50 protein-coding genes and 2 pseudogenes (1 of these 52 running past the window's edge) are annotated in these 57,671 nt (G+C 42.3%); 21 read left to right on the plus strand and 31 right to left on the minus strand.

What is annotated here, in order from left to right:
* Window positions 1-29: 29 nt before the first annotated feature.
* Window positions 30-944 carry an enhanced serine sensitivity protein SseB C-terminal domain-containing protein gene (locus FN961_RS19410; protein WP_144041836.1) on the minus strand — a complete coding sequence of 305 codons (915 nt, stop codon included), beginning with the start codon at window positions 942-944 and terminating at the stop codon, window positions 30-32.
* 98 nt (window positions 945-1,042) lie between these two features.
* The gene (locus tag FN961_RS19415; RefSeq protein WP_144041837.1) at window positions 1,043-1,657 is read right to left on the minus strand and encodes a LysE family translocator; all 615 of its coding nucleotides are present in this window, start codon (window positions 1,655-1,657) and stop codon (window positions 1,043-1,045) included.
* A 489-nt stretch (window positions 1,658-2,146) separates the two neighbouring features.
* Between FN961_RS19415 and FN961_RS19420 the strand changes: the two are divergent.
* Window positions 2,147-2,362 (plus strand): annotated as a pseudogene (locus tag FN961_RS19420) (tyrosine-type recombinase/integrase); the annotation flags it as partial.
* A gap of 131 nt (window positions 2,363-2,493) precedes the next feature.
* Here the strand turns inward: FN961_RS19420 and FN961_RS19425 are convergent.
* A pseudogene (locus tag FN961_RS19425) lies at window positions 2,494-2,727 on the minus strand (amidase family protein); the annotation flags it as partial.
* 731 nt (window positions 2,728-3,458) lie between these two features.
* Here FN961_RS19425 and FN961_RS19430 point away from each other — a divergent pair.
* Window positions 3,459-5,939, plus strand: a complete 2,481-nt coding sequence (locus FN961_RS19430) for a PKD domain-containing protein (RefSeq protein ID WP_144041839.1) — start codon at window positions 3,459-3,461, stop codon at window positions 5,937-5,939.
* 542 nt (window positions 5,940-6,481) lie between these two features.
* Here FN961_RS19430 and FN961_RS19435 read toward each other — a convergent pair.
* From FN961_RS19435 to FN961_RS19450, 4 genes are all read right to left on the minus strand, one after another.
* A complete protein-coding gene (locus tag FN961_RS19435) occupies window positions 6,482-6,781 on the minus strand; it encodes a cupin domain-containing protein (protein ID WP_144041840.1) in 300 nt (99 codons plus the stop codon).
* Window positions 6,782-7,187: 406 nt separating this feature from the next.
* Window positions 7,188-7,541, minus strand: coding sequence for a tRNA-binding protein (locus FN961_RS19440; RefSeq protein ID WP_144041841.1), 354 nt, complete (start codon window positions 7,539-7,541; stop codon window positions 7,188-7,190).
* Between the two features lie 106 nt (window positions 7,542-7,647).
* Window positions 7,648-8,013 carry a VOC family protein gene (locus FN961_RS19445; protein WP_144041842.1) on the minus strand — a complete coding sequence of 122 codons (366 nt, stop codon included), beginning with the start codon at window positions 8,011-8,013 and terminating at the stop codon, window positions 7,648-7,650.
* Window positions 8,014-8,298: 285 nt separating this feature from the next.
* Window positions 8,299-8,628, minus strand: a complete 330-nt coding sequence (locus FN961_RS19450; RefSeq protein ID WP_144041843.1) for an AMP-binding enzyme — start codon at window positions 8,626-8,628, stop codon at window positions 8,299-8,301.
* A gap of 91 nt (window positions 8,629-8,719) precedes the next feature.
* On the opposite strand from FN961_RS19450, the gene FN961_RS19455 reads away from it, so the two are divergent.
* Complete coding sequence (locus FN961_RS19455) at window positions 8,720-9,235, plus strand: DUF1003 domain-containing protein (RefSeq protein WP_144041844.1); 516 nt, start codon at window positions 8,720-8,722, stop codon at window positions 9,233-9,235.
* 28 nt (window positions 9,236-9,263) lie between these two features.
* Here the strand turns inward: FN961_RS19455 and FN961_RS19460 are convergent, their stop codons facing one another.
* Window positions 9,264-10,436, minus strand: coding sequence for a MerR family transcriptional regulator (locus FN961_RS19460; RefSeq protein WP_144041845.1), 1,173 nt, complete (start codon window positions 10,434-10,436; stop codon window positions 9,264-9,266).
* 430 nt (window positions 10,437-10,866) lie between these two features.
* Between FN961_RS19460 and FN961_RS19465 the strand changes: the two genes are divergently transcribed.
* Together FN961_RS19465 and FN961_RS19470 are read left to right on the plus strand one after the other, a co-directional pair.
* Window positions 10,867-11,388 (plus strand): DUF1003 domain-containing protein, encoded by a 522-nt coding sequence (locus FN961_RS19465; RefSeq protein ID WP_144041846.1) that lies wholly within the window; start codon window positions 10,867-10,869, stop codon window positions 11,386-11,388.
* 126 nt (window positions 11,389-11,514) lie between these two features.
* Entirely contained in the window at window positions 11,515-11,811 is a 297-nt protein-coding gene (locus FN961_RS19470; protein WP_144041847.1) for an HdeA/HdeB family chaperone, read from the plus strand.
* 157 nt (window positions 11,812-11,968) lie between these two features.
* On the opposite strand, the gene FN961_RS19475 is transcribed toward FN961_RS19470, so the two are convergent.
* Window positions 11,969-12,355, minus strand: a complete 387-nt coding sequence (locus FN961_RS19475) for a VOC family protein (protein WP_144041848.1) — start codon at window positions 12,353-12,355, stop codon at window positions 11,969-11,971.
* 526 nt (window positions 12,356-12,881) lie between these two features.
* Between FN961_RS19475 and FN961_RS19480 the strand changes: the two genes are divergently transcribed.
* The 3 genes from FN961_RS19480 (at window position 12,882) to FN961_RS19485 (ending at window position 17,939) form a co-directional block, all read left to right on the plus strand.
* On the plus strand, window positions 12,882-14,270 hold the full coding sequence (locus FN961_RS19480; RefSeq protein WP_144041849.1) for an RsmB/NOP family class I SAM-dependent RNA methyltransferase: 1,389 nt from the start codon (window positions 12,882-12,884) through the stop codon (window positions 14,268-14,270).
* Between the two features lie 160 nt (window positions 14,271-14,430).
* Window positions 14,431-14,604, plus strand: coding sequence for a hypothetical protein (locus FN961_RS25875; RefSeq protein ID WP_185972846.1), 174 nt, complete (start codon window positions 14,431-14,433; stop codon window positions 14,602-14,604).
* A 215-nt stretch (window positions 14,605-14,819) separates the two neighbouring features.
* Window positions 14,820-17,939 (plus strand): NAD(P)-binding protein, encoded by a 3,120-nt coding sequence (locus tag FN961_RS19485; protein ID WP_144041850.1) that lies wholly within the window; start codon window positions 14,820-14,822, stop codon window positions 17,937-17,939.
* A 30-nt stretch (window positions 17,940-17,969) separates the two neighbouring features.
* Here the strand turns inward: FN961_RS19485 and FN961_RS19490 are convergent, their stop codons facing one another.
* Both FN961_RS19490 and FN961_RS19495 read right to left on the minus strand, forming a co-directional pair.
* Window positions 17,970-19,640: a sensor domain-containing diguanylate cyclase gene (locus tag FN961_RS19490; RefSeq protein ID WP_144041851.1), complete on the minus strand. Its 1,671-nt coding sequence runs from the start codon at window positions 19,638-19,640 to the stop codon at window positions 17,970-17,972.
* 565 nt (window positions 19,641-20,205) lie between these two features.
* Entirely contained in the window at window positions 20,206-20,745 is a 540-nt protein-coding gene (locus FN961_RS19495) for a YfaZ family outer membrane protein (protein ID WP_144041852.1), read from the minus strand.
* A 313-nt stretch (window positions 20,746-21,058) separates the two neighbouring features.
* On the opposite strand from FN961_RS19495, the gene FN961_RS19500 reads away from it, so the two are divergent.
* Window positions 21,059-21,544 carry a glutathione peroxidase gene (locus FN961_RS19500; RefSeq protein ID WP_144041853.1) on the plus strand — a complete coding sequence of 162 codons (486 nt, stop codon included), beginning with the start codon at window positions 21,059-21,061 and terminating at the stop codon, window positions 21,542-21,544.
* A gap of 516 nt (window positions 21,545-22,060) precedes the next feature.
* Here FN961_RS19500 and FN961_RS19505 read toward each other — a convergent pair.
* Window positions 22,061-23,848, minus strand: coding sequence for a M1 family metallopeptidase (locus tag FN961_RS19505; RefSeq protein ID WP_144041854.1), 1,788 nt, complete (start codon window positions 23,846-23,848; stop codon window positions 22,061-22,063).
* Between the two features lie 132 nt (window positions 23,849-23,980).
* Between FN961_RS19505 and FN961_RS19510 the strand changes: the two genes are divergently transcribed.
* Window positions 23,981-24,862, plus strand: a complete 882-nt coding sequence (locus FN961_RS19510; RefSeq protein ID WP_144041855.1) for a collagenase — start codon at window positions 23,981-23,983, stop codon at window positions 24,860-24,862.
* A 1,089-nt stretch (window positions 24,863-25,951) separates the two neighbouring features.
* On the opposite strand, the gene FN961_RS19515 is transcribed toward FN961_RS19510, so the two are convergent.
* The 4 genes from FN961_RS19515 to FN961_RS19530 all read right to left on the minus strand — a co-directional run bounded on the left by FN961_RS19515 (window position 25,952) and on the right by FN961_RS19530 (window position 30,314).
* The gene (locus FN961_RS19515; protein WP_144041856.1) at window positions 25,952-26,923 is read right to left on the minus strand and encodes a PstS family phosphate ABC transporter substrate-binding protein; all 972 of its coding nucleotides are present in this window, start codon (window positions 26,921-26,923) and stop codon (window positions 25,952-25,954) included.
* 123 nt (window positions 26,924-27,046) lie between these two features.
* Entirely contained in the window at window positions 27,047-28,348 is a 1,302-nt protein-coding gene (gene phoR, locus FN961_RS19520; RefSeq protein WP_144041857.1) for a phosphate regulon sensor histidine kinase PhoR, read from the minus strand.
* A gap of 104 nt (window positions 28,349-28,452) precedes the next feature.
* Window positions 28,453-29,142 carry a phosphate regulon transcriptional regulator PhoB gene (gene phoB / locus FN961_RS19525; protein WP_144041858.1) on the minus strand — a complete coding sequence of 230 codons (690 nt, stop codon included), beginning with the start codon at window positions 29,140-29,142 and terminating at the stop codon, window positions 28,453-28,455.
* A gap of 212 nt (window positions 29,143-29,354) precedes the next feature.
* Window positions 29,355-30,314, minus strand: coding sequence for a porin (locus tag FN961_RS19530; RefSeq protein ID WP_144041859.1), 960 nt, complete (start codon window positions 30,312-30,314; stop codon window positions 29,355-29,357).
* A 294-nt stretch (window positions 30,315-30,608) separates the two neighbouring features.
* On the opposite strand from FN961_RS19530, the gene rdgC reads away from it, so the two are divergent.
* Window positions 30,609-31,520 carry a recombination-associated protein RdgC gene (rdgC, locus tag FN961_RS19535; RefSeq protein WP_144041860.1) on the plus strand — a complete coding sequence of 304 codons (912 nt, stop codon included), beginning with the start codon at window positions 30,609-30,611 and terminating at the stop codon, window positions 31,518-31,520.
* A 63-nt stretch (window positions 31,521-31,583) separates the two neighbouring features.
* Here the strand turns inward: rdgC and FN961_RS19540 are convergent, their stop codons facing one another.
* Window positions 31,584-33,389, minus strand: a complete 1,806-nt coding sequence (locus FN961_RS19540) for a M61 family metallopeptidase (RefSeq protein WP_144041861.1) — start codon at window positions 33,387-33,389, stop codon at window positions 31,584-31,586.
* Window positions 33,390-33,677: 288 nt separating this feature from the next.
* Here FN961_RS19540 and FN961_RS19545 point away from each other — a divergent pair, with 288 nt between their 5' ends.
* The 4 genes from FN961_RS19545 to FN961_RS19560 all read left to right on the plus strand — a co-directional run bounded on the left by FN961_RS19545 (window position 33,678) and on the right by FN961_RS19560 (window position 38,090).
* Complete coding sequence (locus tag FN961_RS19545) at window positions 33,678-35,234, plus strand: GGDEF domain-containing protein (protein WP_144041862.1); 1,557 nt, start codon at window positions 33,678-33,680, stop codon at window positions 35,232-35,234.
* 93 nt (window positions 35,235-35,327) lie between these two features.
* Window positions 35,328-36,680, plus strand: a complete 1,353-nt coding sequence (gene ppnN, locus FN961_RS19550; RefSeq protein WP_144041863.1) for a nucleotide 5'-monophosphate nucleosidase PpnN — start codon at window positions 35,328-35,330, stop codon at window positions 36,678-36,680.
* Between the two features lie 99 nt (window positions 36,681-36,779).
* Window positions 36,780-37,538 carry a flap endonuclease Xni gene (xni, locus tag FN961_RS19555; RefSeq protein WP_144041864.1) on the plus strand — a complete coding sequence of 253 codons (759 nt, stop codon included), beginning with the start codon at window positions 36,780-36,782 and terminating at the stop codon, window positions 37,536-37,538.
* 156 nt (window positions 37,539-37,694) lie between these two features.
* Entirely contained in the window at window positions 37,695-38,090 is a 396-nt protein-coding gene (locus tag FN961_RS19560) for a DUF3192 domain-containing protein (RefSeq protein ID WP_144041865.1), read from the plus strand.
* A gap of 25 nt (window positions 38,091-38,115) precedes the next feature.
* Here the strand turns inward: FN961_RS19560 and FN961_RS19565 are convergent, their stop codons facing one another.
* The 5 genes from FN961_RS19565 to FN961_RS19585 all read right to left on the minus strand — a co-directional run bounded on the left by FN961_RS19565 (window position 38,116) and on the right by FN961_RS19585 (window position 42,704).
* Window positions 38,116-38,397, minus strand: a complete 282-nt coding sequence (locus FN961_RS19565) for a GNAT family N-acetyltransferase (protein WP_229814747.1) — start codon at window positions 38,395-38,397, stop codon at window positions 38,116-38,118.
* Window positions 38,398-38,452: 55 nt separating this feature from the next.
* A complete protein-coding gene (locus FN961_RS25880) occupies window positions 38,453-38,650 on the minus strand; it encodes a hypothetical protein (protein ID WP_185972847.1) in 198 nt (65 codons plus the stop codon).
* Between the two features lie 72 nt (window positions 38,651-38,722).
* The gene (locus FN961_RS19575) at window positions 38,723-39,007 is read right to left on the minus strand and encodes a GNAT family protein (protein WP_144041867.1); all 285 of its coding nucleotides are present in this window, start codon (window positions 39,005-39,007) and stop codon (window positions 38,723-38,725) included.
* Between the two features lie 185 nt (window positions 39,008-39,192).
* Window positions 39,193-39,660 (minus strand): methyltransferase family protein, encoded by a 468-nt coding sequence (locus FN961_RS19580; RefSeq protein WP_144041868.1) that lies wholly within the window; start codon window positions 39,658-39,660, stop codon window positions 39,193-39,195.
* A 212-nt stretch (window positions 39,661-39,872) separates the two neighbouring features.
* The gene (locus tag FN961_RS19585; protein ID WP_185972848.1) at window positions 39,873-42,704 is read right to left on the minus strand and encodes an alpha/beta hydrolase family protein; all 2,832 of its coding nucleotides are present in this window, start codon (window positions 42,702-42,704) and stop codon (window positions 39,873-39,875) included.
* A 289-nt stretch (window positions 42,705-42,993) separates the two neighbouring features.
* Between FN961_RS19585 and FN961_RS19590 the strand changes: the two genes are divergently transcribed.
* Window positions 42,994-44,001, plus strand: a complete 1,008-nt coding sequence (locus FN961_RS19590) for an isocitrate dehydrogenase (protein WP_144041870.1) — start codon at window positions 42,994-42,996, stop codon at window positions 43,999-44,001.
* Window positions 44,002-44,076: 75 nt separating this feature from the next.
* On the opposite strand, the gene rlmM is transcribed toward FN961_RS19590, so the two are convergent.
* The 4 genes from rlmM to FN961_RS19610 all read right to left on the minus strand — a co-directional run bounded on the left by rlmM (window position 44,077) and on the right by FN961_RS19610 (window position 47,222).
* Window positions 44,077-45,156 (minus strand): 23S rRNA (cytidine(2498)-2'-O)-methyltransferase RlmM, encoded by a 1,080-nt coding sequence (gene rlmM, locus FN961_RS19595; protein ID WP_144041871.1) that lies wholly within the window; start codon window positions 45,154-45,156, stop codon window positions 44,077-44,079.
* Window positions 45,157-45,273: 117 nt separating this feature from the next.
* Window positions 45,274-45,663: a DUF423 domain-containing protein gene (locus FN961_RS19600; RefSeq protein WP_144041872.1), complete on the minus strand. Its 390-nt coding sequence runs from the start codon at window positions 45,661-45,663 to the stop codon at window positions 45,274-45,276.
* A complete protein-coding gene (locus FN961_RS19605; RefSeq protein WP_144041873.1) occupies window positions 45,656-46,330 on the minus strand; it encodes an alpha/beta fold hydrolase in 675 nt (224 codons plus the stop codon). The genes FN961_RS19600 and FN961_RS19605 overlap by 8 nt, the downstream gene beginning before the upstream one ends.
* Entirely contained in the window at window positions 46,311-47,222 is a 912-nt protein-coding gene (locus FN961_RS19610) for a transcriptional regulator GcvA (RefSeq protein ID WP_144041874.1), read from the minus strand. The genes FN961_RS19605 and FN961_RS19610 overlap by 20 nt, the downstream gene beginning before the upstream one ends.
* Window positions 47,223-47,404: 182 nt before the next feature.
* On the opposite strand from FN961_RS19610, the gene FN961_RS19615 reads away from it, so the two are divergent.
* The gene (locus FN961_RS19615; protein WP_144041875.1) at window positions 47,405-47,632 is read left to right on the plus strand and encodes a hypothetical protein; all 228 of its coding nucleotides are present in this window, start codon (window positions 47,405-47,407) and stop codon (window positions 47,630-47,632) included.
* Between the two features lie 355 nt (window positions 47,633-47,987).
* Here the strand turns inward: FN961_RS19615 and thiI are convergent, their stop codons facing one another.
* The 3 genes from thiI to pomA all read right to left on the minus strand — a co-directional run bounded on the left by thiI (window position 47,988) and on the right by pomA (window position 51,351).
* Window positions 47,988-49,442 (minus strand): tRNA uracil 4-sulfurtransferase ThiI, encoded by a 1,455-nt coding sequence (gene thiI / locus FN961_RS19620; RefSeq protein WP_144041876.1) that lies wholly within the window; start codon window positions 49,440-49,442, stop codon window positions 47,988-47,990.
* 174 nt (window positions 49,443-49,616) lie between these two features.
* Window positions 49,617-50,579: a flagellar motor protein MotB gene (locus FN961_RS19625; protein WP_144041877.1), complete on the minus strand. Its 963-nt coding sequence runs from the start codon at window positions 50,577-50,579 to the stop codon at window positions 49,617-49,619.
* Between the two features lie 4 nt (window positions 50,580-50,583).
* Complete coding sequence (gene pomA, locus FN961_RS19630; protein WP_144041878.1) at window positions 50,584-51,351, minus strand: flagellar motor protein PomA; 768 nt, start codon at window positions 51,349-51,351, stop codon at window positions 50,584-50,586.
* A 554-nt stretch (window positions 51,352-51,905) separates the two neighbouring features.
* Between pomA and xseB the strand changes: the two genes are divergently transcribed.
* The 3 genes from xseB to dxs are packed head-to-tail and all read left to right on the plus strand — an operon-like array spanning window position 51,906 to window position 54,913.
* A complete protein-coding gene (gene xseB / locus FN961_RS19635) occupies window positions 51,906-52,145 on the plus strand; it encodes an exodeoxyribonuclease VII small subunit (RefSeq protein ID WP_144041879.1) in 240 nt (79 codons plus the stop codon).
* Window positions 52,146-53,027, plus strand: coding sequence for a (2E,6E)-farnesyl diphosphate synthase (gene ispA, locus FN961_RS19640; RefSeq protein ID WP_144041880.1), 882 nt, complete (start codon window positions 52,146-52,148; stop codon window positions 53,025-53,027).
* Window positions 53,028-53,047: 20 nt separating this feature from the next.
* On the plus strand, window positions 53,048-54,913 hold the full coding sequence (gene dxs, locus FN961_RS19645) for a 1-deoxy-D-xylulose-5-phosphate synthase (RefSeq protein ID WP_144041881.1): 1,866 nt from the start codon (window positions 53,048-53,050) through the stop codon (window positions 54,911-54,913).
* A gap of 137 nt (window positions 54,914-55,050) precedes the next feature.
* Here dxs and grpE read toward each other — a convergent pair whose 3' ends face one another.
* Window positions 55,051-55,668, minus strand: a complete 618-nt coding sequence (gene grpE, locus FN961_RS19650; protein ID WP_144041882.1) for a nucleotide exchange factor GrpE — start codon at window positions 55,666-55,668, stop codon at window positions 55,051-55,053.
* A gap of 92 nt (window positions 55,669-55,760) precedes the next feature.
* Here grpE and nadK point away from each other — a divergent pair, with 92 nt between their 5' ends.
* On the plus strand, window positions 55,761-56,639 hold the full coding sequence (gene nadK, locus FN961_RS19655) for an NAD(+) kinase (protein WP_144041883.1): 879 nt from the start codon (window positions 55,761-55,763) through the stop codon (window positions 56,637-56,639).
* 316 nt (window positions 56,640-56,955) lie between these two features.
* On the opposite strand, the gene FN961_RS19660 is transcribed toward nadK, so the two are convergent.
* Window positions 56,956-57,671, minus strand: partial view of an energy transducer TonB gene (locus tag FN961_RS19660; RefSeq protein ID WP_144041884.1) — the 3' portion only. It continues 385 nt past the right edge of the window; 716 of the gene's 1,101 nt are visible here — the last part of the coding sequence; its start codon lies beyond the right edge, outside the window — the gene reads right to left on this strand; the stop codon is at window positions 56,956-56,958.

A 57,671-nucleotide genomic window follows, 5' to 3' on the forward strand; every position in this document is an offset into this window, starting at 1 on the left:
ATAGACCAAACTCTCGATCTGCTATTTGCTTAATAAAGAGTATTGATAACCCCACCATCGGGCTTGTTCAACACTTGGGATAAGGACGCGGCTTCGCGCGGCCTATCCTTATTTGTTAGCATTCTTTTTAGCCAACCACTTTTTTTATAAAAAGGTTTGACTGCTTTGGTAATTTCTAAAGCAGTACCATTTCCATCATTTACCATTATATCAATATACTCATCATCACCGAGAAAGCCTTTAGTAGAAAAAGCTAAATCTTTGCTTATGGCTTCGATTATTGATTTATCATTGATGTCAGTGTGCAGAACAAGAGCTAAATGTGGTTTTTCACCTTCTCGTACGTAATGAACCTGCCCAAGATATGCTGCTTTAATTTCGCCGTTTCTAGAAGATAAGCTTTTAACTAATGATTCTATTAAGCCGTTGGGGATTTTCGAGGGAGCGCCAATTAAAACCTGCGTTCCAGAAGCAACCATTTTTTCTTCTGGTGTATTAAGGTTACCTTTGATCCATTTAATTTCATCAGGAACAAATGTTTTAACATGTGCTGTTCCAACATTTAGAGCCCAATGAAAATCTGTCCCCATCATTTCTACTATTGCGTGACCTGGCAGTGCTGCAAAACCTACTTCTCGTTGAGCCCATGAAACAAGCCTTTCTTTTGAGTCGAATAGCATTATGTATTGGTCGCCATCTGACTCAATTATTATGGGAGAAATTGTATCGTTGTCTCCGGCCCTAGTTTGTTTTTCTTCGTCTGGCGAATCTAAAGTTGGAATGAAAATAGTAGCAGTTAAAAATGCGTTATAAAAAATAGCTTCTTTACTGTTTTTTGTGGCTTCAACATACGCATGATCTAAAGGTGTCATAACAATATTTTTATCCTCAGCGTAGACAATATTTGAATTTAAAATTGTAAGTAGTAATAGTTGCTTAATCATAATGAATGCTAACGCCCGCAGCTGCGGGCGGCTTGTAGTGACGAAGGAACGAAAAGGTGCTCCGACAGCCTGCGCTTGTTATGCCTTTTGACCATGACTTAAAGCTCAGCAAAGGCTAGCTTTGCACCTAACATGGCAAATGTAGCTGAAAAAGTACGTTGTACGTATTTCATGATCTTGGGAGAACTTACAACATATGTACTGACACTGTTAGCTAACAAGCCATAAAAAATGAAAACAAACAACGTCATAGCCATGAAAACGACACCTAAAACAAGCATATTTATTAAAGGCGATGCGGCTTGTGCAGGGACAAACTGAGGAAGAAAAGCCAAGAAAAATACTGACAATTTTGGGTTTAGAATGTTGATAAGAAACCCCTTGGTGCCGACCGCGAGCATACTTGCTCTATCACCGTTATCCTCTAGAACTAATCCGCCAGTTTCTTTCCACATACCCCACGCGAGATAGAGTAAATACGCAACACCTACAAACTTTATGATTTGGAATAGTAATGCACTGGTATGGATCACAGCAGCCAATCCCAAGATACAGGCCAATAGTGAAGGAATGATGCCGGCTGTACACCCTAGCGCTGCAAATGTACTTGCACGAGCGTTCTGAAAAAGGCCTATTGAAATTGTATAAATAACACCTGTACCGGGAAGTAAAACAACTATGAGGGAGGTAATTAAAAATTCGGTGCTAATCATATGGACTCCTTAATTGAGTGAGGCATAACAGCTTATTAGCGTGAATTCCGATAAACACTCTGCTGATATCAATTATCTTACTCGACAAAGTGTTACTTATTCACAACGATTTTAACACCTTACTCGCAACATTTCCGTGAGGCAATGACAACTTAGTTCGGTGAAACCGAGAACTTAGATAATCGAGAATGATTTTGGGTCGTTATGTAAATATCTGCAGATAGAAAGTGTATATTTTTCAAACAGGTAAGATTTTATGAATTTAGAAACCGAGAATTTTGCATTTTACATAACGAGAAGCAATATTGGCATTTGGTAAAATCTGAATTATAACTGTATATACGTACAGCTTCCGAGTGTAGGTTATCAAATGAATAATTCACCATTTTTAGAGTCAGTCCGGACAGAGCTGCGGACTCGACGTTACAGCATAAAAACTGAGAATAAAAGACATTAACTTGAACGATAACACTTTATTTATCTTTAGAGGAAAAGGTAAAAAAGATCGATATAGTAAGTCAAGTCGCCAAGCAAGTGAAAGCACATACCTTCAGGCATTCATTCGCAACTCAGTTGTTGCAACATGGCTCTGATATTAGAACGGTTCAAGAATTACTTGGCCATACTGATTTAAAAACCACTGAACTCTATACTCACGTTTTAGGTACACGCTTCAGCCACACAATGAGCCCAATGGATAGATAGTCTCATTGGTTACTTAAATCAAGTGACGTTAACAGTATCAATCATGTTTCTATCATTTAAAAGTTTCAATATGGTTAAATCAAAGCGGATTAATTTAAGCTCCAGCCCTTAAGAGCAGGAGCTTCTCTGCTTTAATACCGAGCCTCGATTTGCACCATAGGTGGAATTTTATGTGCCCAAGGCTCTACAGATTCTAACTGGGCTGCCAGTGCCAATAATTGGGCTTCGCCGCCATAAGGGCCTGCGAATTGAACCCCAATAGGCAAACCATCGGCATTCCAGTGCAGTGACACTGACATCGCAGGTAAGCCCGTCATATTGAACAATGCAGTTATGGGTGATGCCTTAATGACATTCGTCACAAAGCTCTCATATAGCCGAAGGTGATCATGATCTGAACGGCAAACGTGATGAAGTCATCGTGTAGCACTTTCTCAGATAAAAAAGGGATTTAAGAGTTAAGTGAATTAAAGTTGCTGTCATTGTAAAAACGTACACACGCTATTCTCAGCGTGTGTACGTTTTCAACTTTAAGTTAGTCAATCTCGATGACTAAAATAGATTTAATTAACCTGCTCCACAGAGGTATATTTGAAACATTTCCCTTCAAACTTTATAAGTAGTAGTTTAGTCGTAAATAGCCAGCCAAATTAAATAGATCAAACAGTGAAACCACTCAAAATATAATAACGACCGAGCATGCTATGCTGATTAAAAATCACCCTGTCAAACTTCAAGCCTCTATTTTTTATCTTTAAAAAATAGATAACTGTCAGTTACTGCCTACAAAACCAAGAAAAGTCATACCGGAATGGGTGTAGACTTTAATACTAGTCAGTTCAGGATTTCAGTAATAGACGCTTAAACGGCCATTAAAAAAGCACTATAAAATCGATAGTATTTTTTGTACTTTAGAGTTAGCAGTAATAATTTACCCAGGGTCAAACACCTTGAAACTTTAATGTTTTATTTATTGAGTATTTTTGAATATTACCATTACGTTTAATCTCTTATTTATTTAATACTTTTAAATATTGCCATTATTTTTAATCTCCATTGTAGAGATTAAAACTTCTGTAAAATCAATGAGGGTTTTATGAATACTAAATACATTAAATATTATCTTGGCTTAGCGGGGGCATTTCTTTGCTTAAGCGCCCAAGGTGCTCAATCGCCTTTATCCTTATCCCAACCGGACATGTTAAAGCAAGCAGAACTACAAAAAATGCCGCCCTTGGATAACACCAAGCTTCGACAACGTGATGCACTAGAGCGAGCAACAAACACTGATAACGTGGTATTAAAATTTGCTGAGCCTATCAAGGTGGCTATCACACCAAGTGATTGGCAATCGCAACGCCACACTGAAAATGGCAAAACAAGCGATATGTCTGTCTGGAGTACCAAGATTGTCTCTTCAGGTGCATTATCTTTGAACTTCGGTTTTAGCGAATATTTTATGCCTGAAGGTGGTTCGTTACATATTTACACACCGAACCATGCTCAAAACATTCGTCCTTTCACTGCAAAGGATAATGATGACCACGGTCAACTTTGGACGCCAATGCTAAAAGGCGACACAGTCATCATTGAGGTCAATGTACCAACCAAACAACTAAAACAACTTAAGCTCACACTCAGTGCCGTTAACCACGGCTATCTGGGAGCAAACCCGAAAGACATCTATGAGACTCTATCAGGTTCTTGTAATGTCGATGTATCCTGTAGTGCTGGAGATGAATGGCGAGATCAGATCCGTTCAGCTGCTGCAATTAGTTTAGGAGGCTCTGGATTCTGTTCTGGCGGTGCTTTGAATAACACTGCAAATGATGGACGTGGATTCTTTCTAACCGCTTTTCACTGTGGCATTAATGCAGGTAACGCAGCTTCATTAGTCACCTATTGGAACTTTGAAAATAGTGTTTGCCGTGCGCCTGACAGTGGCGAGAGCGGTGGTCCGGGTGATGGTACTTTAGATCAGTTTAATACTGGTGCTATCTTCCGTGCAGGTCACTCTCCTTCTGACATGACCTTGGTCGAGCTGGATGATCCATTTGATCCTGGTCATAACGTTTTCCTTGCTGGCTGGAATGCTGCAGATGAAGCCTCAACTTCAGCTGTCGCTATTCATCACCCTAGTGTCGATGAAAAGCGCATTAGTTTTGAGAATGACGCGACCACAATCACTTCTTATAGCGGCGATGCATCACCAGGAGATGGCACCCATGTTCGTGTCATCGATTGGGACTTAGGCACAACTGAACCAGGTTCATCTGGTTCACACCTATTTGATCAAAACAAGCGCGTCATTGGACAGCTCCACGGCGGCGGTGCGGCATGTGGTAATGACCAATCTGATTGGTATGGTCGAATTCACACTTCATGGGATGGTGGCGGAACAGCCAGCACCCGTCTAAGCACTTGGCTTGACCCTGAAAGTACAGGTGAAATGGCCATAGACGGTATGAATGCAACCGATCCTGGAGATAACCAACTTCCAGTCGCGAACATCAATGGCCCATATTTAGGCTTTGTTGATACCGCGGTTGATTTCAGCAGCGCAGGTTCTGAAGATGCTGATGGCACTATCGTCAACTTCCTTTGGGGCTTTGGTGATGACAGTGATACCAGTGAACTAGAGAATCCTTCGCACGTTTATTCTGCTCGCGGAAGCTTTGAAGTATCGCTGAAAGTAACCGATGATGATGGTGCATCAAGAACAGCCTACACTCAAGCAGCCATTTTCGATCAAGGTCAGGATGAGTTGATTTCAGGCGAGTCTAGAATTGATCTCAGTGCTGAAACCAATGCACCGATTTACTTCTATATGCAAGTTCCTGCCAATGCCACTAATCTGGAGTTTGTGACAGCTGGAGAGACCGGTGATGCCGATCTGTATGTTAAGCAAGGTTCACTGCCGACATTAAGCGACTATGATTGCCGCTCATTCTCTGCAAGCAGTAACGAGACCTGTAGCTTCCCAACACCTGATGCAGATGTTTGGTATGTGATGGTCAATGCTTATGCAGCCTACGATGGACTGTCGTTGACAGGCACATTTGAAGCCGACGAGACGAATACGCCGCCAGTAGCCAGTTTCGACGCTAGCTTTAATGATGCTGATGGTACCTTTACCAGCACCAGCACCGATGCTGATGGCGACGTTGTTAGCTGGGCTTGGGATTTCGGAGATGGAAACACAGGCTCTGGAGAAAGCACCACTCACAGCTATGTCAGTTCAGGAAACTACACAGTTTCTTTAACTGTGACTGACGATGGTGATGCGCAACATACTGCGAGTCAGAGTTACGATGTCACGGTACCAGCAAGCGATATTGAAGCCTCTATCATTCGCACACTTAAATCACGCAGAGGCACTGTAATGGTTGATCTGTCTTGGGGTGGTGCAAGCGGTGATAAGGTCAGCATTTATCGTGATGATGAGATGATTGCAGAAACCAATAACGATGGCCGCTTCCGCGACCGATTTAGAACCAATGCAGACAGTCCGGACAGTGTCGACTACAAGATTTGTGACGCTTCTGGTTGTTCTGACACCATGACAGCTAGCTACTAAGTTGAATCGAAACAAGAGGAAAAGTAACACTTTTCCTCTTGTTCTTTTACTCTCAATACACTGCAACATCGATTTAGTCAAAATATAGAAACAACAATGACCCACTTCGCCTCATGAAATACTGGTGTGGTTCAATCATCAGAAGTATCAACACTAAGCACAATATCAAGACGATTTAACATTCTCCATAAGTTGCCATATCCTTTCCAAATCATGTACGTCATTTCACATAACTGCTGACGATAGTAAGCTCTTGTATCTATTGAGTCACCATAGGGCCATACTGATGTTCTTATGTGCTGGCCTATCGTGTCACTGCATAACCTCAGTCCTCAGGTTGGCTCAAACTAACTTTAGGTTTTAACGATTACCTAAAAAGGAAAGCATTATGAGTAAAGGCCAAGACAGTAAGAAAAATGTTAAAAAGAAACCTCTTTTAACAGCGAAAGAAAAGAAAGCTGCAAAAGCTTCTAAGAAACCAGCAAGCAGTTCAGTCGTTCATTAAGCATCCAATGGTCATCGAGTTTTTTCGGTGACCTTAACTACCCAGGTTTAATAATACTGTGCTCTGTTGGTGGTGGCGTAATGGTTAACACTTTTAACCCTTTAGGAGACTCAAACCTGTGCCACACACCTTGAGGCACAACTAGAAATTCACCTGACAAGAGTTTATTTTTAGATTCAATACCGTCATTTAACAGAACTAAAGTGGTTTCGCCTTCAATAACATGAACCAGCTCATCACCCGCAGGGTGTCTTTCCCACTCACTGAACCCCGAATAATCCGTGAGGTATATAGCACTTTTATCGAAATCGGTTAGCTTAATAAATGAGTCCTGCATTTGTTGATTCGAAGATTCAGGCGTTCTATTTTCAAGGCACTTAACCTTATATCAATTACATTAAATATGTTATCAATTCAGAGGCGCTCAAACTTTTCAATTCAAGACGCATTGGTGAAAGAATGGTTATTCCCTTGTCAGTCAATGCAAAGCAGAAGTGGAATGTTTGAGAGCCTCCCGCAGGGCGGGTTTCAAAGCCCTGGATGCTGTGTTGAATGATTTAGATATAGAATAACTATTAGCTTCAATCATCCGCCTGGCCTTCAGCGCTTTGAATTCCCGCTGAATGAACAGATACTTAATGTAATTGATATTATTGAACCCATCCTTGATAGAGATTGCTGACGATTTTTGCATATTCACTCCCCCATTTAGTCTCGTGGTTTTCCCCTAAGTATCAAGGCATCTAACCTGATCGACTACCATTTGGCATTGGCGTTTCTGGCATCGACAGACATGGTTTCAACTTATCGGCATAACCGATATCAAACAACATCCCTTGGGATACTTCTCCTGCCATTTTTTGCTCAGGCAGGTTCACAACAAATAGTGCTTGCTTACCTTCAATTTCGAATGGGTTTTCGCGTTCTTGCTTAATGCCAGCAAGTATAGAACGAACATGATCACCAAAATCTACAGTTAATTTCATCAGCTTATTTGATTTTTCAACTTCAGAAACCTTTGTGATCGTGCCCACTCTAATATCCAATTTTTCAAAATCGCTGAATGCGATAAGTTCTTTAATTGGGGCATACTCCATTTCAGTTCTCTCTATTTCTCTTTCTATTTATTTCTATTTCTCTAAAGCATAACGTCGCGTTAGGCGGCGAAGTCTTGCTCAGCATTTATCACGCTAACGATACAGGCTATTTTTTATAAAATTTAAACTCTATCAGGTTATTAGCAGGATCTTTGATGATGAACTTACCCGACTCACTATTATCCTCATTTGTTTTTTCATTAGGTGAAAGAACAAAAGGAATATTTTCAAACTCTACTTTATCTGCAATAGCTTGCCATTCAACCTTATCTAAAATGACACCGAAATGGTCGATAGATTGCGCTTTCATTGATTCTGTTTCTTGATGAAGTGTTAGTTGATGACCAAAAAAGATAATGTCTATCCAATCGCCTGTATCTCGGCCTTTTTTGCAGCCAAGAACATTGATATAAAACGCTTCAGCCAAGCGTAAATTAGGAACAACAAAAGATAAATGAAATGGATTATTCAATGTAATTCCTTTCTGACCATGCCTATGTGTAAAGCTTCATAATACTCAACCTACACATCCTCTATAGGTAACTCAACAGAAGATGTGAATTAATACTGACTGAAAGCGTTAGTCTAGCCACCCGTTAGATTGGCTGAAATAGGGACGAAATTTAGGAAGTCAGATAAAGAAAAAATAACCTGGGACTGGTTATCGCTTTGATAAAAGCAATAACCACGAAGAACACCGAGGCCGCGAAGAAAAGCTTAGGCTAATGTGAATCTGCGGTGCCAGCCATATTAACTATCACACCACGTCCATTTGAGCTGAAAAATGATCGCTCAGCTGCGCTTTAATGATCTTATTGGAAGCATTAACTGGCATCTGGTCGATAAAGCGGACATATCGGGGGACTTTATAGTTGGCCATCCGCGTACGGCACCAACTAATCAGTTCTGCATCATCTATTGTTTGATCTGGAATACGGACGATATAGGCGCAACCGACCTCGCCCATCCGTTCGTCGTTAACACCAATAACAGCGCATTGAGCAATGGCGTTGTGTTCAATTAATACCGCTAGAGATCTTCTAGCGGGTAACCGATTGATATAACCTCCCTCTTCAAATAAGCTCATTCCAGTTAACTAATAACCCCTCTTAATTGTTACAATCCCTGCGCAACAGCAAACAGTAGATTGAAAACAGACATACATAAAAGAGGTTAATATGAACAACGAACCAGAGAATAATAACCATCATTTCAGGTTTCACATGCCATTTTCTCGTATGTTTTCAGTGTTTGGTGATGACTGGTTTTCTTTAAAGGCTGAGGCATTTGCACGATTCTTTGGTACGCCTGTTTTTCTCATCGCGCAAACCATCATTGTTGCTACCTGGATCACCCTCAATTTAACGGGTATCGTAAAATTTGATTTATATCCTTTCATATTACTAAATTTAGCTTTTAGTCTTCAGGCTGCTTACGCTGCACCATTAATTCTTCTCGCTCAAACTCGCCAAGCAGACAGAGATAAAGTGCACGCAGAAGCCGATGCTCAACATAGAGAGTCCCTCGCATCAGCGAGTGAAGAAAGAGAAATATTTGCTAGAAAGCAATCTGAACAATTACTGCAGCTAATGGAGCGAAATAATAAGCTCACAGAGATCACAATAGGATTAAGTGAGCGAATTGAGTCGCTCACAAAGGAGATACACGGCAAATTTATTGACGAACAAAAATGATGCCTGTTCGATGTTAGCGTGTTTGAGTTTAACCACACTTTCTTAAAGTAAACATCTGGTAGCCAAACTGACCAAGATAGTTGCTGTAGATGTCGATCTCTTTACTGATGTCTTTTATTGCTTGAGAGTCTTGCATTTCTGGTTGCAGTGCTTCGACGCGCAATCTCAATGGCTCATAGTAGCTCTGCCATGCTTGGCGACTGAGCGTAAAACTATTGATGACCTCATAGCCAGCAGTTTCCATCTGTTTAACGCGAACCGCAACCGTTTGCATATCTGGATATTGATTCTTCCAGAACTCAACAGCTTCCTCATTCGGCGTATCGGTCAACCAAACTAAGTCGCTTATCATCAAAATACCCTTGTCATCAAGCAGAGGCCACCATTGAGATAACGCCTTGGTCACGCCCATAATGTACGCGCTACCTTCAGCCCATATCAGATCGAAACTCGCTTCGTTAAAAGGTAACTCTGTCATACTGGCACAAACTGTATCGAGTCGAGATCCCAAGCCATCAGCCTCAAAACGCTCTTTGAGACTTGTCAGTGCAGACTCTTCATTATCAACCGTAGTAATCGATGCAACAGTATTATTTGCCAGCACCTTAGTGGCAAGCCCTTTACCACAGCCTATTTCAAGGATCGCTTTCGGTGACTTAGATAAAGACGATAATGCTTTTAGTGTTTCACTTTCGCTACCTGGCGCCCATCGTTCAAGAGCTTCAAATATTTTCATAAAATCAGTCATATACTGTTCGTGTTCATTCATATCTTTTGACAACCATTTTAATCGCAACGCTTCTTTTTCACTGAAGCCCTGCTTCATTAACCAATCTAAATGCACATCTGGCGCTAGTGTATCCACGCTTTCATGCCATGTTCTTAGAGTGCCTTCTCCAAGCATTGCCGCAAGTAATTCTCGTGATTGCTGTTTACTATTAATTTCCGCATCTAACTTAAGCAGACGGCTTGCTAACAGTTTGCGATCAACTTTTGCTTCCAAGCACGCTTTGCACTCTTTTAGGCTTAAGCCTCCAGCCTGAAGTTTCTGAATTAAACGAATACGTTGAAGATCGTAGTCGCTGTAAATCCTATATCCATTATCCTGCCTTTGACCTTTTATCAGTCCTTGGTTTTCATAATAGAGCAGAGCAGTGCGTGATAAGCCGACTTTTACAGCAAGTTCTGATATTCGATACACAGTGATGGCTCTACTCAATGATTTGAATAGGAACACTCTAAACTATAAAGCTATAGACAGGTCAATGATAAGTTGAGCGGTGTCGATACTAGGAGTCCATTGCCGTCTAATTTAAGCAACATGTGTTTGCCAAATGATCCTTGCGAGAAATAAACATTAGAATTGATTAAGTTGTTTTTGTATGATTTTTTGGACAATAATTTCCGAAGTATTGCAGTCCGTATCTAGATACGGACCATACTGTATCAATTTATTTTCAGCATCTAAAATTTGTCTATTCTTAATAATAACAATGAATCCACCTCCTTTAATTGAGATATCAACTCCCCCCCCCTGAAGATGCTATCGATACTATTTATCTTCATCGCTACCATCTGTCATATAATCGCAATCACTAGGATAAAAATAGACACTCATGAAGGGAATAAATATGAACGATGAACCAGAAAAAAGTAATCATCATTTACGGTTTTACATACCATTTTCTCGTTTATTCTCAGTATTTGGCGATGACTGGTTTTCTTTAAAGGCCGAAAAATTTGCACGTTTTTTTGGCACACCGACTTTTCTAATCATTCAAACTATCGTGGTCGGTGGATGGGTAGCCCTGAATTTAATGGGGATCCTAACATTCGACTTGTACCCTTTTATATTATTGAACTTAGCATTTAGCCTTCAAGCTGCTTATGCAGCGCCATTAATTCTTCTGGCTCAGACTCGTCAAGCTGACAGAGATAAAGCCCATGCAGAAGCCGATGCGCTTCATCGAGAGTCCCTTGCACAGGCATCTGAACAACGAGAAATTTTTGCTAGGAAGCAATCTGAACAATTGTTGGATTTAATGGAACGAAATACCAAGCTCACAGAAATGACCATAGGCCTAAGTGAAACCATTGAGTCGCTCACAAAGGAGATACACGGCAAGTTTGTGAATGACAACGAGAAGGATTAGGGAATGCTTAAGTATGATATTACTTAAGCAGACTAAGATGTTATTGCCCCGCCGCTTAGCCATCGTTTAGACTCACCTCGAAGGCTGACGTAGCCTTACATCCGTCCTTAATCTAAAGGTGATAATATGAAATTGAAAAATATACTATTTATCTCTCTGGCTTTATCCGTTATTCCTGTCGCACAGGCAGAAGCATCAAAAGGAATAGATGTTAAAGATATGACGTGTGCCCAGTTTTTAGATGTTGATTATGCAACTGTCCCAGTCGTGGTTGGCTTCCTATATCATTACAACTTCTGGACTGGCGACACTAGTGTCATAGAGGTTGACGATCTAGATGACGTCGAAGTGGATGACGTGATTGATTATTGTCAAAAAAATCCAACAGCAAAAGCAAGTTCTGCTGTTAAAAAAGCTAAATAGCTTAAACAAGCCTGAATGAAGTTAAAACATGGCTGTCCATTCAGGCTCTTTATTTAGTTTATAAGTACCACACTAGATACTTAAATAAAAAGTATAAGCAGCCTTCGTTTGAAGGCTGCACATAAACTGGTGTTTACGACATGGCACGTAAGGCATTTCATTGGCCTGCTGGTGGTTGCCATAACTCGACCTTGTTGCCTTCAGGATCGATGACCCACGCAAACTTGCCGAACTCTGAATCTTCACGCTTATTGAGCACGTTACAGCCCTCAGTCTTCAGCACTGTAACCAAAGCATCTAGGTCTTCAACGCGGTAGTTAACCATGAATGAAGCATTGCTTGGTGCAAACTGCTCGCCACTGTCTGAACCAATACACCAGACGGTCGTGCCGCCTGTCGGCTTACCCTCCGAATCAGTCCAATTAAATGCTGTGCCGCCCCAATCCTGAACATCTACGCCGAGATGATTTTTATACCAAGCCTGCAAAGCTGCTGGATCCTTTGCCTTGAAAAAGATACCGCCGATACCCGTTACTCGCTTCATGTAAACCTCCTGTATGTACATATGGGATGACGCCAGCTCAGCAAACCTATTTCTAAGGCCACTTCTGCAAAGCTATTGATTAATTCTTACTCTAACAAAATAGTGCTGCAATAACGAGCACACTTAATTTAGAAGCGGTACATCAAAAAAACGCCAAATGTCATTGCTAATAACATTTGGCGTTCGTCCTGTGATGTGACTTTTGTCGATAAAGTTAGTCGCTAAGTTCACCGAAACGGGCGAGGTGAAAATCTCCATCACCGAGGCACATCTGCGCCACTCGGATCCGTTTCAGATACAGACCAACATCCAGTTCATCTGTAGTGGTGCTTCTGCTACGATAAGAAAGTGGGAGGTCTGGCGGTTATTTAGTTGACAGTAATTATAAAAATCAGCGCAGATACATATGCTCTCGCAATTTATTGTTAGCCATTTATTCACACTCTTTCCTTTAAAACTCATCATATCGACAGAATCGAGCTTCTGTTATAATCCCCGCATTGATACCACCCCTTGATAATTAGCCATGGTCGACGCCTTGAACACAAGCCAAACGAACTCCATAGAGCAAGCAACAGACGCTCTCTCTTTCGACAACCTTCACGCTGAGACTCCCGCACAAAAGCGTGCGCTGAGTTATGCCAACACCATTTTCCAACTATTTCATCAGGTCATGGATAAGCAACAACCAGCAGATCGCGTGGTGGGTGAGTATTTCAGAATCAATAAGAAACATGGCTCGAAAGACAGACGCGTGATCCGTGAGAGTGTGTTTGCGCTATTTCGTTGGTGGGGCTGGTTAAGCAAGTTCAATGCGCTACCTGAAACTGAGCCAAAAGAACAAGTGTGGTTCACTATTTTGACCATCAACGCCCAGCTAGAATCTCATCCTTGGCATGATTTTATTTCAGCTTGGGAAGGATTTGCTGGTATCAAGCCGTTAGAATCAGCCACACAATTTGACAGTGCTGCGCAGCGATGTGACTGGCTCAATACCCAGTTTGATTCACTTTCATTCACCCCTGATGAACTTGTACCCGATTGGTTCTGGGAAGTCTGCCCTAGCGACGACACAGAGCAACGTTTAGCATTAATAGAATCTCTGTCATCCCGCCCGCCAATCTGGGGACGCGTGCAGAATATTGACGTTCATGACGCCATAGATACGCTGACTAAAGTAGACATTGCGGCAACCGGCAGTGAGTTTTTCAGTGATAGCATCAACCTTGGTCATAAGAATATTAATCTTAACGGTTTAGCACTTTATAAAGATGGCGAGCTAGAAATTCAAGATCTCGGTTCTCAAGTTGTTGGCCAAATGTGCCAACCTAAAGCGGATGATAACTGGTGGGACACGTGCAGTGGAGCGGGGGGTAAAAGCTTGCAGCTAAGATCCCTAATGCTGCAGCAAAACAAACACGCAACAGGCACGATTATCGCTTCTGATATCCGCAGAAAACCGCTTGAAGAACTGGCTAAACGCGCAAAACGTGCCGGCTTTAAAGGGATTTCGACAGCGCCATGGAAGTCTGATGAATTACCCGTTGAACATGCTCATTTTGATGGTGTGCTGGTGGATGCACCTTGCAGTTGTACTGGTACTTGGCGACGTAATCCGGATATGCGCTGGATAGATAGTAAAGACGCAGTCATGGATAAGCCCGCTCTTCAATTAGATATCCTGGCTCGTTCAAGCCAAGCGGTGAAACATGGCGCAATCTTAGTTTATGCCACCTGCTCACTCTCCCCTTTAGAGAACGAAGCCGTGGTTAACGCATTTTTGGCATCCAATAGTGACTTCACTTTAGCGGTCACTACGCATCCATTTACCGGCAAGCAAGGCACGATGCACACAGTGATACCCTATCAGGCTGATACTGACGGTATGTTCGTCGCTCGAATGATACGTAAGTAATCGTTAATAAACAGTAACATTGAAGCGGCCTTGGGCCGCTTTTTTTTTCCTTGAAATCGCCGTAATACTCTTGTCATAAAAGCTTTTTACTATCTATAATATGCCGTTAAGTGAAGACTCTACATGCACTTAAAAACCTAGACTAAATTTTGGAATTCTAATGTCAAACTTCTACGATAATGATGATCTTCTCTGGGATAGTGAAATAAGTGACGCTCCTGAAGGCAAACAAAAAGATAAACGAAATAAGCATAACCGCAGACAGTTATCCGATCTGAAACGTCAATCACTTGATCAAGATCAGCCAAATACAGCAAACCATCGAAGAGGGTAACCCTATTAAAGATTTGATCTTACAAATTGATGGCTAAACGGCAACGTATTAGCCCTCAATCTCATTACTTTAAACATGTTACATACTCACACAAATTATTTCCTGCTTTTCCCTCCCTACAATGTCATCATGCTCCATACTCTAATACCCTAACCCACTTATAAGTAAGAGATAATCACGTTATCTATACGGTATTCTCATAAAAGGAATAAGTCTTGGAACAGATGCGCCCCGATTTTATCTATCCCTCCGGATCCATGTTAATGCACTCACCTCTTGTTCTAAATAAAGCCGATATGTACGGATTTTTTATGAAAGGCAAACAGAAAAACCTGCAAAAATCCATCGATACCAGTCTGAATCAAGTTGCTGGAAGCCGAATGTATTTTAAAGTCCTCTCCCCTTATGTATTAACAAGCTTTACCCGGGTCGATAAAGCCTATTCGGACTGTCCAGAAGACAGGGAGAAAGGCTGGATAAAAGAGACTGATATTGTCACCTGGATCATGGTTGGCAAACAGAATAGCGCCGACAGCGATGATATTAGCCATGTGTATTTTCATCCCCTGCATATCTTTGTTGATGACGCCATGGCGTTGATCAATGGCCGTGAACTCTTTGGTTACTCAAAATATATGTGTGAATATGAGATGCCAATGCCGGATCAGCCTCTGACTAAATTAAGTCTATCCGCCAAAAGTTTTAAGGTCTTCTCGCCCGAAACTGAGCTCGCTATGCATCCTCTATTAGAGGTTAATTGCGAAGCGAAAGAGGAAGATCAACTCTCTACCACCGAAGCGATAGCCAAAACCTGGCAACTATTTAAAGATCAGACTGACTTTATTCCAGATCTGAATCGATTAGGTGAAGATCAACTTTTCAGCCTACTGTTTAAACCCGCCATTGACCAAGTATTCTTAAAGCAGCTGCCGGACTCATCGGGAGATAAAGCGGTTTATCAAGCGATCACCGCCTCTCCCGCTAAAATCAACAAAGTTCACTCTGTCTCCCTCCTCGGCAACGATCTCATTGCAACCATATTTGATAATGCCAGCTTCCCGTTCAAAGAGTCACTGGGCGTGGAGTTAGGCGAGCAACATGTGTTACTCCCCTACCATGTTAACTTTGATTTTGAAGTGCCTAAGGGAGAAGTACTCGTCGATAATTCCATTATTAAAAAAGAAAAAATCGCTATTTTAGGTGGCGGTGTGGCTGCCATTACTGCTGCCGCCTGTTTAACCGAACAAGCCGGATGGCAAAACCGTTATGAGATAGATATCTATCAAATGGGTTGGCGAATTGGCGGCAAGGGAGCCAGTGGTCGTAATGCTGAATATGGGCAACGAATAGAGGAGCATGGCCTGCACATCTGGTTTGGTTTCTATCAAAACGCGTTTAACTTAATGCGCAAGGCCTATGAAGAGCTAGACCGTCCGGCTGGTAGCCCACTTGCTACCTTTTTAGACGCCTTTAAACCTCATAATTTTATCGTTCTTCAGGAAGACGTTGGTGGAGATTCTGACAGCTGGGCCATTGAGTTCCCAGAACGAAGTGGTCTACCCGGTGACAGCACCCAAACCCTCACACTGTGGAAAGTGGTTAAAGCCGCGTTTAGTTGGATCCGCCACTGGTTATCGGACATGGACGACATTCTTGATGAAGCGGAAACTGAATCGGCTAAGCCTATTCATTGGTTCAGCGAAGCCTGGTTTGAACATCTTAACGATAAGATAGATGAAACACTCGATGATGCCAGAGATAGCTTGCAGACACTGAGCAACAAGCTTGAATGCTACATCAACCGCCTTATTGGAGATGAATGTGAAGGCCATGCTCACGAGCTTGATCAAGGTCTGTTTGAAGGCGCAGTAGATAACTTTAGAGCCAGATTAAATGAGCGATTCGTCGACAAACTAGAAACAAATGATGAGCTACGCCGACTCTTTATTGCAGCCGATTTAGGCCTAACCATACTAAAAGGTATGTTTGCCGATGATGTATTCAAACTAGGATTCGATTCTATTAATGATTACGATTACCGTGAATGGCTGACTAAACATGGGGCAAACCAAACATTCACTGTCGACTCTGCACCCGTAAGAGGTTTCTACGATCTGGTATTCGCATACGAAAAAGGTAACTTCGATAAACCGAATTTGGAAGCGGGCACCATCATACGCTCTATGTTACGTATCGCCCTATGCTATCAGGGCGGTATGATGTGGAAGATGCAAGCAGGCATGGGGGATGTTGTATTCACTCCCTATTATGAAATTCTCAAACGCAGAGGCGTGAACTTCCACTTCTTTAATCGGGTCGACAACTTAGTTTGCGAAAATAACAGCATTCAGGCCATTGAGATCACTGAGCAAGTAAAATTAAAAGATAGTACGACTGAATACGATCCTTTCGTCGATGTAAAAGGGTTAAATTGTTGGCCTAGCACCCCTAATTATGATCAATTAGATCCAGAACAAGCTCAGTTACTTAAAGAGAACAATATCAACCTTGAGCATTTTTGGAGCGATTGGGAGCAGGTCTATCAAGCCAAACATAATGCGCCATTGCCCACTAAGCGACTAGAGAAAGGCATTGATTTCGACAAGGTGATCTTCGGCCTGTCTATTGGCTCTGTGCCCCAGGTTGCAAGCGAAGTGATGGCTCAGAGTCAACCATTAGCCAAAGCAGTCGAGAAAGTACAAACCGTTGCCACTCAAGCTTATCAACTTTGGCTAAATACCGATCTTGAAGGAATTGGCTGGTCTATCAAGAATGAAAATGGAGAGCAGCCAGTACTCTCTGCTTTTACTGAACCTTTCGACACGTGGGCTTCAATGGATCAACTGCTCGATAAAGAGGACTGGCAAGGTGTTGAACCTAAAAATGCCAGTTACTTCTGCTCAGCGCTTCCCGTCGAACATTATCCACCAAAGAGCGACATTAGCTTTCCTCAGCTTAAAGCCGAGGAAGCCAAATTAGGTGCCATAGGTCAGCTTAAGACACAAATTAACAAGCTTTGGGGCAATGTCGGTGATACTTTCCCTTGGGAATGGCTACACGATCCAGAAAACAGACAGGGAGAAACCAGATTCGACAGCCAGTATTGGCGGGCGAATGTAGACCCTTCTGAGCGTTATGTACTGTCAGTGAAAGGCAGCTCTCAATATCGAATTAATACTGACGGCACAGGAATAGATAACCTTTACGTCACCGGAGACTGGATTAAAACTGGCATCAATGCAGGTTGTGTTGAGGCAGCAACAATGGCGGGCATGAACACATCCAAAGCCATTTGCGGACACCCGAAGGTGATAAAGGGAGAAAAAGACTTTTAATATAAATTAAAGCGGGGCCTAGGCTCCGCTTCACACCAAGCGTTCATCTTGCAGCGTCACATTCTCGTTCTGCTTCTCTCGTCGCTTTGCCGTTTTACGTTTATACATATCTCTGTCAGCCGCTCTTAACCACTCACCTGCATCTTTCACTTCACTATTAAGCCCATAGCCAAAACTGATGCCTGTATCTTTATAAACACGCTTGGTAATTGATCCCGATAACTCTTCTACATTTTTTAATATAACAGGGAGTTGTTCCTCTGAAATGAGAATAACAAAGTTATATCCGCCAATGCGGAACAACTTAGCTCTTTCAAGAAGATCACAGCTGACTTTAAGCTCTTTAGCAGCATGGATCAGTAAACTGTCCCCCTCATGATAGCCTAAGGTGTGATTCACCTGTTTCAAGCCATCAAGATCAAGCAAAATAAGGGCTAAGTTTTTCTTCGCATTATTACCAAAGAAAGTTTCAGACTGAATACATTCATCTAACGCATGTCGATTGGGTAGCAAGGTTAATTGCTCTTGTCTGGCTTTCTCCCAAGCCACCCCTAAGGTTTCAATATAGCTTTGACGCTCTTCGGACAATAATTTGATTTTATAAGCCAACGCCAGAGATAACATCAATGCATCCACAGTTCCGCCAATTAAGGTCGCTAACTCGGCATTTTCAATAAAATCCGAAGTGAGACCCATGTTTCCAGGCAATATGATCACAGCAGGGAGAAGCAGACAAGTAAACGCAAAAATAAAGTAACGTGCAGGATAGAAGCCTTTAATCAAACAAACATTACCGCACGTAATTGCCAAGGCTATCCAGAGCATGATCAAGACAGAAGCGATAAGCGCTGTATAGGAAACCAAAAATATACTGGTAGGCAAAGCAAGAATGCAGGTCCACATCAGTAATTTACTTAAGCGCCATAACTTAGGCGAATACTCAGGGAGTTGCAGAAAGTGTTTATAAAATAAGATATTAAAGATTGGTAAACCGATAAAAAACAGATGATGGATCTCTAAATTATGAACCCCCCAAAGGTGAGCTCCAAGATGGAAAGTTAACGCCCACCCAGTAAAGTAGGTGATCACATAAAGCCCGTAATAGAGAAACGCTCTGTCTCGAATGGAGAAATAGATAAGCAAGTTATAACAAGCAATAAACAGCAAGCCGCCCAAACAGAGCATCACTAACATCGCTTCGATATCTGAACTAATTTTATACTCACCGTAAGGTTCAATATCTACCTTAGGTACAGACGAAAAGTAGCGACTTTCCATTTGGATAACAACCCAATATTCAACGCCATAATTAAGCTTAATCTCACGACCATAATTGAACAGAAACTCGTAAGGCGTGTAATACCCACTCTTGCTATGTTGCATACTGCCATCGCTACCTAATAGCGTGTAATCCAATGATTCAACAATTGAATTTTGAACATTGATAGCCCATTTAGTCTCTCTTGAATACACTTGGGTAGGCAAAATAAGCCAGTAATTACCACCGGTCAAACTAATGTGATTTGCTTTATCTAAACTAGACATCCACACAGGAACGTCACTGTACGCTTTCGGTGCAGTTTGGCCTTCTTTAGCATAAAAAAGAAAAGATTGGTCTAACGAGGGGGATCCGAAAGAGGTAAAGCTGCAGCCTATGAGGCTAAGAAATAGCAGAAAACACGCTGTTACTCTTTGGTTCATTAAATTTAAACCCTTGATTAGCAAGTACTAACTAAAAAATGAAACCAGTATGTCGAAAAGTGACTGAGTTAAAGTAAATTGATAGTTCATTACACATTCTATACCCACCACTTATTGCAGGCTTTCATTAAATAGCGGTGTCTAATACTCAATTTTTATACTTTCTCACGCTTAAACATAACATTAACAAATAGAGACAAATTCTATTAATACACACCAGATAATTCAATACAATTCTCAAGATAAAAGATATTTTCTATCTTGCGCGTCGCTGTTCAACATAAATCGATTTATTCTTCACCAATTCTTAGCCTAAGCTGGGAACATACATTGATTTAGCTAGTTATCAACAATATCCACTCCTCGCCTGCTGTAGGCTATTCAAAAGTATTCACTCTATGCACGACTCATTATTTAAGCGTAGACCTATTTATGGCGAGAGTGAGTACAGCCATCATTCTAGCTTTAATAAAATGAAAATCCCATTGCTCAAAGAGCAACGGGTAGCCGCTAAATAAAGGATATATTCGTTAACCGCACAGCCCAATTGCAGCCTGCGAGGACATTAGAAGCCGGCTCTAGCACCAATGTAAAATCCACTGTCGAAGGTCGAGTTATCGGCATAGTCATACTGGAAGCGAATGTTTCTATAACCAGCAAACAGGGCTAGGCTAGGATTTAATTGGAATTGCACTTTACTGTCTAACTCATATTGACCATCGACACTGCCAAATGACAACACCGAAGGTGCATAATAGCCTGACGCGTGGAATGATACATGTGAGCCTAAATCCATTTTATAATTGCCACCGACACCAATCGCACTTCCGTTGGGGCTTTTTTTAGCCCAAACATATGAGTACTTAGCTCCGATCTCAAAATGGTGAATACCTGCATCATGGGAGACATGCATAGCAGCTGAAGTAAGATGACCGCCATCATTAGAGTAGATATAACCTAGAACCGCATTGGTATTCTTATTCAGATCGATAGCAAGATCAGTTGAAATCACATCATCATTTAACCCAACGCTAAAATCATTAGCATAAGTCGTCGCTGAAATACATGACACAAGTAACAAGCCACTCAATAATTTTAATCGCATAAAAATCTCTAATTTACTGTTTTGCGGATAGTATCAAACTCAACAAAAACATCCACTACAACACTGTTTTTAAAGGTTATAACTGCTTAAACAAAAAACATAACGGCAAACAAGCCGCAACATACAGATCAAATAGCTCAAAATGAACAACATAAGGGCGAATTAGATAACAAGTGGAATTAACTCTATTAGGTTAGCCAAAAAGGGATATGATTTTACTTTACGCATCACAAATAAATTGCACGCAATTGATTTGCTCGCTATTATTCTGACTTTGTATCTTTCATTAGCGATTAAAAAATGGAGTAAAGAGATGTCGACATCAATTTGGGATTTTACCGTTAATAGTATTCAGGGCACGCCAGTCTCTTTTGCCGATTTTAAAGGTAAAGTGATCTTGGTCGTCAACACGGCCAGTGGTTGTGGTTTTACTCCACAATATAAAGGCTTACAGAAACTTTATGATACTTATGGTCCTGAAAAATTTGTTGTTTTAGGCTTCCCATGCAACCAGTTCGGTCAGCAAGAAAGTGCAAGTGAAGGTGAAATCCAATCTTTTTGTGAGCTCAACTTTAATGTCAGCTTTCCCCTGTTTCAAAAAATTGAAGTTAACGGAGAGAATGCAGCTCCACTGTATCAATATCTTAAATCGTCAGCTAAAGGGATCTTGGGTAGCGAAAGGATTAAATGGAATTTCACTAAATTCTTAATCGATGCCAACGGCAAGGTATTAGAGCGATATGCACCAACAACTAAACCGGAAGCAATAACAAAAAAAATTGAAGAATTATTATTGTAAATCAATTAACTAAAAATTAGATCGCAGATCTTATAAAAAAGATCGATCCTTTTTTGAACTTTTACCGTCTGGAATACTCAAAGTTTATGAGCAGCGAAGAGTTTTTTCATGTTCATCATTCTCCCTGGGGCTTCTAGCGCAGTCCCTTTGACCTACGAGGTCATAAGGCAACCTTATGGTTGCCCTTTTTTTGGCTTTTTTTTGTCGACTCCTATCCCTATAAATAAAATTTTTATCACAACAATGAACTATTTCAAACGATGGGACTCTGAGTATATGTAACACTTTTGGTGTTACGAGTTTATTGTTTTCATCATGGTTCATCACCTCCCTTTAGGGCGCTCATTTGAGTCCCAGTGAGAAGAATTAAGTTTGACTGCTAGCGCTGACAGCTTAACCATTCTACAATCTCATTCTTCAAAGAATGAAACGGCATCCCATCTCAGTTGAGATAATGGATGCCTTTTTTTTATCTATTATCCAAGCCTATCTATATAAATAGATTTCGAACTCTATTTAATTAAAATTCAAAAGCTTATCTAGCTGACTCACAATAGAAGGATGATAACCTTTACGTGCTTGGCTATAGATCTGTTTCATCTCGGTATCATAACCTGCCACTTGTAACTCGGTGAAAAGAGGCCTCACAAACTTACCTCTGCCGATACGGATCAGGTATGCAGTTAACGCGGGGAGCACAGGATCATAATGATTATGGATCGCAACCCTAAACCAGTCACAAGCGATCTCTGCATTTGTGGACTCCGTCAGTTTAAATCGCTCATCGAGTTCCATTAGCTGTAATTGTGTTTGTACCTCTGGCAGACTGTTTAAAAAATATTGCCAGTGATGAACACGCCAATCTGCCGTCTCAAATGAGTCCGCAGTCGCGCCTTTAGCCCAAAAAGAGAGTGCAGCATCAACTTTGTCTAAGCTATCGGATACTGGCGCTGTAAAACATTCTGGCATGCCACAGCCGTATACCCATTCAATAAGCTCAGCTTCTGAGATCTTATCAGCGTGATCAACCAACAACGTCGTTTTAGCGTACTCGATAAAGATCTCTGTTGTGATAGCTGCAAATGCAAAGTGTTCAACATAGGTAAACAGAAACTTATCGAATGCCTCACGTCCTATTCGTTTTTCAAGGTCGTGGACAAACATCGAGGCCTTATCATAGGTAAAGCGATTGAATGCTTCGTTTGGATCTTGTTGCTGTACATTCGCCGGTAAGTTTTGCTCAGCAAACTCAGTGGTCGCCAGCTCCTCTTTTAAACGGCCATATTCCAGCACCACTTCAAGCTCAGCTTGCTCCTTACCAAACACCGCTTCGACGATTCTATTGGTAAAGTAAGTCGTGAACCCTTCGTTCAACCAAAGATCTCGCCACGTAGCATTACTGACTAAGTTCCCAGTCCACGAGTGCGCTAACTCATGAGCAACCGTCGAAACAAGGCTTTTATCACCTGCGATCAATGTTGGGGTCATAAAGGCGAGGCGTGGGTTTTCCATGCCACCAAAGGGAAAACTAGGCGGTAGCACTAACATGTCATAACGCCCCCAAGGATATGGGCCTAACAAAGATTCAGCTATCTCTACCATCTTCTCTGTATCTTCAAACTCCTTAACCGCCGCCTCAAGTACCTGTGGCTCAGCATATACTCCCGTTCTTGGGCCAATTTGGCCAAATGCTAACTCCCCAACTGCAATAGCCAACAAGTGAGTCGGGATTGGCTTTTCCATTGAAAAAGTAAACTCACCATTTAAAGTCGCAGCCGCATCATTCATCGCACTCATCACAGCTCGCATGCCTAAGGGAACCGTTACATTCGCTTCAAACGTGATCCGTGCTTTGGGGGTATCTTGTAGTGGGATCCAACTTCTGGCATTAACGGGTTGAGATTGGCTAAATAAAAACGGCAAGGTTTTACCTGTGGTTTGCTCTGGTGCCAACCACTGAAGCCCTTCAGCATTGGGCGAGGTCACATAATGAATCGTCACTTTACTGCTTTGTGTGGAGAGTGAGACATTTAATCGCTGACCCAATATCGGATCGTCTTTATCAATGACATATGCAAGTTCAGATCCTGCAGCATCTTGTATCTGAACAATGGTTAATTCTCTTAGATCCAGCCAGAGCTCATCACAGTTTTTATCCAAGCGCTCCAGTTCAAGCGTTGCTACTCCGGCTAACTGTTTTATCTTAAAATCGACATCCAATGCCAACGATAGATGTTTTACTCTGACCTTTTCCGTATTAGAAAAAGAGTGATAGTCATGATTATTATCCCATCTGTTTAGCACTTCAATATCCTCTTAATTAACATAATTTTTAATAATACCGACAGGGAAAACAATTGCCATCGTAATTGACTTCATTTCCCTAAAGTGAAAGACTTAATGGATATTATATACAAAAACAAAAGGTAATACTCAATGAAGGCGTTTGACCTACTCCCTATCGCAGCGGTTTTATCCCTCAGCGCTTTTACAGTAGAAGCTAAGCCCATCGCTCCTATTTCTGAAATATTAACTCAAGAGCACGCCTGCAGCGATACGATAGTTATCCGCTCGCAGGCCTTAACAAAAACTCAAATAGCGCAAGCATGTCAGTTATTGGGTAAGCAGGAAGCTAAGTTTCATCAGCTTTTCAGCACTCAAGGTAAACCCGTCGCCAACGACAATAACATCAGCATGCGAGCAAACGTCTACCACTCTCGGGAAAATTACACTCAATATGTCACCGCTCATTTTGATGTGCCCAGTGACAATGGTGGCATGTTCTTAGAGGGACTCCCGCATAAAACAGGTAACCAAGCTGAGTTTGTCGCCTATGAAAAAAAAGGAGAGATTTGGAACTTAGCCCACGAATACGTGCATTATCTCGATGGTCACTTCAATCTCTATGGTGATTTTTGTGCATCACTTCATGATTCTCATAGTGCACCTGAATATTGCCCTAAACCTGCGCCACTCTTGCCTCACCTTGTGTGGTGGAGTGAAGGTTTAGGTGAATACATCTCTCAAGGTGATGACAATAAAGCAGCCATTGAATTAGCTAAAGAATCTTTAGCGGTATCAAGTGCTTACTCTCTTAGTGAGCTGTTTAATACCAGTTATGAAATGAACGGAGGCTCAGACAGAGTATACCGTTGGGGTTATTTAGCCGTTCGCTTTATGATGGAGCAACACAAGGACAAGATTGACGCCATGCTAACCTTTACTCGTAAGGGGGATTACCCAAGATACCAAGCCTTAATTAAACAGTGGGGCACTGACATGGATGCAGAGTTTCAAGCTTGGCTTCGCTCACTTTAATGCAGTAAAGCACGAATAAAAAAAATATTGGTAAATAAATTGAACCAATTGAACAAAGCTCAGTCCTATATAGTGAACCTATTGCACAGCACGATTATTTTGCTCTGTTTTTTGTTCATCATCATCTCCCTTTAAGAAGCCTATTGGCTTCTTCTAAGAAGAGATAAGACTTTGCTAGCGCACACTGGATTGAGTCATCGCCTTTAAGGTTAATAACCCACCTTCAGTGAACAGTCTGTCTCCTCTTATTTTAATATGACACATCTTTATGGCAGCCCTCGTTTGTAGGTGCTGCCATTTTTTTATCTCTCAATTGGCATTTGCGATCAATATTCGATCCTAATAACATCACTTTTCAGCTTTAACGATCTTGGGATCAAAAAAAGATCCTACATTTTGAAAATAATCTGAACTTTCTCAGCAAACAGGACTCTGACTATATGAACCGAATTTTTGTGTAAAGTTAACTTGTTATACTAACTCTGCATCTGTTTTCACTGTTCATCATCATCTCCCTTTAAGAAACCTATTGGCTTCTTCTAAGAAGAGATAAGACTTAGCTAGCGCACACCGGACTTGAGTTTCAGCCTTCACGTTGATAACCCAATTTTAGTGAATAGTCCTCTCCTCTTACTTTAATATGAAAGATCTTTGTGGCAGCCCTAAATTATAGGTGCTGCCATTTTTTTATCTTCAATTTAATGCAAATTCACCTGGAAAATTCACTTTTTCGACGAGTCAGATCCCGAGATAAAAAAAGATCCTAAATTTTGAAAATAATCTGAACTTTCTCAGCAAACAGGACTCTGACTATATGAACCGAATTTTTGTGTAAAGTTAACTTGTTTTGCTAACTCTACATCTGTTTTCATTGTTCATCATCATTCTCCTTAATTAGATAGTGTCTAGTACAGCTATCACCCTATTCCAAGTTTGGAACATGTAGCGACCTGATTAGGTCGCTTTTTTTTGTCTGTCAAAAAGTGGATATAGGCAAGGAAAACAGAAGAGGAGCTAGGCAGGCTTCAAAATTTATGCACAGGTACAAAAAAGGCCTCACAGGGAGGCCTTAGTGAAGTGTCGCTTAGTTTAAAGACGAATACCGGCTTTAGCTAAATCCTTGGCAGTCACACTGCGAGGTAACGGTACATAACCATCTTTCTCAACAATCTGCTGACCTTGCTTGGACAAAGCAAACTTCAGGAACTCTCGGTCCATAGGGGACAAGTCTTTATTCGGGTGCTTGTTCACGTAAACATAGAGGTAACGTGATAGTGGATAAGTCCCACTTGCAGCATTAGCAGCAGTCGCCTCGATGTACTTAGTGCCTTTCTTCGATATCGCTACCGCTTTTACACCCGCCGTCTTATAACCGATACCTGAGTAACCAATAGCATTAAGCGACTGAGACACCGACTGAACAACAGATGCAGAGCCTGGTTGCTCATTCACGTTGGCTTTGAAGTCACCTTTACATAAGGCTTTCTTCTTAAAATAACCGTACGTACCAGATACTGAGTTACGGCCATAAAGCTGTATATCTCTGGCTGACCAGCCACCTTCGAGTCCTACCTCACCCCAGCGCTTAACATCATTACCACCACATTTATGGGTTGCGGAAAAAAGACTATCAATCTGCTCTATGCTCAACCCTTTAATCGGATTGTCTTTATGGACAAATACAGCCAGAGCATCAATAGCAACGCGGATAGCCGTTGGCTGGTAACCATAGCGCTTCTCAAAAGCTTCCACTTCGTTAGGCTTCATTTTACGGCTCATAGGACCGAACTGAGAAGTCGCTTCAGTCAATGCTGGTGGCGCAGTTGAAGAGCCAGCGGCCTGAATTTGGATATTAACGTTAGGGTACATCTCTTTAAATTCTTCAGCCCAAAGTGTCATCATATTAGCCAAAGTATCTGAACCCACCGATGATAGGTTACCCGATACGCCACTTGTTTTTTCATAAACAGGCAGTGACTTATCGATTGCAGCGATAGAGGTTGCAGAAAACACACTCGCGACAGTTAAACTTACTGCACCGACAATTTGTTTCAATTTCATTCTTTGCTCCAGTATTAGATGTACTTGCTTGAATAAATTAATTAACAATTAAGTTGTAGCAAGTATCAATTGCCAGCATGACAAGTCTATTACTTTGATATGACACTTAGATGACAAGCCTCATCAATGATATGAGGTGGATACCAAATGTTCAGGAATAAGGAAACTAAACTCGCTTCCCTCACCCAGTTCACTGGATATCATCAATTCGCTCTGATGGTGACTCAAGGCATGCTTGGTTATCGCCAAACCCAGTCCAGTTCCTCCCTTTTGACGTGTCCGTGCACTGTCAACCCGATAGAAACGTTCAGTTAATCGTCCAATGTGTTGCGATGCGATTCCATCGCCAGTATCAGCAACAGTAAACATCGCCCCTGAAGCCACCTTTTTCCAACTCACATCAATTTTCCCACCTGGCGGTGTGTAACGGATCGCGTTTGAAATAAGGTTTGAACACGCACTGCGCAGTTCAATCTCAATACCGTACAAGTGACAGTCAGCTGCACAGGTAAAGTTGAGATCATGCTGTCCAAGAGATAATGCTTCCGCCTCCTCAGTGAGTATGCACATCATCTGCGACATATTCACTTTGACCTCCAAATTATTCTCAGCAGAATCCTCAATGCGAGACAGTACCAGTAACTGTTCAACCATAGAACGCATTCTATGCGTCTGTTGTTGCATCTGATCCATCGCCTTGGTGTTGGGAGAACCAGGTTCTGCCATCTCTTGCATCATCTCAAGGTAGCCCTGCAATACTGTCAATGGAGTCTTAAGCTCATGTGACACATTGGCCACAAAATCTTTACGCATGCTTTCGAGCTGTCTGACTCGCGTAATGTCGCGGGCGATCAATAAGAATTGGCCAGTTCCGTAACCCATGATCCGAATCTCAAGCACACGTCGCTCCGATTGTGGAGACGCTAACTCAAAGGGCTCATGGTAGATTTCGTTCTTTAAATAATTAGAAAAGTCAGGATGTCGCAGTAGGTTGTCTATCCTCTGGCCGCTGTCTAGTGGCCACACTAAACCAAGCAGCAATTGAGCCAGCTTATTACACCAAACAATGTTGTAATCAGCATCAAGCACTACCGCAGCATCGGGAAGCGCTTCCGCTCCCTGTCGAAAACGCCCCAAAAGAAAAGCTAACTGTGATACTCGTTTCCGATTTTTTCCCTGCAGACGGTAGATACCATTAAACACCCCTTCCCAACTGCCTTTCCCATTTGGAGGCGTGAGGCGTTTATCTCGCCATAGCCAAAAGTTGAGTCTTGATAGTTGGCGATAATGCCAAAAAAGCAGAGAGATGGCGCCAATAAGCAGAACCCACACGATCTCACCGACAAGGAGACCTAAAATAAAGCAGAGTACGAGGTAGGTTATTAAGCGAGATAGCAGCCGATAACCTGAATATGATTCAAACATATGTTACCAATTACATTAAATATATCCAGACCATAGGAGAAGGTGAGGCACAAGGTAATTCAAGTAACCTATCGCGCCCAACCTATTTAAACAACTTTCCAGCTTTATGTTCGAGTTGAGAAACGGTAACCCGCACCTCGAACAGTTTGAATTAAACGATCATGATTCGAAGGTTCAATGGCTTTTCTTAATCGTCTGATATGCACATCTACTGTTCGATCTTCAACATAAACATTAGTACCCCATACATTATCGAGTAACTGCTCTCGACTGTACACCCTCTCAGGGTGAGTCATGAAGAAGTGAAGCAGTCTAAACTCAGTAGGCCCCATCTCCAGCACTTGGTCACCCACGGTGACTCTGTGGCTAATAGGATCTAACATCAAGCCCTGAACATCGATTGGTTCTTCAAGACTCGTCGGAGAACTACGGCGGATCACCGCTTTAATTCTTGCCACCAGCTCCTTTGGAGAAAATGGTTTGGTGATGTAATCATCGGCCCCCACTTCCAACCCACGCACTTTATCTTCCTCCTCACCACGAGCAGTCAACATTATGATGGGGATTTGTCGCGTAAATTCATCTTGGCGTAAACGTTTAGCCAATTGAATCCCGCTACCACCGGGAAACATCCAATCCAATAAAACAAGATCGGGATAGGGTTCACAAATCATGTCTAACGCAGAGTCAAAATCTTCGGCTGCGGTAACAACAAAACCATGCTGTTCCAATACAAAAGTTAGCATTTCTCTAATCGCTAACTCATCTTCAACAATCAATATCCTAGCAGTCATAAGCGATCTTCTGTCCGATGAATGTTCACACGTCTATTATTGGTCAGTTTTATTACAAAATTATGATCATAAACGCCATTTTGTCATAAATAGAGAAAACTTGTCATAAAGTTAAACTGAATCCTTCATTCTTGATCCGCTTGAGGTGCTTTGCTTTTTATAAGCAATAAAAAAGAGGCCTAAGCCTCTTTATTTATTACTAAATGATCTGTTTAGAATTTGTGTTCTAATCCTAAACCTAAGAATTTATCATCATCTCCAGCGCCTTCATACGAACGATTGGTGTAGAAAGCAAACAACTTAGTTGGCTTACCTAACTTATAGTCACCACCAATTGACCAAGAATCACCTTTATCTTCCATATCTTGATACTGCGCTTTAAGCACTACAGCATCGATAGCATAGGCAGCACTGAACATATAACCAGTATAACTGTCGCCATTATATGGGTTAGCTTCTCCATCAGTATCTAAGGTATATACCTTCTCTTCTTGCTGATACATACCACCAAGGACTAGACCTGCTATTTTACCTTGCACAGTGGCACGAGCAACTTGGTAACCTTTAACATCTGAATCATAAGCAATCGATGCGTAGATTGGAGATTTTTTCAGTTTAGCATCGCCATACATTGCCGCTAAGCTGTATCCATCTTGCTTTAATTGGTCACTATCACCGCTAGCAGCATAAGTCACACCTAACTTTATACCGCTAAATGACGGTGAAAGATAAGTCGCTGTCTGAGCAAGGCGATTCTCACCTTTAAACAAGTTTTTCAAATCTCCAGACAGGTCATTGAATTGATCAACTTTACCTTGAGATTGCTTTAGCATCGTGTCATTACGACCAACAGATATGGCACCAAAATCACCTCTTAATCCCACAAATTGATTGCGAGCTTTAAAGTTGTTTTTGCTGTCATCGCCAGTATCCACTTCATACTCAATCGTATAAAAAGCTTCTAGTGAGCTACTAAGCTCAAATCCACCTTTAACACCTAAGCGTGAAGCGTTACTTTGAATCGTCGTTTCAGACTCACCGCTGACATCATTAGATTGAGCCGTGACGTTCAACTTACCGTAAACTGTTAATGGCTCAGCAGCATTTGCAGAAGCCAAGGTAGCAGTAGCAAGAGCGGAAGCAAGTAGTGTTTTACAAAAAGCGTTCATCATTAAATCCTTTCGACGTATCAATTCGTCTTTGGTTATTGGTTTCGATACCGAGAAGTTTGTCAGTTATATATTGCAGATATATTTCAATCAGGTTTATTTTTAATAAAACATGGTTGAACATGAATTAACTTAGTACAAGAAGTCCTTGAATACCAAGGGATGTGAACGAAAAAAAAGTTTTATGACACTTTTGTGAAATATGAATTCAGCCTAAGGTTCGATAAATATCTTTGCGGTTTACCCGAGCTCGGCAATGACTTACACTGCGCCTTTAATTTTAATTGGGCGCTCATTATGTGGTTTAAAAATCTGACTGTTTACCGTTTTAATAAACCTTTCTCTGTTGATCCAGAAGCGCTTGAAAAGTCATTGGAAGACTTCACTTTCTCTCCATGCTCAAGCCAAGACATCAGTAAATTCGGTTTCTCTAATGCCCTAGGTAAGAAAGGCATTTCACTGGTACACAGTGCGGGCGGCCGTCACCTTATCTGCGCGACAAAAGAAGATAAAATCCTTCCTGGCCAAGTCATTAAAGAAGCACTCGAAGATAAAGTTGCTCAAATTGAAGCCGAAGAAGATCGTAAATTAGCGAAGAAAGAAAAAGACGCTATGAAGGAGGAGATCATTATGACTCTACTTCCTCGTGCCTTCACAAAGCGCAGCCAAATTCATGCGCTGATCATCCCTGAAATTGAGATGATTTTAGTCGATAGCTCAAGTGCGGCTAAATCTGAAGAGCTGTTAGCGCTATTAAGAAAAGCCTTAGGTTCACTGCCTATTATTCCTTTAAGCTTTAAAACGCCTATCGAAACTCAGCTAACTGAGTGGGTAAAAGGAAACTGCACACCAGCACCTTTCATCATGCAAGATGAAGCTGAGCTTAAGACAGATTCTGATGAAGGCGGAATTGTTCGCTTTAAACAACAGGATCTGACAGAGACAGAAGTACTCGCTCATATCGAAGTGGGTAAGCAGGTACATAAACTGGCGCTACATTTCGGTCAGTCAATCGCTTTCATTCTGCAGTCTGATGCCGCTATCAAGCGTCTTAAGTTCTCTGAAGAGTTCAGAGCAGGTAATGACGAAGTAGGCACTGAAGACCCAATGGCTCGTTTGGATGCTGATTTTGCACTTATGGGTAGCGAGCTTATCGCGCTGATGAACTCATTAGTGGAAGTCCTTGGCGGCGTAGAAGACACCATTTAGGTTCATTTACGGTGCAAAAAAGGCGCTAATTAGCGCCTTTTTTATTAACGACAATTTAATAGATCAATCATCGGCCTTAAGCTTGCCCTTCTTGTCGAATGGCCAGTCTATGCCTGACCAAGCTTTGAAGAATGCTTTCTGAGCGCGACTCGGCTTCTTAACACTGACTAATTTAAGTTTACCGCTTTGGACTTCACCTAAGGTCAACGACACAGATTTAAGCTTATCGTCACTAAACAGTGTCACCTCAATATCAGCGCCTGGTTTAAAATCTTTAATTCGCGCGTCAAATCCGCCCGCAGTCACTTTAAGGCCGTTAATGGCAACAATTTCATCGCCTAGCACAATGCCAGCTTGCCAAGCAGGACCATCTCGCAGCACTTGCTGCAATGTGAGCGATTTACCGCTTATTTCCATACCAGAAAAAGCGATGGCTTTAGAGTCCTCTCCATAGCTTATCTGTAAACCAGCTTGAGATAACAGGGTAAGGAAATCTAAGGTTACAGGAGTATTTACGTGTGTCTGCCACCAGTTAGTATAATCTTCGCCCGTCAGCTGTTGTAAAATCTGCTGCACATCAGCCACCCCATAACCTGCGGGGATTTTATGATCGCGGTACAAGGCTTTATGCACATCACGGTAAGAAGATTTCAAATCCGTTTCATCTAGTAACGAGAAGTCTAATGCCATGGAGACTAAGAAGCCTTCTGAATAGATATTTGTACTGTGGTTAATCGCATAATCTCCACCCGTACTTGTCCACTGGTTAGCACTCGCTTCAGCGACAGACTGTACTTCACGACCCGGTGTTAGCTCACTTCTTGCAATGCGCTTGGCCAAGTCCTCTAAAAACTCCTGCGGGGTGATAACACCTGCGCGCAATAATAACTGACTTTGAAAATAACTGGTCGAGCCTTCTGCTATCCATAACAGCTCGCTAATATTCTCTTGTTGGTAATCATAAGGAACCAGTCCTTGGGGCCGATAAGCCTTCACATTCCAAGTATGAATAAATTCATGAGAAGCGGTTTTGATAAAGCCTAAGTAATCTTCACGTTCACGATAACTAAATCTCGGCCTTTGAATAATGGTCGAATTGAGGTGTTCTGTTGCCCCACTCGCCCCGCTAGTTGCGTGTACCATATAAACGTAGCGTTCGAAAGGATAACCGTCCCAGATGGCGTCTGCTTCACCACTGAGTTTGGTCAGATCTGTCACCATCTGCTCTACGTCATAATTCCCTTCGCCCCAGATCACCAGTTCATAGTCACGGCCATCGGCAGAAAAGCGTCTCTGCTGGTTAATGCCCGTTTCAATTGGCGAATCAACGAGCACATCGTAATTATCGGCAACAAATGTGTTGGCCTCATCGCCTGAAGCCATCCCTGAGTGGCTACGCCAATCTGATGGCACACTCATGGCAACATGAATGGGTTCATTTCTAAACTCAGGGCTATATACAAAAGTGCCACTGGCATCAAGAAATGCATGACTGGCATCAATATGCCCCACTCGCTGCCCAAGCTTATTTAAATAGAGCTGATAACTAATAGATACAGCGGTAGGCTGACTAAGCGAGACTGTCCACTCACCGTTCGCGGTACGGGACACAGGTAATTCAGCCCCATTAGCATCTTTAGCACTTAAATATCTTATCGAGTCAGCCAAAGGCAGAACCTGATATTTACCGGTTCTCCATACTGGGAGCTGAACGTTAAGCTCTGAAGCTTTCGATAAAGGGAAGTCAACGCTGACTTGGGCCAAGTGATGCTGAGATTGAGTTAAATCTATCTGATAATTGACATCTGCAAGGCTTGGGATAGAAAAAAGCAGGCTAAAAGTTAACATCGATGGAATGGCTGGTTTCACTCTTTCGTCCTTCTGTTATTATTCTTATGACATTTCGTTGACGAGTATAACACCGAAATAATGTAGAATTAGCAGGTATCGTTTCTGATCTACATTAATATTAAAACCCGTTGTTGTTAGCCCAAATGCTATTCACATGAAATTTCAATATTTAAGTAAAAATTATAGAAATTAGATGCTTATCTCGTTATATTTAACAAGATATTTGCACTAAAAGTAGATTGCTATACATTACGTGGAAAATGTTCCCTTTCTATTTTGCCTTAAACAAGTAGGACATAGTTGATAATGAAGGATTCAATGGCCAGCGCTTCTCAGGTCAACTTATTAAAGCAAAAACTGCACCTCGCTAAAGCTGCTCTTACTGAACTTGATGAAGAGCAAAATGAGAAGTTACAGACTTTATTGCAGTTTATCGGTCATTTGAGCCTTGCGTGCAAAGGGCAAAATGTCGAGCTCGACAATAAGTTAGCTAAACTCAGGCATCTGTTAACCAAGTTTGAAAGTGTCGAAGAGGCACTCCCTGAACTTGTCGATATAGAGCAGCTGTTAAAGAAGCAATATAATCATGTCATGGTGCAGCTAGAAGACAGTCGCGTCAGCCTATCTCGTGTCATACGTCAGATCCAGCGCATAGATTCAGCTCCAGAAAAGATAAAAAAAGAGATCAACTATTTCAAGAAAGATTTGGGCAAACCTTTCCACAGTTTTTGGGACTACATCCCTAAAGTAGAACAATTGGTGAGCTTCTATGAAGAGATATTAGAAGATCAACTCAGGCATGGCGAAGCCATAAAAATATCCCCGAAACACCGCCAGTTGGCCCATGAATTGTCACAGATGATCTCTGAAGTCGAATTTAGAAAACATCAAAGAGATCAAGTTCTCACCATTAAAGATAGACTCAGTAACGACATTGAAGTTGACAGCTTAATCGAAGCTTATCAAACAATTTTGACCTTGCTATTGGAAAACATTTCCCAAGAAAAATCAGCATCGCAAGAGTTTCTTTGTGCTCTCAATGACTCACTCACTGTAGTAAGGGAAGTCGTCACTGATTCATGTAATAACAGTCAGCGCAGCTTTCAACTTAAGAAGCAGATAAACCATGAGCTCTACTCACGAGTGGATAATGTTGGCGAAGCTATCATCAATATTGATGATATTCATAACTTAAAATCACAAGTGACTGAACAACTTGCCTCCATTAGGACTTCACTAGGGCGCAAAGAAGCCCTCGAAGAACGGGAACTTATCCTGCTCAAAAAATCCATGGATATACTGAAAAAAGAGGTCAATGAGCTGGGGAAAGAAGCTGCTGACTATAAAGAGCGTTTATTTGAACAGCAGAAAATTAACCTACTCGATTCGCTCACTCAATTACCTAATCGCGCTGCGCTCGAAGAACGTATGGAGCAAGAGTTCAGGCACTTTCAACGACATAAGCAGCCCTTATGGGTTGCAGTGGCCGACATTGATCATTTCAAGAATATCAACGATAGTTTTGGTCATAGCACAGGCGATAAAACACTTCAGGTTATCGCAATGGCGCTGAAAAACTCACTGAGAGATACGGAGTTTGTCGCACGATATGGCGGCGAAGAATTTGTCCTACTCATACCAGAAGTGAACGCTACTGACATTGAACAATTATTGAACAGAGTGAGAGAAAAAGTAAAAAGTATTCCCTTTAAGTTTAAAAATCAGAGAATTACAGTTACAGTATCTATAGGTGCTGCACAAATTTTGGAAAATGAGCTTATCAATGAAACCTTTGATCGAGCAGATGCAGCGCTTTACCGAGCTAAACATGAAAGCAGAGACAGAGTCATCATTGACGTGTAAGCCTATGCAGTTCATATAAATATAGGCTCGGCACCATAAGTTTGGTGCCTTCACAACACACCTTTGAACTCAAGTCAGAGCTAAGGAGTTGTTATGATTGTAAATGTCAGCCCTCGAGGTAGCATGGATCAACTTTCCCAACTGGAAGTTGATCGCCTCAAACAAAACTCGACAAGTGAGCTCTACCAACTTTATAGAAGTTGTTCACTCGCAGTACTTGCCTCCGGCCTACAAAGCGATAATGCGGAAAGCCTCTTCGGACAATTTGAAGATTTTAATATTAACGTTCTTCGCCGTGAACGTGGAATTAAGATCGAACTGATTAATCCTCCAGAAGCAGCTTTTGTTGACGGTAAAATTATTGTTGGTATCCAAGAACACCTATTCGCCGTATTACGTGACATTGTTTATCTCAGCGATAGATACGACAACCTCAAAAATATTAATTTAACCAACCCAAGCCACATCACCAATGTGGTATTCGATATTCTGAGAAATGGCCGCTCTATGCCATTAGAAGATCCAAGTATCGTGGTCTGTTGGGGCGGACACAGTATCAATGATACTGAGTTCCATTATACCCAAGACGTAGGGTATGAACTTGGGCTGCGTGAGATGAACATCTGCACCGGCTGTGGACCTGGTGCCATGGAGGGTCCCATGAAAGGGGCTGCCATAGGCCATGCCAAGCAACGGATAAGCAAAGCACGTTATATCGGCCTCACAGAGCCAAGTATTATCGCTGCCGAGCCACCCAATCAGATTGTTAACGAACTCGTCATACTGCCAGATATTGAAAAACGACTCGAAGCATTTGTGCGTCTAGGTCACGGGATTGTTATCTTCCCTGGTGGAGCAGGCACAGCAGAAGAACTGCTCTATCTCTTAGGCATATTGCTTAATAAAGAGAACCAAGGCATTCCTTTCCCATTGGTGCTTACAGGACCAAAAGAAAGTGCTGATTACTTCTTACGGATCGATGAGTTTATTGCCGCAACTTTAGGCGAAGAAGCGCAGAGTAAATATGAAATAATCATTGATGATCCTGTTCGTGTCGCTCGAATTATGAGCCATGGTATGGATATTGTTAAGGATCACAGGAAAACATCAGGTGACTCTTTTCAATATAACTGGTCACTGAAAATTGAACCCGATTTCCAGCTCCCCTTTGATCCAACCCATGAAATGATGGGCAACCTCAACTTACATTTCCAAGCTGATAAGGCTGAACTTGCAGCAAACTTAAGAAGGGCATTTTCCGGGATTGTTGCTGGTAATGTGAAAATGGAAACCATAAAAAATGTGGTTGAATATGGACCATTTGAGCTTAATGGCGACAAAACCATGATGACATTAATGGATAAGCTGCTTAAGGCCTTCGTTAAACAACAAAGAATGAAGCTCCCTGGCAGTAAATATGTACCTTGTTATAAAATAAACACCTAAATAAGCGTATATACCGAGTATTAACCTGCATAATTGATTAATACTCGGTATGCTTAATTCCTATAAATTCATTCAATAAAATAACTCTCGCGACGACTCATGAATACTTTTTTAATCATAGATGGCCTTAATTTAGTACGCCGTATTCACGCTGCTCAACCTAATGAAAATGACATTAATGGCTTGGATACTCGGGTGGGGTCAGCTTGTAAAAAGTTACTCAAACATCATCAGCCCACTCATGTCGCAGTGGTATGGGACGGCGATGCACTCTCATGGCGAAAGTCACTGTATGATGATTACAAAAAAGGCAGAAAGCCGATGCCTGAAGCGCTGGCAGCCACACTTCCAGCATTAAAGAACTACCTCAGTGAGCTTAATGTAAACTCAATTAATGCCGAGTCAGAAGCTGACGATGTTATAGCTACACTGGCGACTAAGTTGGCTCAAAACCAAGGCAAAGCCATTATTGTTTCCACAGATAAAGGCTTTACACAATTAACCCATCCTAATATCGAGCGCTGGGATCATTTTAATCAAGACTATATCACCGTAAAACAAAGAGAAGAGAAGCTCGGCGTTGAACGCAGCCAATTTATCGACTATTTGGCACTTGCTGGCGATAGTGGTAATAAGATCCCTGGCGTACCAGGAATAGGCCCAAAATCGGCAACTGAGTTATTAAAAATTTTCCGCTCTCTGACCAATATCTATGGTTCAATAGACAAAATCGGCGCTAAGCAAGCCAAGAAACTTGAAGACGGAAAACAGATGGCAAGAATGAGCTATAAACTAGTACAACTGCAAACAGACATTCCGTTGAATGCCAATTTAAGTCAGTTTAGGCTTCCTCATTAAATCAAGGCTTAACTCCTGCGAAATCAACATAGAGCTTGTAAATATCATGTTACCGATTTAACATTTACCGACTTGAGTGATACAGGTATATTGATACGCATCTTATATTTTCATTCTTTTTAGCTTTTGCTTAGACCTTAAGGACCTTGTGCATAAATGAAATCTAAACTTCCCGTCATTATCGGTTCCATTTTTGCAGCCTACTTGGCTTTTGTTGCTGTTGTCGTTGTTGTTTATGATCCAACGCCCGATGAGATGGATTGGGAAGATAGACAGACTTATATCAATGCGCAGCTCTCTGAAATCACATTGGGGCAGTCATTGGTTGAAATAAAAACCTTATTAGGTAAGGCTGATTTCAGTGAGGCTCGAGTTGCCAATGAAAATACGATACAAGTACTTTTTTATCGTACTCATCATATGAAGTCTGATGGTGAAACCACCCGAGACGAATGCACACCATTACTGTTTAAAGATCAAAAACTCATCGCTTGGGGAGAAGGTACTTACCAACAGTATCTCACCAATGGTGGTGCAACAAATACGCTTTAAACGTCTGCTGAATAGGCTAGTCCAACTAGTCTATTACCTCATTTTTTGGATTTAGTTTTGAGGTCAAAACATGATCTTGCCAGCTGCCAGCAATCTTCAAATAAGACTTCGCTAATCCCTCTTCTTCAAAGCCCAAAGATCTGAGTAATTGTCCACTTCGTTCATTATTTGGAATGTAGTTAGCCATGATTCGATGAAGCTTAAACTCATCAAAGATATAAGCTATTCCAGCTTCAAGGATTTCACGCATAATGCCTTGCCTCTCAAGCATTTTATCAATTGAATAACCGAGATAACAAGCTTGCAAGGGGCCTCGTACGATATTAGTAAAACGATACCAATCGGTATAAAGATGTGACCGCTCAGCGAGAATTTAGCGCTTCAGAGGCAAGGTCATTAATTGCTCCTGCATTAATGACATTCACCACATCCATGTGTCTTGCAACGAGTGAAGAACATAGTTGCTCTACGTTTAAGCTCGTTAACACAGTATCTGATGTGCTAAAACTCGCCTGTAAGGAGGGTTTTTGGCTGCCTACTTCTGCGTAGAATGAACTCACAAGGGAATAACCATTCCATCATCCATTCGCCTTGAATTAGTTTGCCAAAAACACTCTGAGTAGGTCACTTTCTTATACCGGTTGGTATCCCCCCAATATTTGTCCGTTAATATCAGCAGATACTAAGCCATCTCTTATATTCCCTCTAGCAACAAAATTGACGGCACCACCAGCGAAAAAAAGATCATTGCTCACTTGGAGTCTCTTACTCACTTGAGACGCCTCAAGGTAATCGTTATCTCTTTCTGGCTCCCATGGTGATAAATGCAAACGATTACGCTTATGGTAATCAATGAGTACTTGATGATCATAATGCTGCAACAGTGTCAGCGTGGTTATCTTAGGGATTTTTAGCATAAATACTCACTTATCCTTGCTGTTGAACTATCTGCCACCAGCTAGATCGACAAAGGTGCCAGTGACATAAGAAGCTTCATCTGAAAGTAACCAAGCAATTCCGCGCCCACCACCGGTGATCAATGCCACTTTCTCCATACCAACCTCTCTGAGTTTGCCCTAGGCAACTTTGTTAAATGATTAACTCATATCCAACGCCTTACCTTCTCCTGATAACGCAGATATTCGTCACCAAACTTACGCGTGAGATAAGCCTCTTCAGGTTTAATAGCAACATAATAAACACCAATACAAGAGGGAAGTACGCTTGAAATAAGCCAAACATCACTGAAATATAAGCCTAATCCCACAGGAACCGTGCAAAAAGCCAAATAGATAGGATTTCGCGAGTAGGCGTATACACCAGTCTTAATAATGGATGAGGTAGGTTGCCAAGGTTCGACTGCTGTTTTAGCTGTTTTAAATTGATATAACAGGTACAGCAACAAGGTCACTCCAACCAGTAGCAGAGCTAAACCCAAATAGGTGATTGGAGCAGTAAAAGTCAGTTCGATGGGCGCAAATAAGCTGTTTAAATAAGCCAATAACATAAACAAGATAAATATCAGCGGCGGGGGAATTTTAACGCCAGGACCATTAACATCCTTCTCCATGAGTCTCTCCTTGATATAACTCAATATTGATACTCGCCATGACGAATATTCATAACGATTAATCGAAAACAATCAAATTAGACTACACATAAATAGCTTGAATAACAAACAGCTAAAACAAAATATTCAAGGCTATAAAAAAGCCAAGTGAATTGAAATCACTCGGCTTTTTTAAATTACACAACGCTGTTAGTCGTTATCGGCATTGAAGCTTAGTCAGCTTTTTTATACTCAGTATACGCTTCACCTTGGGTCAACCAGCTCGGCGCAGGTTCCCCTTTAAGGTAATGACCAAAATACTCCGTCATGCGAATACTATAATCGAGTTTGTTTGGGTATTTTTTGAGATGATGAGGTTCATCTTCATATTGTAAAAACACCACATCTTTACCCGCACGACGCATGGCGAGGTAAAGTTCAATCCCCTGCTCCCATGGCACCGCGTCATCTTTATCACCAAACATGATCATCATCGGTGTTTTGATTCGTTCGGCATAAAAGATAGGTGAGTTCTCAATATACTTTTGTGGTGCCCTAAACAAACTATCACCGATACGGCTTTGCCCTGTCTCATACTGGAACTGACGCGCTAAACCGCTGCCGTGTCGAATTCCGCTATAAGCACTGGTCATGTTCGATACCGGAGCACCGGTAACCGCAGCCTTAAAAATATCCGTCTGCGTCACGGCAAAAGCTGTTTGATATCCGCCCCATGAATGCCCCTGAATACCTATAGCATCAGGATCTGCCACGCCCATCTCGATAATCTTCTGCACCCCAGAAGTTAACGCCTGCACCGACGAAGCACCGGGATACCCCACTTCAAAACGGATATCGGGGAGGAAAACCGCGTAACCGTTATCAACATACCAAGCAAAGTTAGGTCTATGATTGAGCTTCATCGAAGGAAAAGCATTCAATCTGTCACTCATGAAGCGATAGAAGTAAACCAGCACTGGGTAACGTTTACCTTCAACATAGTTCGTTGGCTTGATAAGCACACCATCAAGCGGCTGACCGTCACCGTTTGTCCAATGTACGAGCTCAGATTTACCCCAATTAAATTGACGTTTTTGAGCATCGAAATCGGTTTGACGTTTGGCTTTCTCTGGGGCGGAATAATCAGCGCTATAAAAATCAGGGAAGAGATCGTAACGCTCTTTTGAGAATACGATAGTCTGTGCATCTTCACTGCGCGCTAATGTCTTTAGCTTATAGTCGCCTTCCATCAACGTCGTGACACCCGAGGTGCCTAACTTCGCCTGATAATAACCATCGCCTTTGGTTCTTTCGTTGTATCCATGTAATAGCACTGCTTGATTACTGGCTAATACCGCTGGCTTATTTTCATCTTTAACTAAACCAGTAACACGATACTGAATTCCCTGCTTACGCCCTTTTCCCTCAGTCAGTTTAAAACCTTCTAAAGATGCGGTGTTCATCTGCCAAATATCGTACTTGTCATAGATGAGCAGACCAGCATCATTGTCTAACCAAGGACCAAAACCGTAACCCGGTGCAGTAGATGGATAATCATGATCTTCATCTGCAAAAGAGACGTTCAAACCTTTGGTTAGATTATGACGACGCGCTTTAGATACTTGATACAGGTACACGTCCCCCTGCTGGTAATAGACGGCGAAACGCTCATTTGGCGATAAGCTAGGTGCTTGATCGCTGGCTTGCTGAACCAAAATAGAGGTCTTGTGGCCAGTATTAAGGTCAATAAGGTAATAATCGCGATAAAAACCAGCCCAGGTGATCATCTTGCGATAAGGGATATCTGAGCTGCCGATAACAAAACGTGATTGCTCTTGCAGATCAACATAAGGCACTGAGGTGTCAGCAAGCTGCACCAAGTTATTCCCCTTAAGGTGCAATACCGCTAGGTAAGTACGCTTCTGTTCTTTCTTGTATTGTTTAATCTCATTAGGCTTGATACGGGCATCTTCTCCATGCCAAATTTTCAAACCACGTTGACCAGTAACCACCTCTTGATCAAACAGGTCGTCCTGTGTTGCTATCTTTTTAAGTTCAACTTGCTGACTCACCTGAGGCACGCGTCCAAAGAAGAGACGCTTGCTATCTTCTGAAAACCTGAGTTTAGTGTAACGATTCAGTTTCCACTCTTTAGATACTGGCGCAGATTTTACATCCCCAGTGGCAATGTTTAACAGCGAAAGGTGGTATTCACGACCATAAGGTGCTTGCTTGCTATCACCATGGGTGAAGGCGATATATTTTCCGTCTTCACTTAACGAGACTTCACCAATCTGCTGATTATTGAACTGGCGGACAATCTCTCTGGCGTTATTATCGAGCGATACCAATACCAGCTGATGTTTCTTAGCCTTAGTATCGTTACTCGCTAGCACAAGGTGCTTGCCCGCTTTGTCGAAATAAAACCGACTCACGTTCGCAATAGTCTGACTTACCCCAGTATTAAGCGCCACTAATGTTAATTCGCTGCCCTTATCGAATTTATCGACCTTTGCCTTTTTCTCTTTCTCTTTCTCTGCTGACTTATCGACAACAGTCTTGTCTTTATCATCGATTTTATCGGCTTCTTTGGGCTCAAACCAAACCGCTAAATGCGTTCCGGATTGATTAAAACTAAACTCTTTTACACGTTCAAAGCGTTGCTCTTTGCCTGTCTGAGTATCGAGCAGCGCCATGCCTGATTTCAGTTTTTTCTTCTCTTTACTCGAAGCAACTTCCTTTTCCAGCAATGGCGTATCAATAGAGAAGGCAACAAAACGGCCATCATGGCTCACTTGCGGTTTAGAGCCCCCCTTTACGATAAATTTCTTCGATGACGTCAATGATTGAACTAAACCATGGCTATCGCCACGATCCGGCGACACTTCGACAGCAAGTAGTTTACCTGTCGCAGAAATCACAGGCTGCTTTAACGATTCGAACTTCATGATACCGTTGTTCGTGATGGCTTTATGACTCAGTTGAGCGTCTGTTGCCGCATAAGCGCCAACAGAGACTATACTTGCTGAAGCAAGCAAAAATGATGCGATGGGTAATAACTTCAAAGTCTTCCTCATTTTTTATTATTGTTAGTTGAAGTAGCGTGATAATTGTTTTGGATATTAGACCAAAGTAGACTTTTTTAACCTTTAGCGATCAATCATCGCCATAAGCCCTCTTTATTGCAAGATACACTATATAAAAAAACGTGAGACTGCTCACTATTTTCTGTGAAAAATGTTTAAAAGTGTTTAAAATAAAGAGGTGAATTATAATAAATCATATTACGTCATGTCGCTGTGTCTTTTGACATGGCCAGATAATAGCAGTACAACGAAACGTTGAAGGACTCTCATGTCAAAAAGAACGATAACCGTGATCCCTGGTGATGGGATTGGCCCCAGCATTATCGATGCAGCAATAAAAATTCTCGATAAAGCTGGTTGTGATTTTGAATACGAGTTTGCAGATGCTGGTTTAACCGCCCTTGAGAAGCAAGGTGAATTATTACCTCAGCGCACTCTCGACATGATAGAGAAAAACCGTATTACTCTTAAAGGCCCTTTAACCACTCCTGTGGGCGAAGGTTTTACCTCTATCAATGTTTCACTACGTAAAAAGTTCAGCCTCTACGCCAACATTCGTCCGGTCTTGTCTTTTAAAGGCACTCAGGCTCGCTACGAGAATATCGATATCATCACAGTCCGTGAAAACACTGAAGGTATGTATTCAGGTTTAGGCCAGACTGTTTCTGAAGACGGCAGCACCGCTGAAGCGACCAGTATCATTACTCGCCAAGGTGCAGAGCAAATCACGACATTTGCTTACGAACTTGCTCGTAAAGAAAACCGTAAAAAAGTCACTATCGTACACAAAGCAAATATCATGAAGTCGACCTCAGGTTTATTCTTGAAAGTCGCTCGTGAAGTTAGCTTGCGTTACCCAGACATCATCACAGAAGAGATGATTGTTGATGCAACATGTATGAAGCTAGTCATGAACCCTGAAAACTTTGACGTGATGGTAACGACCAATCTATTTGGCGATATCCTATCTGATCTGTGTGCAGGTCTTGTTGGCGGTCTAGGAATGGCTCCTGGTGCAAACATAGGTAAAGACGCCGCAATCTTCGAAGCAGTACACGGTAGTGCTCCTGATATTGCAGGTAAAAACTTAGCTAACCCAACATCGGTTATCTTAGCGTCTATCCAGATGCTTGAGTATTTGGGGATGTCTGATAAAGCTGAGCTTATTCGCTCTGCTGTCACTGCGGTTATCGCTGAAGGCGACCGTACGACTCGTGATCTAGGTGGTACCCACGGTACAACTGATTTCACTCAAGCTGTGATCGATCGTCTGTAGATCAATAACATCTAACAGTAAAAAGGCCCTATGCTTTCGTATAGGGCCTTTTTTTTATTCAGTTGTCTTGTCGTATTAAGCTTGAGTTGGGTTCAGACTCAAGTAAACAGTCACTTCATCGCGATCATGATAAAGGTGCTTACATTTTATTGAGAAGTTCTTTATTTCATTCTCATTCAGCACGGTTGCCATCGTCTCTAGCATCGTCGTCACATCTTGATAGCGGCTTTTCATCGGCAGTTTAAGGTTAAACATCGCCTCTTTAAACCAGCCATTAATGGCCCATGCTTCAATCAGCTCCGCAACTCGCGATGGCTTTTCAATCATGTCACACACTAACCAATAGATATTCTTACGTGGTGGTTCGAAACGGAAACCATCGGCCTGATAATGTTTAACCTGTCCGGTCTCCATTAAACCTTCATCCATCGCGCCATTATCAACGGCGGCGACAAACATACCACGGCGAACCAACTGATATGTCCAACCGCCAGGGCAAGCACCTAAGTCAACGGCATTCATGCCACTGCTTAATCTCAGTTCATGCTCTTCTTCTGGAATGAAATGGATAAACGCTTCATCAAGTTTCAATGTTGAACGACTTGGTGCATCGCTGGCCATTTTCAGTCTTGGGATCCCCATTGGATAAGGCGAACTGTTGTTGCTAAAAGAAAAGCCAACATAAGCCGTACCCGACGCAATAAAGCAAACATGGATAATCGGACGACTATCACTCTCTTTTCTGAGTAAGTTACCCGCGCTCTTCAATTTCTGTCTTAACGGAACAGTGAACTTACGACAAAAAGCTGTGCGCTCTTTTGCTTCATTAGTATCGGGCGTTTCAACTCTTAACTCACCAGCATTTCTGACATCTGATAACGCTTCCATGATTGGCGTGATCCGATCGTTTTCAGGTAGGTTTTTCAGCAACTCTTTAGCAGCAAACATCTGTCTCGCAAAAATAAGCGAATCCAATTTAATTTTTTGCGCCAAGATAGTTGCATCACCAGCGTTAAAACACTGGAAAATTACATAGCCATCTTTCTTATTGGTTTTAACAAAACCACCAATATTGAGTTCTGCAGTGCGGTGTTGTATTTCAGCTGCACACTCTTTTTCATAGCCTGATCGGCAATATAAAAATAGGTTGATCATTGGAATTCCTGAAGCGAGCCAAAAGGCATATAACGCCTAAAATAACGGCCATCAAATCGATAATGGCCGCTATTCTACACTTAATGAGTGGTGAATACGATTTAAACAAGCTAAGCCTTAATCGTTGAGTTCAACCACTCTATTACGCCACACGGTAAGCGCAATCAACAACCAAGCAACTAAGAAACACACCCCACCTATTGGTGTGATTGGCCCGGTCCATTTAGCACCAAGTAAGGCGTAAACATATAAAGAACCAGAGAATAGTATAATCCCCGCGATAAACAGGTAACCCGCCCAATCGAGTAAACGAGAGCTAAACCAGTGACCCGCAAATGCAACCGCGATAAGTGCGAACGTATGATAAAACTGATACTCCACCCCTAAATTGAAGATGGCGATCATTTCCGGTGATGCTACATTTTTTAATCCATGGGCACCAAATGCGCCCAACGCCACAGAGATAAATCCACTTAATGCCGCCAACAACAGAAAACCTTTACGCATCTAGCCCCCTAATAAAACCAATACAGTAAGAAATAGCAGCGTCTAGATTAGCCTCTTCGGTCGTGCCTGACGACTTCCTCGGTACAAAACTATGATCCCCATCGGTTAACCAATGTCGCTGAGTCTTTTGCATCACTGGCCAACTTTCTACCAGCTCCTTACCGCCAAACTTATCTCGCTCTCCTTGGATCACACACAAAGGTGCCTGACACAATTCGATAGGGGCGAGTCTTGGCTCTCCGCCTTTTAATGGGATAAAGGGGTAGCCTAAACAGATGACACCATCAACGGCTGTTTGCTCAGCCACAATAGCCGCCATACGTCCACCCATTGATTTGCCCATCAACACGATACGCTTAGGGGCATATTCGGCCTTAATCGCTTCGATATGCAGATTAAAGTCTTTGAGTAATTTAGGTGCTCTGTCTGGAGGACGTCTTTTGCCATCGATTGCATTGGCGCGCATATAAGGCAAATTGAAACGGATAACACCAATGCCAGCGAGACTTAACCCTTTTGCCATCTTATTCATAAACTCAGACGACATGTTTGCGCCAGCGCCATGAGTAAAAATAACCAGCGTCTCCCCCACTTCACCGTCTATGATGCAACGGCTCTCGATCAAGTCTTGTGCTTCTAAGGAATCTTTAACCAGGAAGTAGCTCACTGCGCGACTCCTCCTCAAACATATCTAACATCCACTCTCTAAATGCGGCGATTTTACCGATATCTGAATGGTTTTGCTGACACACTAGGTAGTAAGCATCTTTACTGACTAACACTTCAGGGAAAGGACAGACGAGTCGCCCCGCTTTAATATCAGGTCTAGCAAGTACGCTATAACCTAATGCCACTCCTTGACCATGAGCAGCAGCCTGGAGCACTAACGAGGAATGACTGAAGATTGGGCCGTGGTTCACATTAATATCATTAATCCCACATTGTCGAAACCAAGCCTGCCAATCGTGTCGTCCCATATCATGTAATAAGGTGTGATATTTCAGATCACTGGGCTTCTCAAGTGGCTTAGGCCCACTGAGTAACATGGGTGAACAAACAGGAATTAACACCTCGTTTTTCAATTTATCCGCTCTTAAGCCTGACCAATTTCCCTGCCCATAATAGATGGCAACATCCACATCGTCAGACAGTGAACCACCTTCATCATCAACGGCTTTAATACGCACGTCAATATCAGGGTTCTTTTCACTAAACTTAGCTAATCTAGGTACTAACCACTGAATAGCAAAGCTAGGTGAAGTGCTGACTGTCAGTGAACCTATCGCACTTCTGGCTAACAATCGGTCTGTCGCTTCAGCTAATTGAACAAACAGATCTTTAATATCTAAAAAGTAGCTTTGTCCCTCTTCAGTGAGTAGAAGAGAACGGTTCTTTCGACGAAATAATTTTAAACCGAGATACTCCTCTAACGCCTTAATCTGATGACTGACGGCAGCTTGAGTAACGAACAACTCTTCAGCTGCCCGAGTAAAGCTGAGGTGCCTTGCTGCCGCTTCGAAAGCTTTTACTGAATTTAAGGGCGGTAAGCGTCTAGCCATAGTGATCCCGATCTCATATTTTAATTAGTTTTTCTAATCCTTATTGTTACATTTTATCGTTTGTAAAGGGAAGGCTTTTTGGTTAAATTTTGCGCCAACGAAATGACTATAGTTAGACAGCCTCTACGACGTAAATGGGGAGTGTCTGACAGCCCAAAATATCCGCCTGGAGGCGACTATACATGCTAAATCTTAAAACTGTTTTTGTTCTTGCATTCCTTTCAACTGCAACAAGCGTACAAGCTGATGAATCTACTATCGATATGACAGATCTTCATACAACAATTAGCGCACAACTCTCTGAAGGAATGGAAGTAATGCAACAAGACCTCACCGAAGATCTTAATGCACTTTTACACAGTGAAGATAAAGCTGAGACTGCAGAGGTAACGGTATTACGCGCTGAGTAATACCACCCTCAGAGAGAGATAACCAAACACCTAAAGCCGCGTTGCATGTTATGCCGCGGCTTTTTTGTGTCTGGAACACTTATGTCAATTTCCCATATTCATTTCCCTGCTACTCTGCATTTTTACGATATTCACTCCATTACTGAAAGGCCAAAAAAAGAAATAGGCTTTGTATTTGGCATTTCCTGTAGAACCTGATGTTAATTTATTGTGTGAAAACTCGAAAATATCCCTACCAGCAAAATAATCCCAAACAAGATCAACAGACATAAAAAAGCCGCAGCGATAGTCATATCGATGCGGCAATTCCAGCAACCCCTCTCACTATTAAAGCGAATGAGTTTCTAGCTTAATCTTAAGGACGATAAACTTTTACGTTCTCATAGCCCTGTTCTTGAAGATAAAGCGCCTGTAGCTTGCTCATGACCCCTCTATCACAGTAAAGCAGGTAAGTTTTACTCTTATCCAGATCAGCAAACTGAGTGGCGAGTCTAAAGAAGGGGATCGTCTTAACTTCTACACCTGAAATATTTAAAGGCGACTGCTCCTCTTCTTCAGGCGCACGAACATCGATAATCACTTCACCCGCGTTGATACCATCAACGGTTTCAGTCGCCGTGATTTTCGTCTCCATACTGGTCGCGATTTCTTTGATGTCGATCATAACGGCAGCTTCAACAACACGGTCAATAAGATCTTCTGAGAACTTAAGCTCTTCAGCTTCAATCTTTGATAATACTGCTTTTACTGTTGGACGCTGCGAGATCACACCACAATATTCAGGGATTGTTTTAGACAGATCTTCGGTCCCTATCTTACGACTGATATTGATAATATCTTGCTTATCCATGGCGATCAGTGGACGTAAAATCAGATGGTCAGTACAACGATCGATGACATTAAGATTGGTTAAGGTTTGACTTGAAACCTGCCCCATCGCTTCACCGGTGACCAATGCTTCAACGCCCATTCTTCTTGCTATTTTAGCGGCTGCACGCATCATCATACGCTTGAGGATCACTCCCATCTGGCCGTTATCTATTTTCTCTAAGATCTCGGTTACAACAGGATCGAAAGGCACAGAGATAAACTTAACCTTATGAGACTCACCATATTTCTGCCATAGATGATAAGCCACTTGCTTAACGCCTATCTCATGCTGGTCGCCACCTAAGTTAAAGAAGCAGTAATGGGTACGCGAACCACGTTTGATAAACTGATAGCTTGATACACCAGAATCGAATCCGCCTGAAATAAGCGACAATACATCCTCTTGGGTAGCCATTGGATAGCCGCCTAAGCCAGGAATACGCTTATCAACCAGATAAAGTTTGTCTTTATCTATCTCCAGGTTAATGGTCATATCTGGATTTTTCAATCTAACCCCAGCAGCCTCGGTGAACTGATTTAATCCTCCACCAACATAACGCTCAACTTCGATTGATTTAAAGTCATGATTACCCACTCGTTTAACACGAACACAGAAGGTTTTACCTGCGAGTTCATCTTTATAAACAGCTAAGGTTTGCTGGTAAATATCATCAACAGACTCAAAGGTACTTTCACTCACTTGAAGTATATGAACAATACCAGGAATACACGCTAATCTTTCTGCGAAAGCCTCGATTAAATCCAGTCTATCGTCCGGCACCAGTACCATGATTTTATCCCATTCACGCTTAACTTTAGCCGTTTCATCGACTTTTTTAAGCACGTTACGGATATTGGTTTCAAGCATCTTGGTAAAACGCATTCTTACCGGTTTGCTTTTCATCATGATTTCAGGGAACAATTTTACGATAAATTTCATCAGGTTTTCCGAGGGAGCTAAGGTCTTAAAAAATATTGGCCGCATTATACCAAGATCGTTAGAAGAATGCTTATCTAGATATAAGAGCACGTATTGTGACTTAATCGCCCTAAAAAGAAAAAAGCGCTAAGAGATATCTCTTAACGCCTTATTTGATGAGTTAAACGGAGTAAATTAAGGGCCGACCGTTATCTCATCAGACTCTATCGCCTTTCCTTGTTCAATGGCGATCTCAACTCTACGATTACGAGCGCGATTACTGCTGGTGTCATTACCAACAAGAGGATCAGTATTGGCCATTCCGACCACTTTCATCCTCCCTGCATTGAACCCTTTCACCTTGATCAGCTCATGGGCAACTGCAACGGCTCGCTTACTGGAAAGATCCCAGTTTGAACTATACAACTCATTGTTAATGTTCATATCATCAGTGTAACCAGACACAGTAATGATACCGGGAACATCTTTCAGTAACTCACCTACACGGCGAATAACCGGCTTAAACCTTGGTTGCAAGAACCCTGAACCCGATGAGAAAGCCCCCTTCTCACGGATACGAATAATAATCTGCTGACCTAATGACTCTATCTCAATCGCCCCGTCGACAATCTCAGTATTAAGCTCTTGGGCCATTTTCTTAACTTGTTCATTGATGTTGTCTTGCGCTGCCGCTTCGGCATCTGACGACTCTTTGGCTTGTGCCTCGGATTCAGCCTTAGACTCAGCAACTGACTGCTCTTGAGCTGCCGCGGCAGCTTCACCACCACGTTGCTGCCCTTGCTGTTGCTGCATACCGCCAGAGCTATCATCTTCACCCGCTTGATACTCAATAACGGGCTCAGTTATCTCGCTGGTTTGCTGATTAATCGTCTCTATTGGAGTTGGCTCAGGGCGACCAGGCCTAAACTCTAGAGCGATCACCGATGTACCTTTAGGGATATCTTTAACTTCGACTTTATTCTGAACACCAAACGCATACTTCATCGAACCGGCGATCTGTTTAAACTTTTGCACATCCATTTCAGAAAATGAAAGCAGCAATACAAAAAAGCACATCAGCAGCGACATAAGATCAGCAAAGGTCGCCAACCAAAGTGGAGCTCCGGGCGGTGGACAATTACACTTTGGTTTAGCCATGGGGCTACTCCCCGTCCGTTGTATCTACTTGTCGTTGCTTCTCAGAGATGTAATTCTTTAAAAATCCTTCAATCACACGAGGATTCTGACCATCTTGGATCGCCAACACTGCGTCCATAATCAGGTTACGATTCATCATCTCTTCGCTCATTCTAAGCCCTAACTTACCTGCAATAGGTATCGCGACCATGTTAGCCACCATTGCACCATACAGTGTGGTTAACAATGCAATGGCCATTGCAGGACCAATCGACTTAGGATCGTCCATGTTCGATAGCATTCCCACCAAGCCAACTAATGTGCCAATCATGCCCATTGCTGGTGCTACATCACCGATAGTTGAAAAGATGCTAATACCGACTTTATGGCGCTCCTCGGTCAATGCGATATCTTTTTCAAGTGCATCACGTACCACATCGCCGTCATGGCCATCCACTAACATATCAACGGCTTTTTGCATAAAACTATTGGTTATTTCAGCCTCTTCAAGCGCCAAAAAACCGCCTTTACGAGCCGCATCTGCCATCGTTACAGACTGCTCTATCAGCTCTTCAGGCTTATCGATTTTAAAAATAAAGGCTTTAGCGGCAATTTTAACTGAACCAAGAAATTGCTTCAGGTTATATTTCATCATAACCACGAAAAAGGAACCACATATAACAATCAGTACAGACGCTGCATCGATAAAAATACCGATACCACCACTCGTTGCCATTGCACCGAGAATGAATCCGAATGCACCAATGAGTCCTATCAGGGTAGCTAAATCCACAACTGCTCCTCAAATGAAACTAGCTTCGGCTCAAAATGTCCAAAACTGTAAAATGCGCGACGGCAATAAAACTAAAAATTCTTTTATAACCTTAACTTTATAACAAAGATAGAGATAAACCCATCATGAGCAGCAAATGTTATATCTAAACTCTACAAAATGTAGGGTTCAATATGCAAAAAAAGACAGTGCATCCATTGACCATAGATAAATATGAGCACTATTCTATCTTTCTCTGTCCATCAGCTTATTTATCTAAATCCATCCAGTCATTATTCTATATTTATTGTCACCAACGAAAAATCCATAAATGGCCTTGTTCGATAACCGAACATCAATGACGTTAAGGTTAAACAAACACCATTACGGTAAATCACTTTTCAATGTCTACTCTCAATTATCGGACAGCTTACACGCAAGTTTAGCTACAAATTCAAATTTTTATAAAAAAATCACAATAAAGCGTGCTGCTGGGCAAATTTAGCGCAGCGCAATTTGACCACTGCCGCTGGCTACGATACCGTGTGTCACGCTAATTTCAAGGAAACGTTATCATGGCAAAAAAACCTGAAAATCTCACTTTTGAAGAATCCCTTTGTGAACTCGAACGCATTGTTTCAGAACTTGAACAAGGCGACGTTTCCTTAGATGATGCATTAAAACAGTTTGAACGCGGTATTAAACTCGTTCGTACTAGCCAAAGTAAGTTGGAGCAAGCCCAACAGAAAGTCGCTATTTTGATGACTGACAATGAAAATGACTCGCTAACCCCCTTTGCACCCGAGGTAGAATAAGTGCTCGCTCAAGCCATCACTCAATACCAGCTGCGCGTCGACAATCAACTAACACAAGTCATCGATGCTCAAATCGTAACTGACGATAAACTGCAAGCCGCCATGAAACATGGAGTTTTATTCGGTGGCAAACGTATTCGTCCCTTTCTTGTCTACGCCATTGGCGAAATGCTTAATGTGCCATTAGAAAGACTTGATGCCTGTGCGGCCGCAATTGAATGCATACACGCTTACTCTTTGATCCATGACGATCTGCCCGCCATGGATGATGATGCTCTGCGTCGTGGGCAGCCCACTGTACATATCGCTTTTGATGAAGCGACGGCCATATTGGCCGGAGATGCGCTGCAAGCGTTAGCTTTTGACATATTAAGTCAACCCATTGATGGACTGACTCCTACACAAAATCTAGCGATGATCAGTTCACTCGCTAAAGCATCGGGTTACTCAGGGATGTGTGGTGGCCAAGCCATGGATCTTAACGCAACCGATAAGCAGATTGATTTAACCACCCTGACAAAACTACACAAACTAAAAACAGGGGCTTTAATCCGCTGCGCAGTTGAACTGCCAATGATCGCTGCTAACCTTCCTATTGAAGAACAGACACAGCTCATTACATTCGCTGAAGCAATTGGTTTGGCGTTTCAGGTACAAGATGATGTTATTGATATCATTTCCAGTACCGAAGAACTGGGTAAACCACAAGGCTCAGACAGTGATTCCAACAAGAGTACATACCCGAAACTGCTTGGATTGGCTGGTGCACAAGCGACCGCCAAAAGTTTGATACAGGATGCTCTATCAGCGCTGACAAATTTACCATACAATAGTCAGCTAATTGCCGAATTCGCCCGTTTTATCATTGAGCGAAGAGTATAATCAAGAGACCAATTATCTCGATGAGTTTGGATATTTCTCAATACCCTGTGCTTGCACAGGCTAATACCCCTGACGAGCTAAGACAGCTCCCTCAAGCCGTGCTACCACAATTAGCCGATGAGCTTAGAGGTTTCCTTTTGAAGTCAGTAGGTAAGTCTAGTGGTCATTTCGCCTCTGGACTCGGCACAGTGGAACTCACTGTGGCGCTTCACTACGTCTATAACACACCGTTCGATCGCTTAATTTGGGATGTAGGCCATCAAGCTTACCCTCATAAAATATTAACGGGTCGACGTGACAAGATGCACACCATACGTCAAAAAGGCGGGATCCATCCCTTCCCTTGGCGTGAAGAGAGCGAATACGACACCTTTAGTGTGGGACATTCAGGCACCTCAATCAGTGCAGCCCTTGCAATGGCCGTTGCTGCTGAGAGAGAAAACGCGGGACGTAAAGTTGTCGCGGTGATCGGCGATGGCGCCATGACAGGTGGTATGGTGTTTGAGGCCATGAACCATGCTGGCGATCTGCATAATGATATGCTGGTTGTACTCAACGATAATGAGATGTCTATCTCTGAAAATGTGGGTGCCCTCAATAATCATTTAGCTCAGCTGATGTCAGGACGTTTTTATACCACGATCCGTGAAAGCAGCAAAAAAGTGCTTAAAGGCATGCCTGTCATCAAAGAGATGGCTAAGCGTACCGAAGAACATTTAAAAGGCATGGTTGTTCCTGGCACCATGTTTGAAGAGCTAGGCTTTAACTATATTGGCCCTATCGATGGCCACGATGTCGATGCGCTCGTAGAAACCATGCGCAATATGCGTAACTTATCCGGTCCTCAAATTTTACATATCATGACCAAGAAAGGTCGTGGCTATGAGCCTGCGGAAAAAGATCCAATTGGTTGGCATGCCGTGCCTAAATTTGACCCATCGACTTTTGAAAAGCCAGCGTCTAAACCCAGTAACCCAACCTTCTCTCAAGTGTTCGGTAAATGGCTTTGTGATGTGGCAGAGAAAGATGACAAGGTATTAGGGATCACTCCTGCAATGCGCGAAGGTTCAGGTATGGTTGAGTTCTCTCAACGTTTTCCTAAACAGTACTTCGATGCTGCCATTGCGGAACAACATGCCGTCACCTTATCAGCTGGTTTCGCCTGTGAAGGCTTAAAGCCTGTTGTCGCTATTTACTCTACCTTTCTGCAACGCGGATACGATCAAATGATCCACGATGTCGCTTTGCAGAAACTGCCGGTACTCTTTGCTATCGACCGTGGTGGCATAGTTGGCGCTGATGGTCCGACTCACCAAGGTGCTTTCGATCTCAGCTTTATGCGTACTGTGCCGAACATGATCATCATGACACCTTCCGATGAAAATGAGTGTCGACAGATGCTCTATACCGGTTACTGTTATAACGATGGCCCTACCGCAGTGCGCTACCCAAGAGGCAGCGCCACTGGTGAACCGCAAATCGAAGAGATGACAGCCCTGCCGATTGGCAAAGGTCTGATTAAGCGCCAAGGTAAAAAAGTCGCCATTCTCAACTTTGGCACTTTGTTAGCCAGCGTATTAACAGCCGCTGAAACGTTGGATGCTACTGTCGCCGATATGCGATTTGTGAAGCCTCTCGATGTTAAGCTTATTCAAGAATTAGCTCAGTCTCACGATGTCTTAGTCACCGTTGAAGAGAATGCGATTATGGGCGGTGCAGGTTCTGGTGTGCTTGAGCTATTACAGCAACTGAAACTGCCAATGCCAGTGCTTCAATTAGGCTTGCCTGATGAGTTTATTAAGCACGGTGATTCAAATGAGATTATTGCTGAGTTAAAACTGGACGCTGCGGGTATTCTTGAACAGATAGAAGATTATTTAGCTTAACAGTGACTTGAAGTTTCAGCTTGATAAATAACTGAAGCTGATAATATTAAAACAATAGTTCACCCCCACTGAGTGCACGACGAATACAAAAAAGGACTGCAATTGCAGTCCTTTTTTATTAGGTCATCACAACACAATTACGCTTGTGTATCGACGGCCGAACCACCTTGAGAAACCATCACCATTGCAGGGCGAAGTAGGCGATCATTCAAAATATAGCCTTTCTGCATTACCATCATGACAGTATTTGCAGGAAACTCTGGGCTTGGTTGCATGCCGATAGCTTGATGATGTTCAGGATTAAAAGCTTCACCTTGTGGGTTAACCTCTTTAAGTCCAAACTTATCAACCGTGCAGACAAAGCTCTTCAATGTTAGCTCAACACCTTCGTAGATAGCCTTGCTAGCTTCAGCTTCTGCATCGGTACCATGAAGCGCACGCTCCATGTTATCAATCACAGGTAAAAGCTCATTGGCAAACTTTTCCAATGCGAATTTATGTGCTTTTTCAACATCTTGAACTGCACGGCGACGAATGTTCGCCTCTGAAGCTGCTGCACGAGTCACAGAATCTTTCTGCTCTTCGATTTTTGCATTTGCTTCAACAAGAGCCTGCTCTAACTCTTCAACACGGAAATTCGCCTGAGTCAGCTCATCCATTAAACTAGCACCATCGCTACCAGTTTCAGTTAGGATTTCACCTTCTACGGCTTCATCGACTTGGTTCTCTTTTGCATTACTCGGATCGTTGCTCATTCTAACTCCGCTAAAAATACTTTGTTTCTTCGTGCTCTGAGGATAATATGGGGATCACATTCAAGGTTTCAAGCCCTAGCACTAAGATAAATATGCCTAAAGCTTTTCAAACTATCGGTCTCATTGGTAAGCCAAATCACCATGGTACCAACCTCACCCTAAAACGATTACACCATTGGTTAAAAATGCAGGGATTCGAGATCTTAGTTGAAGAACGAGTCGCGGCAGAAATGGGACCTAATTGCCAATCCGTGGATCTATTAGAACTGGGGGAAAAGTGTGATTTAGCTATCGTCGTCGGTGGTGATGGTAACATGCTTGGCGCAGCAAGAGTCCTCGCCCGTTTCGATATTGGCGTCATCGGTGTTAACCGTGGCAATCTAGGTTTTTTAACTGATCTGCCACCAGATACATTTGAGGAGGCTTTAGGGGAAGTACTCGAAGGAAAGTTTGAAACAGAATTTCGCTTCCTACTCGAAACCCAAGTTCATCGACATGGCAATATGAAGTCCAGTAACACAGCGGTTAATGAAGCTGTCCTACACCCGGGCAAAGTTGCACATATGATTGAGTTTGAAGTCTATATTGACGATAACTTCATGTACTCACAGCGCGCCGATGGCATGATTGTCTCGACACCTACAGGTTCAACGGCTTACTCATTATCCGCTGGCGGAGCCATTTTAACACCAAATCTTGAAGCACTCATTTTAGTCCCTATGTTTCCACATACACTGTCGAGTCGACCTATCGTGGTCGATGCGGCAAGTATCATCAAATTGGTGGTATCACCCGATAATGGTGACAATCTAGAAGTCAGCTGTGACGGCCATGTGATGTTACCTGTACTACCTGGCGATGAGATCATTATCAAACGCAGCCATGAGCGTTTGAGACTCATTCATCCCAAAGGGCACAACTACTTTCATGTATTAAGAAACAAATTAGGTTGGGGCAGTAAGCTGTTTTAATTATCTCAAAAATATATACAAAAAGGCCTCATGGGTTCTACTCGTATCGTAGTCTCATGAGGCCTTGTCCATTTATAAAGTTATCTAACCTGAACTCGGGATAGAGAGTGTCAGGATAGTTTCATATATCAATTTAAAGCAGCATTTTAATCACCGCTCTTAATTCTCATATACCAAACTGTCTTGCTTGGTGCCGAGATTATTGTCTATTTCAAGGCGGAGGTTTGTACGTAATAGCTGGCTATTACTAGAAAGCCCAACACAGATAGGGGCAATAATAGCGGTACTAGGCGGCACGGCTTATCCCGAGTTCAGGTTATCTAGATTTTGCCATCGTGTAATCCAACTGTACCGTGCTTGGTGCCGCGACAGATTTACCATTAACAAACTTAGGCGCATATCGCCATTTTTGTATCACTTTAAGAGATTCAGTCTCGAAACGACTTCCTCCTTTAGAGTCGATAATTTTAGGGTCTGTGACGAAACCACTTTCATCAATAGTAAACGAGAGTTGAACCCAACCTTCTTTCCCCTTTCTTGCATATGACTTAGGGTAATTGGGGGAATGGCGGTAGAGCGGCACCTGCTCTTGATCACCTAACCAAGGACGCATACTGCCGATAGCGATACAGTGTTGAGTCGATTTACTACTCTCCCCTTCACGTTCATACAAATCGACAAGGTAAGCATGGGCCCTAAGCTCATAAGGATGATTATAATCCAGCACCGAAAACTGTTTTACCACCTCTTCTAACAGAAGAATGGTTTCTTCAGTGTTTTTCTTTTCTACAAAATTAATTGAAGCTACAGTAAAAGCTGACGTGACTCTTTTCAATGCACCTTCAGGTAGTTCATCTTTATATATGTCATGAGCTTCAAACATAAAATCTCGTACAGTGCGGTTATATTGATCAGTTCTATTTAAATGATCGAATGTAGCTTCCAGCATATCCGCATGAACCAATTTATTATCAGCCTCTTCGGTTAATTCAAGCGCTTCATAAAAAAAAGCCTTAGCTTTTTTAGCACTCG

The organism is Shewanella hanedai (assembly GCF_007197645.1).
In the GTDB taxonomy this organism is placed as follows: domain Bacteria; phylum Pseudomonadota; class Gammaproteobacteria; order Enterobacterales; family Shewanellaceae; genus Shewanella; species Shewanella hanedai.

Excerpts from the sequence above, each read along its gene's own strand:
- FN961_RS19435 (WP_144041840.1), bottom strand. The coding sequence starts at position 6,781 with ATGCAGGACTCATTTATTAAGCTAACCGATTTCGATAAAAGTGCTATA.
- ppnN (WP_144041863.1), top strand. The coding sequence starts at position 35,328 with ATGATTGTAAATGTCAGCCCTCGAGGTAGCATGGATCAACTTTCCCAA.
- FN961_RS19560 (WP_144041865.1), top strand. The coding sequence starts at position 37,695 with ATGAAATCTAAACTTCCCGTCATTATCGGTTCCATTTTTGCAGCCTAC.
- FN961_RS19490 (WP_144041851.1), bottom strand. The coding sequence starts at position 19,640 with ATGAACCAAAGAGTAACAGCGTGTTTTCTGCTATTTCTTAGCCTCATA.
- FN961_RS19575 (WP_144041867.1), bottom strand. The coding sequence starts at position 39,007 with ATGCTAAAAATCCCTAAGATAACCACGCTGACACTGTTGCAGCATTAT.
- FN961_RS25875 (WP_185972846.1), top strand. The coding sequence starts at position 14,431 with ATGTCAAACTTCTACGATAATGATGATCTTCTCTGGGATAGTGAAATA.
- FN961_RS19515 (WP_144041856.1), bottom strand. The coding sequence starts at position 26,923 with ATGAAATTGAAACAAATTGTCGGTGCAGTAAGTTTAACTGTCGCGAGT.
- FN961_RS19475 (WP_144041848.1), bottom strand. The coding sequence starts at position 12,355 with ATGAAGCGAGTAACGGGTATCGGCGGTATCTTTTTCAAGGCAAAGGAT.
- FN961_RS19455 (WP_144041844.1), top strand. The coding sequence starts at position 8,720 with ATGAACAACGAACCAGAGAATAATAACCATCATTTCAGGTTTCACATG.
- FN961_RS19410 (WP_144041836.1), bottom strand. The coding sequence starts at position 944 with ATGATTAAGCAACTATTACTACTTACAATTTTAAATTCAAATATTGTC.
- FN961_RS19625 (WP_144041877.1), bottom strand. The coding sequence starts at position 50,579 with ATGGCTAAACCAAAGTGTAATTGTCCACCGCCCGGAGCTCCACTTTGG.
- nadK (WP_144041883.1), top strand. The coding sequence starts at position 55,761 with ATGCCTAAAGCTTTTCAAACTATCGGTCTCATTGGTAAGCCAAATCAC.
- FN961_RS19510 (WP_144041855.1), top strand. The coding sequence starts at position 23,981 with ATGAAGGCGTTTGACCTACTCCCTATCGCAGCGGTTTTATCCCTCAGC.
- FN961_RS19580 (WP_144041868.1), bottom strand. The coding sequence starts at position 39,660 with ATGGAGAAGGATGTTAATGGTCCTGGCGTTAAAATTCCCCCGCCGCTG.
- phoB (WP_144041858.1), bottom strand. The coding sequence starts at position 29,142 with ATGACTGCTAGGATATTGATTGTTGAAGATGAGTTAGCGATTAGAGAA.
- FN961_RS19590 (WP_144041870.1), top strand. The coding sequence starts at position 42,994 with ATGTCAAAAAGAACGATAACCGTGATCCCTGGTGATGGGATTGGCCCC.
- rdgC (WP_144041860.1), top strand. The coding sequence starts at position 30,609 with ATGTGGTTTAAAAATCTGACTGTTTACCGTTTTAATAAACCTTTCTCT.
- FN961_RS19450 (WP_144041843.1), bottom strand. The coding sequence starts at position 8,628 with ATGAGCTTATTTGAAGAGGGAGGTTATATCAATCGGTTACCCGCTAGA.
- FN961_RS19610 (WP_144041874.1), bottom strand. The coding sequence starts at position 47,222 with ATGGCTAGACGCTTACCGCCCTTAAATTCAGTAAAAGCTTTCGAAGCG.
- FN961_RS19500 (WP_144041853.1), top strand. The coding sequence starts at position 21,059 with ATGTCGACATCAATTTGGGATTTTACCGTTAATAGTATTCAGGGCACG.
- FN961_RS19615 (WP_144041875.1), top strand. The coding sequence starts at position 47,405 with ATGCTAAATCTTAAAACTGTTTTTGTTCTTGCATTCCTTTCAACTGCA.
- FN961_RS19465 (WP_144041846.1), top strand. The coding sequence starts at position 10,867 with ATGAACGATGAACCAGAAAAAAGTAATCATCATTTACGGTTTTACATA.
- grpE (WP_144041882.1), bottom strand. The coding sequence starts at position 55,668 with ATGAGCAACGATCCGAGTAATGCAAAAGAGAACCAAGTCGATGAAGCC.
- FN961_RS19440 (WP_144041841.1), bottom strand. The coding sequence starts at position 7,541 with ATGGAGTATGCCCCAATTAAAGAACTTATCGCATTCAGCGATTTTGAA.
- thiI (WP_144041876.1), bottom strand. The coding sequence starts at position 49,442 with ATGAAATTTATCGTAAAATTGTTCCCTGAAATCATGATGAAAAGCAAA.
- FN961_RS19480 (WP_144041849.1), top strand. The coding sequence starts at position 12,882 with ATGGTCGACGCCTTGAACACAAGCCAAACGAACTCCATAGAGCAAGCA.
- xni (WP_144041864.1), top strand. The coding sequence starts at position 36,780 with ATGAATACTTTTTTAATCATAGATGGCCTTAATTTAGTACGCCGTATT.
- FN961_RS19600 (WP_144041872.1), bottom strand. The coding sequence starts at position 45,663 with ATGCGTAAAGGTTTTCTGTTGTTGGCGGCATTAAGTGGATTTATCTCT.
- FN961_RS19495 (WP_144041852.1), bottom strand. The coding sequence starts at position 20,745 with ATGCGATTAAAATTATTGAGTGGCTTGTTACTTGTGTCATGTATTTCA.
- FN961_RS19430 (WP_144041839.1), top strand. The coding sequence starts at position 3,459 with ATGAATACTAAATACATTAAATATTATCTTGGCTTAGCGGGGGCATTT.
- rlmM (WP_144041871.1), bottom strand. The coding sequence starts at position 45,156 with ATGATCAACCTATTTTTATATTGCCGATCAGGCTATGAAAAAGAGTGT.
- FN961_RS19415 (WP_144041837.1), bottom strand. The coding sequence starts at position 1,657 with ATGATTAGCACCGAATTTTTAATTACCTCCCTCATAGTTGTTTTACTT.
- phoR (WP_144041857.1), bottom strand. The coding sequence starts at position 28,348 with ATGTTTGAATCATATTCAGGTTATCGGCTGCTATCTCGCTTAATAACC.
- FN961_RS19530 (WP_144041859.1), bottom strand. The coding sequence starts at position 30,314 with ATGATGAACGCTTTTTGTAAAACACTACTTGCTTCCGCTCTTGCTACT.
- FN961_RS19470 (WP_144041847.1), top strand. The coding sequence starts at position 11,515 with ATGAAATTGAAAAATATACTATTTATCTCTCTGGCTTTATCCGTTATT.
- xseB (WP_144041879.1), top strand. The coding sequence starts at position 51,906 with ATGGCAAAAAAACCTGAAAATCTCACTTTTGAAGAATCCCTTTGTGAA.
- dxs (WP_144041881.1), top strand. The coding sequence starts at position 53,048 with ATGAGTTTGGATATTTCTCAATACCCTGTGCTTGCACAGGCTAATACC.
- FN961_RS19545 (WP_144041862.1), top strand. The coding sequence starts at position 33,678 with ATGAAGGATTCAATGGCCAGCGCTTCTCAGGTCAACTTATTAAAGCAA.